The 57,671-nt window shown below is 59.1% G+C and carries 40 protein-coding genes (1 of these 40 running past the window's edge); 13 read left to right on the forward strand and 27 right to left on the reverse strand.

Features of this window, described 5'->3' with window-relative positions; genetic code table 11:
* Positions 1 to 117: 117 nt before the first annotated feature.
* From PMI23_RS08205 to PMI23_RS08270, 14 genes are all read right to left on the reverse strand, one after another.
* A complete protein-coding gene (locus PMI23_RS08205) occupies positions 118 to 492 on the reverse strand; it encodes a hypothetical protein (RefSeq protein WP_007914886.1) in 375 nt (124 codons plus the stop codon).
* A 241-nt stretch (positions 493 to 733) separates the two neighbouring features.
* Entirely contained in the window at positions 734 to 2,587 is a 1,854-nt protein-coding gene (locus tag PMI23_RS08210; protein ID WP_007914887.1) for a polyurethane esterase, read from the reverse strand.
* Positions 2,588 to 2,806: 219 nt separating this feature from the next.
* Positions 2,807 to 4,495 carry a polyurethane esterase gene (locus tag PMI23_RS08215; RefSeq protein WP_007914888.1) on the reverse strand — a complete coding sequence of 563 codons (1,689 nt, stop codon included), beginning with the start codon at positions 4,493 to 4,495 and terminating at the stop codon, positions 2,807 to 2,809.
* A 57-nt stretch (positions 4,496 to 4,552) separates the two neighbouring features.
* A complete protein-coding gene (locus PMI23_RS08220) occupies positions 4,553 to 7,630 on the reverse strand; it encodes an autotransporter serine protease (RefSeq protein WP_007914889.1) in 3,078 nt (1,025 codons plus the stop codon).
* Positions 7,631 to 7,695: 65 nt separating this feature from the next.
* A complete protein-coding gene (eprS, locus tag PMI23_RS08225; protein WP_443200708.1) occupies positions 7,696 to 10,656 on the reverse strand; it encodes an autotransporter serine peptidase EprS in 2,961 nt (986 codons plus the stop codon).
* A gap of 316 nt (positions 10,657 to 10,972) precedes the next feature.
* Complete coding sequence (locus PMI23_RS08230) at positions 10,973 to 12,343, reverse strand: TolC family outer membrane protein (RefSeq protein WP_007914891.1); 1,371 nt, start codon at positions 12,341 to 12,343, stop codon at positions 10,973 to 10,975.
* Between the two features lie 2 nt (positions 12,344 to 12,345).
* Positions 12,346 to 13,695 carry an HlyD family type I secretion periplasmic adaptor subunit gene (locus tag PMI23_RS08235; RefSeq protein ID WP_007914892.1) on the reverse strand — a complete coding sequence of 450 codons (1,350 nt, stop codon included), beginning with the start codon at positions 13,693 to 13,695 and terminating at the stop codon, positions 12,346 to 12,348.
* Positions 13,692 to 15,467, reverse strand: coding sequence for a type I secretion system permease/ATPase (locus tag PMI23_RS08240; RefSeq protein ID WP_007914893.1), 1,776 nt, complete (start codon positions 15,465 to 15,467; stop codon positions 13,692 to 13,694). The genes PMI23_RS08235 and PMI23_RS08240 overlap by 4 nt, the downstream gene beginning before the upstream one ends.
* A 209-nt stretch (positions 15,468 to 15,676) precedes the next feature.
* On the reverse strand, positions 15,677 to 16,099 hold the full coding sequence (locus PMI23_RS08245) for an AprI/Inh family metalloprotease inhibitor (RefSeq protein WP_157279735.1): 423 nt from the start codon (positions 16,097 to 16,099) through the stop codon (positions 15,677 to 15,679).
* Between the two features lie 93 nt (positions 16,100 to 16,192).
* Positions 16,193 to 17,638, reverse strand: coding sequence for a serralysin family metalloprotease (locus PMI23_RS08250; RefSeq protein WP_007914895.1), 1,446 nt, complete (start codon positions 17,636 to 17,638; stop codon positions 16,193 to 16,195).
* Positions 17,639 to 18,094: 456 nt separating this feature from the next.
* Positions 18,095 to 19,180 (reverse strand): polyamine ABC transporter substrate-binding protein, encoded by a 1,086-nt coding sequence (locus PMI23_RS08255; RefSeq protein WP_007914896.1) that lies wholly within the window; start codon positions 19,178 to 19,180, stop codon positions 18,095 to 18,097.
* 59 nt (positions 19,181 to 19,239) lie between these two features.
* Complete coding sequence (locus PMI23_RS08260; protein WP_007914898.1) at positions 19,240 to 19,584, reverse strand: cupin domain-containing protein; 345 nt, start codon at positions 19,582 to 19,584, stop codon at positions 19,240 to 19,242.
* 41 nt (positions 19,585 to 19,625) lie between these two features.
* Entirely contained in the window at positions 19,626 to 21,032 is a 1,407-nt protein-coding gene (locus PMI23_RS08265) for an NAD(P)/FAD-dependent oxidoreductase (protein WP_007914899.1), read from the reverse strand.
* 52 nt (positions 21,033 to 21,084) lie between these two features.
* Positions 21,085 to 21,900 (reverse strand): helix-turn-helix domain-containing protein, encoded by an 816-nt coding sequence (locus PMI23_RS08270; RefSeq protein WP_007914901.1) that lies wholly within the window; start codon positions 21,898 to 21,900, stop codon positions 21,085 to 21,087.
* A gap of 263 nt (positions 21,901 to 22,163) precedes the next feature.
* Between PMI23_RS08270 and PMI23_RS08275 the strand changes: the two genes are divergently transcribed.
* A complete protein-coding gene (locus PMI23_RS08275) occupies positions 22,164 to 22,436 on the forward strand; it encodes a DUF1652 domain-containing protein (protein ID WP_038367758.1) in 273 nt (90 codons plus the stop codon).
* 49 nt (positions 22,437 to 22,485) lie between these two features.
* Here PMI23_RS08275 and PMI23_RS08280 read toward each other — a convergent pair whose 3' ends face one another.
* Positions 22,486 to 24,960 (reverse strand): UvrD-helicase domain-containing protein, encoded by a 2,475-nt coding sequence (locus PMI23_RS08280; protein WP_007914907.1) that lies wholly within the window; start codon positions 24,958 to 24,960, stop codon positions 22,486 to 22,488.
* Between the two features lie 279 nt (positions 24,961 to 25,239).
* Between PMI23_RS08280 and PMI23_RS08285 the strand changes: the two genes are divergently transcribed.
* Positions 25,240 to 25,935, forward strand: coding sequence for a pirin family protein (locus tag PMI23_RS08285; protein ID WP_007914909.1), 696 nt, complete (start codon positions 25,240 to 25,242; stop codon positions 25,933 to 25,935).
* Between the two features lie 72 nt (positions 25,936 to 26,007).
* Here the strand turns inward: PMI23_RS08285 and pgm are convergent, their stop codons facing one another.
* The 4 genes from pgm to PMI23_RS08305 form a co-directional block, all read right to left on the reverse strand.
* Entirely contained in the window at positions 26,008 to 27,651 is a 1,644-nt protein-coding gene (gene pgm, locus PMI23_RS08290; protein ID WP_007914911.1) for a phosphoglucomutase (alpha-D-glucose-1,6-bisphosphate-dependent), read from the reverse strand.
* Between the two features lie 105 nt (positions 27,652 to 27,756).
* The gene (locus PMI23_RS08295) at positions 27,757 to 29,154 is read right to left on the reverse strand and encodes an aminotransferase-like domain-containing protein (protein ID WP_042704921.1); all 1,398 of its coding nucleotides are present in this window, start codon (positions 29,152 to 29,154) and stop codon (positions 27,757 to 27,759) included.
* 49 nt (positions 29,155 to 29,203) lie between these two features.
* Complete coding sequence (locus PMI23_RS08300; protein WP_007914915.1) at positions 29,204 to 30,655, reverse strand: hypothetical protein; 1,452 nt, start codon at positions 30,653 to 30,655, stop codon at positions 29,204 to 29,206.
* 547 nt (positions 30,656 to 31,202) lie between these two features.
* Positions 31,203 to 32,225, reverse strand: coding sequence for a zinc-dependent alcohol dehydrogenase family protein (locus tag PMI23_RS08305; RefSeq protein WP_007914918.1), 1,023 nt, complete (start codon positions 32,223 to 32,225; stop codon positions 31,203 to 31,205).
* Positions 32,226 to 32,494: 269 nt separating this feature from the next.
* On the opposite strand from PMI23_RS08305, the gene PMI23_RS08310 reads away from it, so the two are divergent.
* The 8 genes from PMI23_RS08310 to PMI23_RS08345 all read left to right on the forward strand — a co-directional run bounded on the left by PMI23_RS08310 (position 32,495) and on the right by PMI23_RS08345 (position 43,621).
* Complete coding sequence (locus PMI23_RS08310) at positions 32,495 to 33,409, forward strand: LysR family transcriptional regulator (RefSeq protein ID WP_007914920.1); 915 nt, start codon at positions 32,495 to 32,497, stop codon at positions 33,407 to 33,409.
* Positions 33,410 to 33,751: 342 nt separating this feature from the next.
* A complete protein-coding gene (locus PMI23_RS08315; protein ID WP_007914923.1) occupies positions 33,752 to 34,249 on the forward strand; it encodes a PAAR domain-containing protein in 498 nt (165 codons plus the stop codon).
* A 4-nt stretch (positions 34,250 to 34,253) separates the two neighbouring features.
* Positions 34,254 to 34,988: a hypothetical protein gene (locus tag PMI23_RS08320; RefSeq protein ID WP_007914925.1), complete on the forward strand. Its 735-nt coding sequence runs from the start codon at positions 34,254 to 34,256 to the stop codon at positions 34,986 to 34,988.
* Positions 34,985 to 35,500: a hypothetical protein gene (locus PMI23_RS08325; RefSeq protein WP_007914927.1), complete on the forward strand. Its 516-nt coding sequence runs from the start codon at positions 34,985 to 34,987 to the stop codon at positions 35,498 to 35,500. Before PMI23_RS08320 ends, PMI23_RS08325 begins: the two co-directional genes overlap by 4 nt.
* Before the next feature lie 242 nt (positions 35,501 to 35,742).
* A complete protein-coding gene (locus PMI23_RS08330) occupies positions 35,743 to 37,482 on the forward strand; it encodes a dipeptidase (RefSeq protein WP_007914929.1) in 1,740 nt (579 codons plus the stop codon).
* Positions 37,483 to 37,754: 272 nt separating this feature from the next.
* On the forward strand, positions 37,755 to 39,008 hold the full coding sequence (mexE, locus tag PMI23_RS08335) for a multidrug efflux RND transporter periplasmic adaptor subunit MexE (RefSeq protein ID WP_007914931.1): 1,254 nt from the start codon (positions 37,755 to 37,757) through the stop codon (positions 39,006 to 39,008).
* Between the two features lie 15 nt (positions 39,009 to 39,023).
* Positions 39,024 to 42,203: an efflux RND transporter permease subunit gene (locus tag PMI23_RS08340; protein ID WP_007914933.1), complete on the forward strand. Its 3,180-nt coding sequence runs from the start codon at positions 39,024 to 39,026 to the stop codon at positions 42,201 to 42,203.
* Positions 42,200 to 43,621 (forward strand): efflux transporter outer membrane subunit, encoded by a 1,422-nt coding sequence (locus tag PMI23_RS08345; RefSeq protein ID WP_007914935.1) that lies wholly within the window; start codon positions 42,200 to 42,202, stop codon positions 43,619 to 43,621. The genes PMI23_RS08340 and PMI23_RS08345 overlap by 4 nt, the downstream gene beginning before the upstream one ends.
* A gap of 195 nt (positions 43,622 to 43,816) precedes the next feature.
* On the opposite strand, the gene PMI23_RS08350 is transcribed toward PMI23_RS08345, so the two are convergent.
* Genes PMI23_RS08350 through PMI23_RS08360 form a run of 3 tightly spaced genes read right to left on the reverse strand, consistent with a single transcriptional unit; the run spans position 43,817 to position 47,091 of the window.
* Positions 43,817 to 44,761: an HlyD family efflux transporter periplasmic adaptor subunit gene (locus PMI23_RS08350; protein ID WP_007914936.1), complete on the reverse strand. Its 945-nt coding sequence runs from the start codon at positions 44,759 to 44,761 to the stop codon at positions 43,817 to 43,819.
* Positions 44,762 to 44,765: 4 nt separating this feature from the next.
* On the reverse strand, positions 44,766 to 44,966 hold the full coding sequence (locus PMI23_RS08355) for a DUF1656 domain-containing protein (protein ID WP_007914938.1): 201 nt from the start codon (positions 44,964 to 44,966) through the stop codon (positions 44,766 to 44,768).
* A complete protein-coding gene (locus tag PMI23_RS08360; protein WP_007914940.1) occupies positions 44,956 to 47,091 on the reverse strand; it encodes an FUSC family protein in 2,136 nt (711 codons plus the stop codon). The genes PMI23_RS08355 and PMI23_RS08360 overlap by 11 nt, the downstream gene beginning before the upstream one ends.
* Positions 47,092 to 47,262: 171 nt before the next feature.
* On the opposite strand from PMI23_RS08360, the gene PMI23_RS08365 reads away from it, so the two are divergent.
* From PMI23_RS08365 to PMI23_RS08375, 3 genes are all read left to right on the forward strand, one after another.
* Complete coding sequence (locus tag PMI23_RS08365; protein ID WP_007914942.1) at positions 47,263 to 48,318, forward strand: tetratricopeptide repeat protein; 1,056 nt, start codon at positions 47,263 to 47,265, stop codon at positions 48,316 to 48,318.
* 132 nt (positions 48,319 to 48,450) lie between these two features.
* Positions 48,451 to 49,953 (forward strand): ATPase domain-containing protein, encoded by a 1,503-nt coding sequence (locus tag PMI23_RS08370; protein WP_007914943.1) that lies wholly within the window; start codon positions 48,451 to 48,453, stop codon positions 49,951 to 49,953.
* Positions 49,950 to 51,620: an ATP-binding protein gene (locus PMI23_RS08375; protein WP_007914944.1), complete on the forward strand. Its 1,671-nt coding sequence runs from the start codon at positions 49,950 to 49,952 to the stop codon at positions 51,618 to 51,620. Before PMI23_RS08370 ends, PMI23_RS08375 begins: the two co-directional genes overlap by 4 nt.
* Positions 51,621 to 51,722: 102 nt before the next feature.
* On the opposite strand, the gene PMI23_RS08380 is transcribed toward PMI23_RS08375, so the two are convergent.
* The 5 genes in view from PMI23_RS08380 to PMI23_RS08400 are tightly spaced (at most 44 nt apart) and all read right to left on the reverse strand, a layout consistent with a single transcriptional unit that may run on beyond the window.
* Positions 51,723 to 52,100: a response regulator gene (locus PMI23_RS08380; protein ID WP_007914945.1), complete on the reverse strand. Its 378-nt coding sequence runs from the start codon at positions 52,098 to 52,100 to the stop codon at positions 51,723 to 51,725.
* Positions 52,101 to 52,144: 44 nt separating this feature from the next.
* Positions 52,145 to 53,359 carry a hybrid sensor histidine kinase/response regulator gene (locus PMI23_RS08385; protein WP_007914947.1) on the reverse strand — a complete coding sequence of 405 codons (1,215 nt, stop codon included), beginning with the start codon at positions 53,357 to 53,359 and terminating at the stop codon, positions 52,145 to 52,147.
* Positions 53,353 to 53,946 carry a chemotaxis protein CheB gene (locus PMI23_RS08390; RefSeq protein WP_007914949.1) on the reverse strand — a complete coding sequence of 198 codons (594 nt, stop codon included), beginning with the start codon at positions 53,944 to 53,946 and terminating at the stop codon, positions 53,353 to 53,355. Before PMI23_RS08390 ends, PMI23_RS08385 begins: the two co-directional genes overlap by 7 nt.
* Positions 53,943 to 54,776 (reverse strand): CheR family methyltransferase, encoded by an 834-nt coding sequence (locus tag PMI23_RS08395; RefSeq protein ID WP_007914952.1) that lies wholly within the window; start codon positions 54,774 to 54,776, stop codon positions 53,943 to 53,945. The genes PMI23_RS08390 and PMI23_RS08395 overlap by 4 nt, the downstream gene beginning before the upstream one ends.
* Positions 54,776 to 57,671, reverse strand: the 3' portion of a protein-coding gene (locus PMI23_RS08400; RefSeq protein WP_007914954.1) for a response regulator. It continues 596 nt past the right edge of the window; 2,896 of the gene's 3,492 nt are visible here — the last part of the coding sequence; the start codon falls outside the window, past its right edge — the gene reads right to left on this strand; the stop codon is at positions 54,776 to 54,778. The genes PMI23_RS08395 and PMI23_RS08400 overlap by 1 nt, the downstream gene beginning before the upstream one ends.

Below are 57,671 nucleotides of genomic sequence, written 5' to 3' on the forward strand. Positions count from 1 at the left end.
CTCTGCGTGGGAATGCCTCAACGGACGCTCCGCGTTCGCCTCTGGATGGGACGCGGAGCGTCCCGGGCTGCATTCCTTTGCTGCGCGTGGGAACGATCATATCAGGGCAGCTTTGTGTTATTCGAAGGTCGGCATGCCTGGAATGCTGCCGTCGCAAGGCATGTACGTGCCACCCCGCTTGACCACTTCCCCCTGCAAGCGCCGGCAGCGTTCCAGATCCTGCTGCGCCATACGATCGATGCTCAGATTGCCGGTGGTCTGCGGCTGTTTACCGTCACCCAGGCGCAGGGTCACGAACGGTTGTTCGGGCTGAATCTGAAAGCGGCTCTTCTCTTCGACCGGTTCGACCGCCTCGGTTTTCGGCGGGCTCGGCAGTTGGTCGGTGGTAACGCCGTAACGGCTCAGAATCGAGCTTTGAGGCAGATCGGCGCAGGCATTGGCCGAACCCAGCGCCAGTGCAACGAACCCGACATACCCCTTGAAACCTTTCACGTTTGAATCTCCTGTACTCAATGGCGGCTAGCTGTAGAACGTGTGCGCACGTGCTGGCTTTAGGCCGCACTTGCTGTTTTCGCAGGGATTTGAGTCAGGTCGTGGCCATCGAGTCACTTTTGAAACCGAGTTAGCGTTCTTCGCGAGCAGCCTCGCTCCCACAGGGGATTTGCAAACGACACAGATCCAGTGTGGGAGCGAGCCTGCTCGCGAAAGGGCCCTTACCAGCACCCCATCAACCTCAGGCGATCACAACACCGTCAGCACTCAGGCTATTAAGCGACACCCCGACCAGCGTCACCGAATCGTTGCCAAACGTCAGCACCGTGTCCTGCCCAACAGTGGCGGCATGGGCACGGAAGTCCTCCGCCGGCAACACACCCTGCACACCGAGAAACACCAGTTTATCGTTGGACGTGTAACCGACCACCCGGTCCTGCCCGAACGCGCCGTTGAACAGGAACGTATCCGCCCCGCCCCCCGACTCCATCAGGTCGTTACCGGCGCCGCCGACAAACACGTCATTGCCGGTACCACCAATCAGGTGATCGTTGCCATCCAGGCCGAACAACCAGTCGCCACCGGCATGTGCCTTCAGCGTGTCGGCGCCAGCGGTGCCTTTGACGCTGGACTCGTACGCGGTGACGTTACTGCCGACCTTCAAGCCGCTGGCCGTGACGCTGTGGGTCACATCGTCCTTGAACAGGCCCCAGAGAAACCCCGGCTCTTTGGTAATGATGCTACCGATGTCGCGGGTAATGCTGATCCCGCCGTTGGCATCGCGCACGTACAGATTGCCGGCGCCGTCGTTGGCGAAGTCGAAGTTCTTCACCGCGCTTTGCAGATCGAGGGTGTTGCTGCCCTGCCCGCCAAGAATGACGTTGTAGCCGCCACTGTCGCGGAAAGTGTCATTGCCGGCGCGGCCTTCCAGGTAATCGTTGCCGCTGCCGCCCTGGATCAAGTCGTTGGCGTCGCTGCCGATGATGAACGTGCTGCCCTTGTGGGTTTCGGCGTTACGGTTGAGGTCCTGCACCCAGGTGTTGGCCCGCGCCGGGTCCGAGAGGTTGGCGACGATGATCGTCGAGTCGCGACTGGTGAGGTCATAGAATTTTGAGTCGATCACCCGGTTCATGCCGTCGCCATACGCGGTCGGCAAGTGCGAGATCCAGGTGGGAATGTTGAGGATCGAGTACGGCAGCAGATTCCACGCGGTTGAGGCGTAGTGATCGTTGAAGCTGACGATGTTGTCGGTGGCCGATACTTTGGGCGCATCGTGCACGCCGACGGAAGCGCCGGTGAAGGTCGAACCGTCGAGGGCGCGGAACACCGGGTCGTTTTCGTAGCCGACGTTGAGCACTTTGTCGGTACTGCTTTGCGTTGGCGAGGCGTAGGCGATGTAGTTGGAGTCGGCAAAGAAACCGCCCCACTTGCCGCCGCTCAAGTCGGCCATGCTGTTGACCGCCAGGCCGCCGAGGCTGTGACCACTGACCAGCACGTCCTTGCCGCTGAGGCCGTTGGCCTTGGCAAACGCCACCACATCATTGAGCAGATTGCCGAACGCTTCGCCGACATAATTCTTGGCGTAATCCTTGGGACCGAAGGCGGCGAGCAGGTCGTTGATCACGTCGCCGATGGAGTCGAGGATCAGGTTTTCACGTGGGCCGCTGGTGCCACGAAAGGCAATGCCAAGCTCGGTGAGATGGCCCTGAGCGTCGTACTTGCCGAGGATTTCCACTTGCGCGGTGGTGTAACCGGCCTTCTCGCCGAAGAAAGTTCCCCGCGCGTCGGTCTTGCCGTCGTAGCCGAGTTGCGAAGCGGTGATGGGCGTCCAGCCGGCCTTTTTCACGGCGTCGAGGGCGAGTTTTTCCGAGTCGGGGTTCCACGGAATGCCGGGAATCACCCCTTGCGAATCGGTACCGCCGAGCAGCGCCGTGACCAGCGTGGCGGGCAGGCCAAGGCCGAAACCGTTGTGCTGATAACCGGCGGCAAAGCCGTTATCGAGGTTGTGGTAGGAATACAGCGTGATTGCCATGGCATCACTGAACAACGCCTTGGAATCGGCTGTGCCGAAGTTCTTGTAGTCATACACACCCATTGCTATTGCCTCTCTCTTGTTGGAATTGTTAGAGATAGCTCACAGCCAGGGCGCCCCACGGGGACGCCCCGGAGCATTTCGATACAACACTTCTTTAACGCGACCTTTGTAGGGGCTGCCGAAGGCTGCGATCTTTTGACTTGCTCCTAAAAGCAAGATCAAAAGATCGCAGGTCGCAGCCTCGTTTCACTCACTCGACAGCTCCTACAGGATTACTGTTTAGGCGAAAACGAACGCTGAGTCCGACAGGTTAGCCACTCCCACCCCGATCAGGGTCACGGCATAGTCGCCAATCTTCAGCACGGTATCGTTGCCGGTCTGCGCCGCGTGTTGCTTGTAGTCGTAGCCCTGCCCCGCGCCTTCAACGCCCATGAACACCAGTTTGTCGCTGCCCTGATAACCGTTGATGGCATCGAAACCGAACGCGCCGCTGAACAGGAAGGTGTTGTTGCCACCCACGGCAGTCATCACGTCGTTACCGGCGCCGCCGACGAAGGTCACATGGCCCTTGTCGCTGATCAGCTTGTCATCGCCACCGAGACCAAACAGCCAGTCACCATCGGCCGTGGCGTGCAGCGCATTGCCGTAGCCATCGCCGCTGAGCGAGTGGTTGTACTGGGTCAGCTCGTTGCCATTGGTCAAGCCCTTGGCCGTAACGCCCCAGGTGATTTCCTTGCTGCCCCACCACGAACCCGACTCCTTGCTCACCAGCGCGCCGATGTCGCGGGTCATGCTGATGCCACCGTAAGCGTCGCGCACGTAAAGCGTGCCGTCACCGTCGTTGGCGAAGCTGAAGTTCTGCAGCGGTTTCTGCAGTTCAAAGGTGTTGTGACCCTGGCCACCGAGCAGAATGTTGTAGCCGCCGTCATCACGGAAACGGTCATCGCCGCCCAGGCCTTCGAGGAAGTCGTTGCCCGCGCCGCCCTTGAGCCAGTCGTTGCTCTGGGTGCCGATAATGAAGGTGCTGCCGGTGTGCGGCTCACCGCTGCGCCCCAGATTCTCGACCCAGGTTTTGCCCCGGGACGCTTCTTCCAGATTGGAGACGATGATCGTCGAGTCTTTATGCGTCAGGTTGTAGAACTTCGAATCGATGACCCGATTCAAGCCATCGGCATAGCCCAGCGAGCTGTGGGCCGACCAGTTCAGCGGATTGACAATGCTGAACGGCACCAGGTTCTGCGCGGTGGACGCGTAGTTGTCGTTGAAGTTGACGATGTTGTCGGTGGTCGAATCGTGGGGTTTGTCGTGCTTGCCCATCGAGGCTGTGCTGAACGTGGTGCCATCGAGCACGCGGAACACCGGGTCGTTCTCGAAACCGATATTCAGCACGTTATTGCCGGTGCTGCTCTGGGTGGGCGAGGCGAAGGTGATGTAGTTGGCGTCCTTGAAGAAGCCGCCCCAGTTGCTCGCGCTCAATTCGGCAACGCTGTTGACGCCGAGCCCGCCGAGGCTGTGACCGCTGAGCAACACATCCTTGGCGGCGATGCCGTTGGCAATGGCGAATGCCGCGACAGCCTTGAGCAAATTGTCGAAGGCGTTTTTCGCGTAATTGCTCGCGTAATCCGAAGGCCCGATGGCGGCCAGCAGGTTGTTTTTCAGGTCGCCGAAGGTATCGCTGTAACCGAGCCCGCCGGTGCCACGAAAGGCCACGCCGATGCCGATCAGTTTGCCGGCGGCGTCGTATTTGCCGAGCACTTCCGCCTCGGCGCTGGTGAAGCCGTCCTTCTCGCCGAAGAACGTACCCTGCGGCCCGACTTTGCCCTGATAGCCCAGCGCCGTCGCCGTGAGCGGCGTCCAGGCGGTGGCCGGCAGCGGCTTGCCGGTCGGCGTGTAGGCATATAGCGTCAGCGCGATGGCGTCGCTGTACAACGCTTTGCCATCGGCATTTTTATAATCGAACAGTCCCATGTTGTGCTCTCTCTTCCTTCAGAAACCGGCAACTCTGTGCAGAGCTGCCGGTACGCTTTAGAACTGCCAGTCGAGGGTCAGACCCACACCGTGGTCCTTCTCGTTCGAGCCGATCAGGCCGTTGTAATCCAGGTTCACCCGCACATCGCGGTTGAGCGCCAGACCTGCCCGCACGCCGACCACCGCGGCGTCGCGATCCATCGACACGCCCTGCACGGTGAACGCGCTGTTGCCGTTGGCAAAGGCCAGATGGCTGTCAGCATCGACGTTGTTCAGGTTGTGCTGCCAGCCGAGGCTCGCGCCCAGTTCCAGCTGATGCTGATCCGACAAGGCGAACGAACGCTTGGCGCGCACGCCGAGGGTCGACAGCACCACATCGCGATTGTCCTCACCGCCCTTCAGCGCGGCGGCGTCACCCTTCTCGGTGAAGCTTTCGGTATTGAGGTGCACGTAGGACAGGTTGGCGAACGGTTCCAGATTCATCGGTTGCAGGCCCAGATCATAAGCGGCCTCGGTGAACACTTGAGTGGTGGCGGCATCGTGCTTGGTCTTTTGTTTACTGCTGACGTCCCCGAACTGCAGGTCACGTTTGACGTCGACACGGTGCCAGCTGTAGGCGCCGCCGACGGTCAGCCGCAGCGCATCGATCTGATGCCCCAGGTACGCACCCAAGTGGTAGCTGTCGACCGACGCCGACGAATGCGTGCCGCTGCCCATGCTCAACGAGCTGTCGCTATAACCGGTAACGAAACCCAGACGGGTATCTTCAGCGATCAAGCCATCAACACCGGCCAGCAGGCCGCCAATGGAGCTGTTGGAGTCGGCATTGTCATGCCCACCATCGCTCTTGCCCCACGACCCCAACACTTTGACCCAGGCGTTGCTGCGATCGTCAGTCGGTGCGCTGGCATTGAACAGATCACGCTCACGCAGACGCTCGCCGACGGCTTCACGCAGGTAACGGCTGTCGTTGATCAGCATCGTGCCAATGGCCGGATGGATTTCACCGGACAGTTGCTGGAACGCTTGCTGCGCCGACGCCGCATTCGGCGACAGCAACAGGGTTTCGAACAGCGCATTGCCAGCGCCCAGCCGTTCCGCCGCAGCGCCCACCGCGCGCTGGTTTGGCGTCAGACCGACGCTGGCGAACGAAGCCTCGTTACGCCCGACGGCCAACTGGATGCCATCGGCCGAGTACGCCAGCGTGCCACCGAGGAAGGCGTAATCCGGCAACACCTGACCGAAGCGCCCTTCAATGCCGCCGGCCGCTTGCAGGATGTTGTAGCGCGTGCCGAGCAGGCTTTGCACCTCGTTGGTGGTCAGCAGTGTCGGGCTGTTTTCCAGCGACATGCTCACCGTGGCGCCTTCGATGACCGCTTTACCCGTGGCGATGATCTGATCGCTGCTGGTCGGCGACAGCTCTACGGCGTAGGTCGAACCCGGTGCAAAGGTCACGTCACCGGCCACGTTCATTGTGCCGATGGAGTTACCCGGCGCCACCGTACCGCCGCTGTTGACCGACAGCGCGCCGATGTGGCCGTTGCCGCCGAGGATACCGCCGTCATTCACCGTCACCGCCGATTGCAGCGAACCGTTAATGGCCAGACGCCCCTGATTGACCAGGGTCGGGCCGCTGTAAGTGTTGTTGCCGGTCAGCACCAGCGTGCCGATACCTTGCTTGGTCAAACCGCCGTGGCCGGAAATGTCGTTGCGCCAGGTGTCGAGGCCGCAGGTGATGTCGGTGCACACGCGTTCGGTCGGTTTGCCCTGATCGATGATCGCGCCGATGCCCGGTAGATCGGCGACAAACTGGCCGGAACCGTACGCGCCGTCGATGCGGAATTCCGCCGGTATGTCTTGCTCAGTGACGAACATCGACGGGCCATCGATGCCCTTGCGCAGGTTGATCATGCCCCAGCCGTACAAGGCGTCGATGCCCGGTGCGCCGAGGTCGGTGGCGGTGGTGCGCAAGACCGTGGCGACTTGATCGCCGGTCATGTACGGGAAGCGTTCCATCAGCACCGCCATGGAACCGGCGACGTGCGGCGCGGCCATCGAGGTGCCGTTGTAGTTTTTGTAGCCGGTGGTGAGGTTGTCGGCGTTGGTGCCTTCGATGATCGAGCTGAAGATCTTCGTGCCTGGCGCCGAGACGCAGAAACTCGCGGTGTAACCGCAGCGCGAGGAGAACGTGCTCATGATGTACGGGTTGGCGCTGGCCAGGTCCGGGTTCTTCTGCAACGCGGCGACGGTGATCCAGTTCGGCGCGATGTCCGGAACGAAATAGCCGAGGCCGGCGATGGCGTCCGGGTTGTTGAGGTTGTAGTCGTTGCCGGCGGCGAAGATCGTCACGATGCCGCTGCGCGCGGCGGCAATCGCGCCATCGTAGGCGCCACCAGGCTTGGTGCCGAGCAGCGTGCGGATCTCGTTGAACTGCAACTGCGCGTCATTGACGGTGAAATGCGGGTACGCCGGATCGCGGCCGCCGAGGTCGAAACGGTCAGTGATGCCGATGCCCCAACTGTTGTTGATGATCCGCGCGCCGCTGGCGATCAGTGCATCCCAACCGGCCTTGTACACCGCGCCGTCGTTGCCGCGAACGATGCCGTCTTCCGGACCAGGGTCACCGTTGTCGGCGCTGATGATCTGCGCACCGAACGCCACACCGTGCATCGGTCCGCCGTCGCGACTGCCGGCGGCGATACCGCCGACGTGGGTGCCGTGGGCGCCGAGTTTGCCGTCGGAGCCGACCGAGGGCGAACCGTCATAGCGGAACGCATCGCCGGCTTTGACCGGGATATACGGATCGGTATATTCGCGAATTCCGCTGGTGACCAGGGTGACGACTTTATTGCTGCCGGAAAACTCCGGGTGCGCGGCGTACACCGGCTGGTCGAAGATCCCCAGTTTCACGCCTTTACCGGTATAGCCGGCGGCGTAAGCATGATCGGCACCGATCGCGCCCAGACCCCAATCGGCCTGAAACTCGGCACTGCGCCAACTCGACGGATCGCCCGTGCGACCGCTCTCCACGTACGGCGCAGCGTGTGCCGTGCCGATTGCACAGAGTACGGCGAGCGTGAGGGATTTCAGGGCAAAGCGGCCACCCGTTTGCGCGGGGGTTTTATTGTTATTCATCCAGCGACCTTCCTTAGTGTTGTTGCGAAAAATCCGTCTCTCCGCGTGGGAACGATCAGCGTGGGTTAGAACTGCCAGTTCAGGCTCAGGCCGACACCATGACTTTTCTCGCGATTGGCCAGTTGTCCGTTGTAATCAAGGTTGACGCGCACGTCCTTGCTCAACGCCAGGCTGGCCTGCACGCCAACCAGCGCAGCATCACGCACCAGCGCTGAACTCTCCACCGCGTACGGCGTGCCGCCGCTGGCAAAGCGCAAATGCTGCTCGGAATCGATGTCGCTGAGGCTGTGCTGCCAGCCGAGGTGGCCGCTGACATCCAGTGCCTGCCGGGTCGACAGATTGAACGTCTTCACCGCCCGCACGCCGAGGGTGCTCAGCACCGCGTCACGTTGATCACCCGAACTTTTCAGCGCCGCGGCGTCGCCCTTCTCGGTGAAACCTTCAGTGTCCAGATGCACGTAAGCCAGGTTGGCGAACGGCTCCAGCGCCAGTGGTTGCAGGTGCAGGCGATAAGCCGCTTCGCCGAATACTTGCGTGGTGGTGGCATCGACCTTGGTTTTCTGTTTGGCACTGAGGTCGCTGTATTGCAGATCGCGTTTCACATCGGCGCGATGCCAGCTGTATGCCGCGCCGGTGCTCAAGCGCCACGCGCCGATTTCACGGCCGGCGTACGCGCCTAAGTGATAGCTGTCGACCTTGGCCGACGAATGCGTGCCCGAGCCCATGCTCAACGAACTGTCGCTGTAACCAGTGACCAGACCGATGCGGGTCTGCTCGTCCAGCGCGCCATCGACACCGGCCAGCAGACCGCCAATCGACGTGCTATAGCCCGCTGTGTCGTGGCTCGAATCGGTCGTGCCCCAAGCGCCGAGGGCTTTGATCCAGCCATTGCTTTGCGCAGCATTGTTATCGCGCAAACGCTCGCCCACTGCATCACGCAACTGGCGGCTGTCGTTGATCAGCATCGTGCCCAGCGCTGGATGGATTTCGCCGCTCAGTTGCTGGAACGCCTGTTGCGCAGACGCGGCATTTTCCGAGAGCAGCAGGCTTTCATACACCGAGTTGCCTGCGCCCAGACTTTCCGCAGCCGTCGCCACCGCGCGCTGATTCGGGGTCAGGCCAACACTGGCAAAAGAGGTCGCGTTGCGCTCGATACTCAGTTCAATGGTGGTGACGCCGTAATCGAGGACGCCGCCGATGAACAGATAGTTCGGTTGAACACTGCCAAACTGGCCCCATATTCCGCTCTTCGCCTCCAGGATGACGTAACGATTACCGAGCAGGCTTCTCGCTTCGACGGCACTGAGCAGGGTTGGACTGTTTTCCAGCGACACGCTGACCGCACCCAGACCGGGGGCAGCCATGCCTTCGGCAACGATTCGGTCGCTGCTCGTTGGCGACACCTCAACCTCGTAAGTCGAAAGATCCCCCATAAGGACGTCACGCATCACGCTGAGCGTGCCGATGGAGTGGCCGGGCGCAACGCGGCCGGTGCGGTTGAGGATCAATCCGCCGACCACACCAGTACCACTAAGAGTACCGCCGTCATTGACTGTCACCGTCGAAGTCAATGTACCGTCGACGCTCAGCAGACCGCCGTTGACCATGGTCTCGCCACTGAACGTATTGTTCCCGGTGAGATACAGACTCCCTGCCCCGGACTTGATCAGGCGACCCTGAAGTATCTTGTTCTCCCATGCGGCGTCGCGGGCCATGCCCACCGCATAATCCGTCTTGTCCTGCTGGCTGGCATTCTCCGGAAGCCCGTTGTACCAAGCCTTGTTGAAGAATGTTTTCTCCCACGCATAGTGCTCGGCGAGTGCTTCATCTTCGCGGGCTTTGCCTGCCTTGTCGGAAATGTCATTGCTCCAGACGTCACTCTGTCCGGCCGCCAGATTGGCATTGAACACCCCCATCAACTGCCCCGGCCCCCGCATCGCCCGGTCCAGGTTGATGACACCCCAGCCGACCTGTTCATTCGGCACTTGCGTCACCGAACCATCCAGTTGCGTGGCGGTGGTCAGCAGCACTTGCAGGGCTTGCTGATTGGTCATGTACGGGAAACGCTCCATGACCAGCGCCAATGCGCCGGTCGCATGGGGTGCCGCCATCGAGGTACCGGACTTGATCCCGTAGCCGCCGCCGGGAACGGTGCTGTCGATCTTCGCGCCCGGCGTGGTGATGCACCAGTATTTGGCGATGCCGCACTGGTTGTACTTCTGCTGATTGTTCTGATCGAGCCCGGAGACCGCCAGCCAGTGGCCTTCGAGATCCGGCTGAAAATACGGCAGTGCCGCACGCACGCTGGCATTCGGGTAGCCGCTGTTGCCGGCGCTGAACACGTTGATCACCCCGCGCCGCGAGACATCGGCCGCCGCGTCAAGCCAGGTGCCCTGGTTGTAGTGCTGGGCGTAGGCCTTCTGCACATCCGCGAGGGTGCGGTAACTGACATCTGGCGGCTGGCTACCCCAACTGTTGTTGATCGCGCGCACGCCGGCATCGGCCAGCGCGTCGTACACCGCTTTGAAATACCGCGGATCGGGATTGGGGCCGAACAGGAAGCTGTCGTTCTTGTTGGTGTTGCCGACGTAGATCTGCGCGTTGTACGCCACGCCGTGCATGCCGCTGCCATCGCGCGAGGCGCCCATGGTGCCGACGACGTGGGTGCCGTGGGAGTCGTTGTTGGGATTGAGGGTGCCGTCGACGTTGAACGGCGAGCCATCGACGTAGCTGCCAGTGGCCGTCACCGGGTGATAGCGGTCACTGGCGAACTCTGGGTGAGTTGTGTCAAAGCCGGAATCGAGGGCGCCGATTTTTACCCCCTTGCCACTAAATCCTGCCGCGTAGGCTTTGTCGGCCTGCATCCGCTCAAGGCCCCAGTCACGGAGGAATTCGGCAGTGCGCCAACTGGCCGGATCGCCAGGTTTTCCAGGTTCCAGGTATTGCGCCTGAGCGGGGTTTGCGGAAATCGTAAGCAGCAAGGTGCCGAGCGAAATAGGTTTGATACGTCCGTCCATGTTCACCATTCACTTTTATTGTTTTATGCAGGTTCTTTTGCGGTGTTGCCTGTTCCCCTCACCCCAACCCTCTCCCCGAGGGAGAGGGAGCCGACCGAGGTGTCTTGCGTCATTCATCGACCTGAAAACCTGGGTCGATTGTGGATTAGGTAAAGCACATCCCCTCACCCCAGCCCTCTCCCCGAGGGAGAGGGAGCTGACCGAGGTGTCTCGCGTCATACATCGACCTGAAAACCCCGGTCGATTATGGATTCGGTGCCGCTCGATCAGGTCGGCGTACTTCTAAAATATCCCCCGATCGGTCCCCTCTCCCTCTGGGAGAGGGTTAGGGTGAGGGCTGGTGAGCGACCACAAAAGCCTCATCCACCCGCGCCAGATCCTGCTCGTTCAAGGTCCCGGCGTAGTAATGCAACTTGGTCCACGCCATCAAATAGTCATACCGAGCCTGCGCCAGATCACGGCGCGTGGTGAACAGTTGCTGCTCGGCGTTCAACGCGTCGAGGTTGGTGCGTTCGCCACCGAGAATGCTCTGTTTGGTCGACACCACCAGCGCTTCCGCCGAGCTCAACGCTTTCTGATAAGCGCGCAGTTTGCTTACCCCGGACAAACACGCACTGAACTGACGACGCAGTTCGATCAGCGTCTCGCGTGTCTTGCCATCAAGCTCGTACTCCGCCTGTTCCATGGTGCGGCTGGCCTGACGCGTCGACGCCGACACCCCGCCCCCGGCATACAACGGCACGCTGACTTCGAAACCAATGGTGTTGGTTTCGTAGCGCTGGTTGTAGGTATTGCCGCTTTCTGATTCGTTCTGGCGCATCGAGGCATAGGCATTGATTTTCGGCAGATGCCCGGCGCGATTGCGTTCCACTTCATAACGCGCAACTTCCACGGCCTGGCGCTGCGAGGCCAGATTCGGGTTATTGCTCACCGCCATTTCGTGCCAGGTGTCGTAATTGGCTGGCATCAGCGCGAAGGTCTGGAAGTTTTGCCCCAGCGGCGCCAGATCGCCGATATCCACCGCCGGCACGCCCACCAGTGCGCCCAGTTCACGCAGCGCCGCGTCTTGTTCATTGCGCGCTTCGATCTCTTCAGCGGTCGCCAGTTCATAGCGCGACTCAGCCTCGAGAATGTCGGTGCGCGTGCCCTCGCCTTGCTTGAACATGTGCTCGTTCTGCTGGAACTGCTGCTCGTAGGCCTTCTTCTTCGCCTGGGCGATATCGATCTGATCCTGCGCGAACAGTGCCTTGGTGTAGTTATCCAGCACGCGGACCAACAGTTCCTGGCTCTTGCCGCGAAAGTTTTCGTCGGCGAACAACGACTGCGCGACACCTTTGCGATACGCGGCATACGCCTCGTAATCGAGCAGCGGTTGCTGCAGGGTCAGTGCCGAGCCGTAACTGCTGTAGTTGCGGTCATCGGTACGATTACGCGCGCGCTCATCCAGCGAGGTGGCTTTCGAGGAGTTACGGCCCTTGTTGTAGGTGTAACCGATGCGCGGCAGCAGGCCGGCACGGCCAATGGCGCGGTTTTCAAGGCCGGCATCACGCTCCTTGATCGCCCCGAGGAACACCGGGTCATTGCGCAACGCCTGTTCGTAGATCTCGAACGGCCCCATCGCCGCCACTGCTGAGTGACTCGCGAGCAGCATCATTGCCGCCGCGAGCATGGAAAGCTTATTCATACAGCCGAACATCCTTATTCCTCGGTCAACGCGGAGCCGGCCCGGTCGAGCAGCGGTTTGAACAGATAGTTGAGGAGTGAACGTTCGCCGGTGCGCACGAACATTTCTGCCGGCATGCCGGGCTTGATCACCAGACCGTTGAGTTTTTCCATGGCCTGATCGCTGACGCTGCTGCGCAGGACGTAGTACGGCACGCCGGTTTTCTCGTCGACCATCTGGTCGGCGGAAATAAGACTGACTTCACCCGGTACACGCGGGGTTTTGCTCTGGTTGAACGCGGTAAACAGAATGTCCACCGGCAAATGCGTGCCGACCTTGTCGATCAGGTTGATCGGCAAGTGCCCTTCCACTTCCAGCGTGGTGCCTTGCGGAACGATCTCCAGCAAGGTTTCACCCTGACGCACCACGGCACCTTCGGTGTGCACGCCGAGGTTGACCGCGACGCCGTCGGCGGTGGCGATGATTTCGCTGTGCTGCAGGTCGAAACCGGCGGAAGTCAGTTGTTCCGACAGGGTCACGCTTTTCAGCTGCGCGTCGGCCAGTTGCGTGCGGACTTCCTTCTGGTATTCCTCGGCGTGCTGTTGCAGCTTCAGCCGCGACTCGAGGATGCCCTGTTCCACGCGGCCGCTTTCACCGGTGTTTTCCGCCAGTTGCTGCTGCACTTGCGACAGTTGACGCTGGTACTCCATCAAGCGGTTGCGCGGGATGTAGCCGTTGTCCGCCAGCGGTTGCAGGTTGCTCAGCTGTTGTTGCAGCGAGTCGGCCTGGGCATTCAGATCGGTACGGGCGCGGCGCATGCCGGCCAGTTGCGCGGTGGCGCCTTCGATGCTCGCACGCAGTCCGGCCTGCTCGCGGTAGTAGGCCTCGCGACGGCTGCTGAACAGTTGCCGCTGACCTTCCAGCACCAGTGCCAGACGCGGATCCGGATCATTGCTCAGCTCGGCGGGAAAGGTCACTTGCTTGAGGTTGTCGCGCTCGGCCTGCCAACGCGCGAGACTGGCCCAGGCCATGCGGTACTGCGCCTGCAGCGACTGCACGTCAGCGGCGACTTGCGTCTGATCGAGGCGGAACAACGGCTGACCCTGCTTCACGATTTCGCCTTCGCGCACCAGAATCCGGCTGACCACGCCGCTGCTCATCGACTGCACGGCTTTGCGCTTGCCCGAGACCACAACCGTGCCTTGCACCGGAATGCCTTGATCCAGCGGCGCCAACGCCGCCCAAGTGAAGAAACTGCCAGCGCCGACGATCGCCAGAATCCAGCCCATGCGCGCGAAGAACTTTGCATCGCGTTCCGGGCGCTCGGTAATGTAGGCGTGTTCCATGCTCGCTTCGTTTTCAGTGTTCATGCTTGCGCTGCTCATACACCCGAATTCCTTGTCGAGGGCTGATACTGGCGACTCATGCTGAGCCCGCCCGGTGCCTGTGCAGCTTTTTCCCGTTGTTGTTCTTGCTGGCCGGAAAGTGCCTTGAGCACGTCCTGACTCGGGCCGAAGGCTTGCAGACGCCCGTCATTGAGGACCAGTAACTTGTCCGCTTGGGCCAGCACCGAAGAGCGATGCGTCACCAGCACCACCGTGGTGCCTTGCGCTTTAAGCGCGGCAATGGCGCTGGCCAGTGCCGCTTCACCGACGGTGTCGAGGTTGGAATTCGGTTCATCCAGCACCACCAGGCTCGGCGTGCCGTACATCGAACGCGCCAGTGCCACACGCTGCTTCTGGCCGCCGGACAAGCCACTGCCGTCCTCGCCCAGTTGCGTGTCGTAACCTTGCGGCAGACGCAGGATCATTTCGTGCACGCCAGCCTGTTGCGCGGCGGCGACGACTTTCTGTGGATCAGCCTCGCTGAAACGGGCGATGTTTTCGGCGATGCTGCCGCTGAACAGTTCGATGTCTTGCGGCAGATAACCGATGTAGGGGCCGAGTTGGTCGCGGTTCCAGCGATGAATATCCGCGCCATCGAGGCGCACGGTGCCGCCGAGGGTTGGCCAGACACCGACCAGCACACGGGCCAGCGTCGATTTGCCGGACCCGGATGCACCGAGCACGCCCAGTACTTCGCCGGCATTCAGATTGAAATTGACCATTTGCAACGTAGCCGTGCGTTGCCCCGGTGGGCCGGCGCTGACCTGTTCGAAAGTAATCTGGCCTTTTGGCGCCGGCAGCGCCATGGCGTCGTCACTCGGCGGGAACGCTTGCAGCAGCGCATCGAGACGACGGTAAGCCAGCTTCGCCCCGCTCCACTGCTTCCACACGGCAATCAACTGATCGATCGGGCTCAGTACACGACCCATCAAGATCGAACCGGCGATCATCATCCCGGCGGTCATGTCACCCTTGATCACCAGCAATGCGCCCAGGCCCAAGACCAGCGATTGCAGGCACAGGCGCAGGGTTTTACTCACAGAGCTGATCACCGCACCGGTGTCGCTGGCCTGATTCTGCAGACCGAGGAAGCGCGAGTGCACCTGGAACCAGCGCTTGCGCAGGGAACCGAGCATGCCCATCGCCTGAATGGTTTCGGCGTTGTGCAAATGGCTGGTGGCCAACTGGCTGGACTTCTGCGAATAACCGGCAGCTTCGCCCAGTGGCTTTTTGGTCATGTATTCGTTGAGGCAGGCCAGCCCGATCAGCAACAGTGCGCCTGCGGTGGCGAGCACGCCGAGCCAGACGTTGAACAGGTAAATCACGAACAGATAGACCGGGAACCACGGCGCATCGAAAAACGCGAACAGCGCCGGCCCGGTAACGAATTGACGAATGTGCGTGAGGTCGCCCAGCGACTGCCCGGCGTTGCCCTCGCCCTTGAACAGGTTGCGTTCGAACGCCGCTTGATAAACACGCAGGTTGAAGCGGCGCTCCAACTGGCTGCCGATGCGAATCACGATAAAGCTGCGGATCACTTCCAGCATGCCGATGAAGGCAAAGAAGCCGACGACCATCAACGACAGCATCGCCAGGGTCGTTTCGTTCTGCGACGACAGCACCCGGTCATAGACCTGGAGCATATAGATGGAGGGCACCAGCATCAGCACGTTAATCAGCGCGGTAAAGCAACCGACGCTGATCAGGATACTTTTATAGTCACCCAATGCCTTGATTAAGGGAGCGGTGGCTGGGGCCTTCGCCATCTTCATTGATTATTCCTGGAAAATATTTCCCGCCATTCATTGGCAAGATTCGAATTAATGATCCGTGCAACGTCGGAACTTGCTTTTTTCGTCTACCGCTTACACTTTCATAACAACTTGCGCGATTAACTGCGGTGCAGTTGCCATTCAGCGTTTCTTATAACCATTGCGTGGCGCTTTATATTAAAACCTTGTCGCCGTTTAAAAAATCAAGGCTATTGCGCTGCGCGCTCAAGCGTAATCACCAGACCCGATTTCAAAGTCGCCAGATAAAGCCCGTCACGTTGTCGGCTGAAAAACTGGATTCTTGAGCCTTCCTTACCGGTAATCGAGAGACCGTCAGGATCGGGAAACCAGCCGATCGGGGTTTCTTCCAGCCAGGCCTTCAGGCAGTCGGCGCCTTTGCCCAAGGTTTTGTTGGCTGCCAATTCCACGAGGCACGTATTCGAAGGCTTGTCCTGTTGCTTTAGCGCTTCTCGATCATCATCCCGGGTAGACAATGTCGCTTGCCACTGTCCGGCAAACACCGAGGGTTCTTCGAGTCTGAGGCTGCTTGCCATGCTGGTTTCTCCTGAAATCATGATGAGCGCCGCCGAAAGCCACGCCGCTACCTTGTAGGTAAAAGCTTTACTGATCATGGGAATATTCGCTCCGGCGTGTAGCCTTGCTTACCTGTTAATACGATGCAAGCAAAGAAAGCGGCGCATCACGCGCCGCTTTCCATTTCTACATCACGCCACGATGTCGCTGGTCGCTGCCTGGCCAACGGTGCTGACCTGGAAGTCGGCCACGCCGTGCCCGGAGAAGTCCACCGAGAGCAGGCTGTTGCCGCCCGACGACGTCAGGACCGCGTCACCGGCAGCACCGGTGAAGCTGCTGACGAAGTGCAGGCCGGCACCGTTGGTGATGCCAGTCAGGTCGATTTTGTCCAGACCGCTGACGAAATCGAGGATCTGATCGATCGTACCTGGCTTGGAATCGGAACTGGCCGCGAACACAAAGGTGTCCGAACCAGCACCGCCCCACAACTTGTCAGCACCACCAGCGCCGTAGAGGATGTCGTTGCCGGCACCACCCTTGAGCTCGTTGGCCACGCTGTTGCCGATCAGCAGATCGTTACCCGAGCCGCCAATGGCGTTCTCGATGATCGCGCCCTTGGCTATGGACACGTTGCCTACCATGCCGCCAACGTCGGAGAACGAGGCGTCATTGAGGTTGATCTTCTGGTTCTGGGTGAAACCCGAGAAGTCCAGAGTATCTTTGCCGCCCGCGTCCCACACCGAGAACACCACTTTGTCACTCGACGACGAAGCGCTGAGGAAATCGCGGCCAGTGTTGGAGTTGAAGCCGTAGGTGGTGTCACCGGTACGGGTGGTCAGGTTGGCACCGTAGAGCTTCTGGATGGCAGCGATATCGTCCATCAGCGGGCCGGACGAATACGCTTCGACACCGCCCTTGCTGAAGTTCTGATTGGTGTTGCTTTCGCTCCAGTAGCTCATGACGCTGTAGCCGCGGGTGTCCTGCCCGTAGGACGCGTCGTTGTAGGTCGGGTTGCCATTACCGGCGTTGTAGTCCCCAGGGTGAGCGAGACCCAGGCTGTGACCAATTTCGTGAGTCAGGGTCTGACGACCGTAGTTGTTCAGATCCGGATTCTTGTTCTGCGTGTAGCCACTGTTGATCAGGTACCACGAGGTGCCGTCATAACCGGCGCCAGTGCCTGGCAGATAAGCGAACGCTGCAGCGCCATCCTGGCCACCGCTGTAGTTACCGAAGGTCATGTGGCCGTCACCGCCCGAGGCTTTCTCGGTGAAGGTCACATTGGCCACGTCAGCCCAGGATTGCATGGCGAGCTTGGCCTGGGCTTGTTGTTGTGCACTGAACTGACTGAACCCGGTGATCCCGTGCTTGTACATCGTGCTGGACGATGCCGAAGTCAGGAACGTATAGGTGAGTTCGATCTTGCCGCTGCCGTCCTTGTCCTGGTAGGCAGCACCGTCGCGCAGCAACTGGGTGGCGGCCTGGTCGACGGAGTAGGAGGGTTTGCCATTGACCGTGAGGTTGCCGCCACGGTCGTACTGATGGCTGAAGCTATTGATCTGGTTATACGCCGAGCTGAAGGCTGACAGCTGGAAAGCCTGTTCGGCAGTATCAATAGCATTCGCTTTAACTTTCGACATAAACACACTTCCTTGTTTAGCAATGGAACAGTTTTTGTCCGACAGGACGATCTCTGGCGAGGTCGTCCTATCACTCGCCCAATGAAGGCGTAAGAAACCTGACACAATTTGAAATCTGCCGTAAAGGATTTTTTTGGGATCAAATCGGACTGTTTCGGGAAACTGCCGTAAACAAAGCGTGCGGAGGTGAAAGAATGTTTTAGTTGCGGAGCTTTTGCCTAATTGTCTGACGATTTTCTATTTAAATATTAAATATGGGTAAGTTGTTTTTTGTTAGGCGCGTCTCACTTTCCTGCACTTTATTAGTGCGATGCCAGTGTATTGATATCAACCAAATGGCTCACCCAAACTGTAGGAGCTGACGAGTGAAACGAGGCTGCGATCTTTTGACTTTACCTTTCAAAAGCAAGATCAAAAGATCGCAGCCTGCGGCAGCGCCTACAGGGGAAAAGCGGATCAGCTACCGGTGCGTATCTTGTTCCACACGCGAGTGCGGATCCGGTCGATATTCAACGGCATCGCCTCCAGCGCAAACAATTTGCCCATCATCTCCGGGCTCGGATACACCTTGGTGTCGTTCTTGATGGCCGGGTCGATCAGGCTGTCCGCCTGCTCATTGCCATTGGCGTAATGCACGTAGTTGCTGATGCCGGCCATCACGTCCGGGCGGAGCAGGTAGTTCATGAACGCATAACCAGCCTTCTCGTCCGGCGCGTCGGCGGGCATGGCGACCATGTCGAACCAGATCGCTGCGCCCTCCTTGGGAATCGCGTAGCCGATGTCGACGCCATTCTTCGCTTCTTTGGCGCGGTTCTCGGCTTGCAGGATGTCACCGGAGAAGCCGACCGCCACGCAGATGTCGCCGTTGGCCAGATCGCTGGTGTATTTCGAGGAATGGAAGTAGCTGACATACGGCCGCACTTTCATCAGCAGCGCTTCGGCTTTCTTATAGTCCTCGGGATTCTTGCTGTGGTGCGGCAGGCCCAGGTAGTTGAGCGCCGCGGGCAGCAATTCCGGGCCGTTGTCGAGGATCGCCACGCCGCACTTCTGCAGCTTTTCCATGTACTCGGGCTTGAAGATCAGATCCCAGGAGTCCACCGGTGCGTTGTCGCCCAGCACCGCTTTGACTTTGGCGATGTTGTAGCCGATGCCGGTGCTGCCCCACAGGTAGGGAAAGCCGTGTTCGTTGTTCGGGTCATTGGTTTGCAGGGCTTTGAGCAGCACCGGATTGAGATTCTTCCAGTTCGGCAACTGGCTCTTGTCGAGTTTCTTCAGCGCCCCACCCTGAATCTGCCGAGCCATGAAGTGGTTGGACGGAAACACCACGTCGTAACCGGATTTGCCGGTCATCAACTTGCCGTCGAGGGTTTCGTTGCTGTCGTAGACGTCATAAGTGACACCCACGCCGGTCTCTTTTTCGAAGTTCTTGGTGGTGTCCGGCGCGATGTAGTCGGACCAGTTGTAAACCTTGACCGTTTCCGCTGCCTGAGCAAGGGAAACGGCGAGCATCAGCGGTGCCAGAGCGAGGGTCTTGCGGATCATGGATCGATTCCTGTGTGGGTTTTCTTTTTTGTTGGCAGGCAATCAAAAGGATCAAACAATCAGAAAATCAGCACGTAGCTCTTGCGCACGGTTTCCTGGATATCCCAGATACCGAGCGTGTTGGCCGGCAACATCAGTGCGTCGCCACCTTGTATGTGCAGGGTTTCGCCGCCACCGTCAGGGGTGAACGTGCAACGCCCGGAAATGAAATGGCAGAACTCTTGCGCGGTGATCTGCCGGCGCCAGCGCCCGGGCGTGCATTCCCAGACGCCGGTCTCGACGCCGTCATCGCGCTCGACGCTGGTGGTCGAGGCGATCGCCACCGGTTCGCCGAGGGGTACGGCCACCGGGTTGGATTCATCGAGTGTCAGGGTTGCAGTGTTTTTGAACTGGGTAATGCTCATGGTCTGACCTGTCTTTGGGCTTTCTTGAATTAATTCGACGCTCAATGCATGAAACCTTCCATGAAGCCCGCGACCTGGCTGGCGAGTTTGCGCCGCCATGGCGCGGTCGCCGGGTTGGCCAAGGTCTGGTCTTCGTGGACGAAACTTTTGATGATCGCGTTGTAGCCGAGCCAGCGGCACGGCTCTGGCTCCCAGGCCCGCAGTGCGTGAATCCCGCCGTCGGGTAGCACCCACGGCTGCTGAGTCAATTCGGTATCGCGCTCAAGAATCAGATCGGCCAGCGTACGCCCGCCGAGATTGCTGGCACCGACGCCCTCCCCGCCATAACCGCCGGACAGCGCGATGCCATTGGCGCGATCGCAGAGCATGTGCGGTTTGAAGTGCCGGGACATGCCGAGGTTGCCGCCCCAGGCGTGGGTGATCTGCACGTTTTTCATTTGCGGGAACAGTTCGCCGAACAGATAGCGGCGCAGCTCAACCTCATCGCGGGTCAGATCGAAGTTATGCCGCAACTTGCCGGCAAACTGATAACCACCACGGGCGCCAAAGATCAGGCGGTTATCCGCGCTGCGCTGGCCGTAAGTGACTTGGCGGCTGAATTCGCTGAAGGCTTGGCCGCGATTGAGGCCGATTTCCTCCCAGGTTGCCGCCGACAACGGTTCAGTGGCGACAATCAGACTTTGCACCGGCAACTGATAACGGCCCAGCGGCGGCAACGTCACCGAATAACCTTCGACGGCCGGCACGATCCAGCGACTGCGCACGCTGGCTTTCGCCGTGCGCAAACTGCCCGACTGCCAATGGGTGACCGGGCTGTTTTCGTAGATCTTCACGCCCATGTTCTGCACGGTGCGCGCCAGGCCGCGAACCAGTTTCGCCGGGTGGATGGTCGCCACGTGTGGCGCGTAAATCCCGCCATAGGGTTTGGCCACACGGATCTGCTGGGCCAGTTGTTCGGGGCTGAGCCAGCGGTAATCGTCGTCGGTCAGGCCCTGGGCATGTAGTTTGGCCAGATACTCACGCAGCGTGGCTTCCTGCTCCGGATAGCGCGCCGCGCAATACAGCACGCCACCCTTGCGGTAATCGCAGTCGATGCCTTCGCGTTCGAGAACAATTTCCACTTCATCGGGAATGCTGTGCAGCAGATCGAATGACGCGCGGCGCTGCTCTGGCGACAACCCGGCCAGCAAGCGATCCTCGCCGAGCAGGTTGCCCATCAGCCAGCCACCATTGCGACCGGAGGCACCGAAACCGGCGGTTTGTGCTTCGACAATCGCAATGTCGAGGCCCGGCGCGAGTTTCTTCAGGTAGTACGCCGTCCACAGGCCGGTGTAGCCGGCGCCGATGATCGCCACGTCGACGTCCAGATCTCGCTCAAGCTCGGGCCGCGCGGTCAGCGGCTCATCGAGTTGATCCATCCACAAACTGATAGTGCGCCACGCCGGCATGCAAGACTCCGCCACTGAAAACCTTCGATGGCGTCGATCCTAGTGGCTGTGCTCAGTTGCTGTCTTGCGCGCGTGTCCGCAAAGAAATTTGTTTAACGTAAGCCTTCGGAGACTGGCCGGTGTGCTGGCGGAAACAGCTGTAAAACGCCGACAACGAATTGAAACCGGCAGCGAAAGCCAGTTCATCGATACGCACCGGCGGTGTGGCGTTATCCAGCGCACGCAGCAAATGCTGCAGGCGCGCCTGATTGACGTAGCGATAGAAGCTTTGCCCAAGCACCTGATTGAGCAGGTAGGAAATCTGATTGCGGCTGTAACCGCACTCCTTCGCCACCCGCTGCAAGTCGAGTTCAGGATCGAGATACGGCTGCTGCTTTTCAAAGTACTGTTGCAGGTCTTCAGCCATGAAACTCAATTGACGCGGCGACAAGCCCAGGCGACTGACCGCCGGGCGCTGACTTGCCGAGTTTGTGCCGTGAGTTTGCGTGCGCACCAGCGAAGCGTATTCGTTGACGCGCCAGATCAGCCCGTCCTTGACCGTGATCGCCTCGCTGGAGCGGAACGACACCAGGCCGTCGCCGCCGCGCAAGGTCACTTCGTATTGGATGAATGCGGTGTTGCCGTCGACGCGAATGCGGTCGCAATGCTCGAGCAGTTCGTCGGATTCACGCGGCATGCTGACGCGTACGTACTCGCGCAACTCATCAAGGCCGAGCACGCGATTCTGGAAGAAATCGTTGTACTGGATGTCCGGGTGATACAGCGCCATGACGCTGTCGAGGTCACGGTGCTTCCAGCTCAGGTGATAGCGCATGACCGCGGCCGCCGTGGCCTGGGTCTGTTCTGGGCCGTCGTCGTCGGCGTGCATAAAGGGCTCGGCGCAAAAGAATCGAGCTTGCCGAAGTTCGGCGCGAGCTTCAATGACTAATCCGTAGTGGCCATTTGGCGACGATTGCGTAGGCCGTGACTTACATCAAAAAATGCGAAGCAATCGCAAAATGAACTGAAAAATCTCACAGGAATTTCACATGCAGATGCTACTTTTAATGTCAGTCACCGGTTGAGCCAATGAAGGCTCTTCCCACCTAACATGAGCAAACGGAAGCGCTCGATGAAGAAGGCGGGCAACACATGAATAAAGGGTCAAGCAAAGTCACGTTTCCCAATGCATGCCAGCTGATGCGCTGGCATTTTCATCCCATGGGTTTTGAGGCGACGATGGACGCGCCGGGCAGCATGATCGCCCGTCTGTTTGATCGTGCCAGCGGCGAAACCATGATCGCCATCGCTGGCATCCCGTGTGCGACGGTGATGAATGCAGCAGATGTCGAACGAATTATCGAGGCTGTGGAGGATGAACTGGAAGCCTTCGTACCTCCGGAGTCTCTCAGAAGCTACGCATAAGCTTTTGATTTAAAACAAAAAGCCCACATCTCTGTGGGCTTTTTTGTGCCTATGCGGTTTGTTTGGTAACACGGTGATCAACGAAGAACGGCTTGCCCTTGGCCACCCGGTCAGACGCCCGGGGCATGTTCACCGCTTGCGCTTCCTGCGGTTCGACGTACCAGTAGCAATGGCTGACCGCCCGTGTAATACCGACATAGGCCAGGCGCAGGATTTCGTCTTTTTGCGCAGTGTCGTACGGTTCGCTGTCGCCCGACTTCCCCAAACCTGCCATGCGATAGACCTGGTTCTTGTAGGGCGAACTGGTCAGGTGCTGGCAATCGCCGAGCAGAAACACCGCGTCGGCCTGCAAGCCTTTGGCGCTGTGGTAGGTCAGCTGCTTGAGACGCCGCGCTTCGTACGGCAAGCTCGAATCAACATTAACCACTGACTGAATATGCTCTTCAATCAATAACTTATCGCTGCTTTTTCGATAAAGCATCAAGATCGAATGACCTTGGCGGTAGTGCTCGGCGAGGCGCTGCCCCAATGCCTGATCATCGCGTTCCAGCACATTGACTGGCTGCAACGGCTTGGGCGCACCGCTGGCCTTGGCTTTTTTGCCGGGGATCGCTGGCGCCGCGCGGACGATGTGTTCAGCGGCATCGATGATGTGCTGGTGACTGCGATAGTTGTCACTGAGCATCACCCGCGTGGTGCTCGGCGACGGGAACTCCTTGTCGAATGCCATGAAGTAACTCGGCGAACTGCCACGCCAGCCGTAAATCGACTGCCAGTCATCGCCGACGCACAGCAGCGATGAACGCTGCGCGCCCCGCCCGACGTGCATGGCGGGGCCACGGCTGCGGATTTCCGTGAGGCTGGCGCGAATCCACGAAACGATCTGCGGCGAAACGTCCTGAAACTCGTCGATCATTAAGTGCGACAACGGTCTGAGTAACTCATCGCTCAACAGCTTGAGGTTTTCCGGTGAGTGCTCGCTGAACAGCGCGAACATCCGGTTGTAGGTCATGATCGGCGGCTTCTGGTCGAGCAGATGATCTTCAAAGGCCCGCCAGAACAGGCTGAGTGCCTCAAAGAAAAACCGGTCTGGATCGTCCTTGGCAAAGCTCATGCGACCGACCGCGTCTGGCACGTCCAGGCCGAGGTTTTCGATGAAACCGGCCGCCGCGACAAAACTGTCGAGCAATGGCGCGGAAGCCAGTTCGCCCTTGACCTTGTACTCAAAGCCCGGCCCGGCGCTGGCATCACCCGCCAACGTGGCCAGAACACGCCTTGACGATTCGTAACTATCTAGCCAAATCAGAGGCTTACGACAGAAAGCTTGAAACAGGGTGCGCTTGACTGCCCACTCGGCGCGCACGCTGAGCTTGGCGTTTGGCCGACTGACCTGCGGGTTTTCCCGCGGATCGAAGCCGAGCACCACCCAGGCATCCAGGCTCGGAATGTAGCCATGACAGTGAAATTTCGCGCCGTTGATATCGAAACTCTGCCGGTTCGGCTCAATGCCCTTGATCGGCCAGGCGCCAGCGCGGAACCACAGATCTTCAATGGCATCGCACAGTTCTTCATCGCGCTGGGAGGCTAACTGCGTCACCGCTACGCGTTTTTGCACGTCCGGATGATCGCGTTCCAGCTCCTTGAGCTGCAAACCAGCTCGGGACAGCGGCTGAATCAACTGGCGGAAACGCTCGTCTTCATTAAACAAGTGCTGATAACAGGCGTTGAGTTGCTGGCGTTGTGCATCGTTGATGCGCAGGTCGAAGGGGTTACTGTCGACCTCCTGCTCATCACCTTGTGCGCGGTGGCTGAGGTTTTCAAAGGCCTGCAGACGTTCGAAACCCGGCAAGCTGCGCACCATCGGCAGAATTCGCGAGTGGAAAGTACGCACCAGATCGCGTGCCTGGCGCAGGTTCAGCACCAGGCCCCAGAGCGCGAACAGCTCGATCAGTTTGTTGATGAAATCCTTGCGCGACTCGCGGGTGAAGGTCACCACGGTCATCGAGTCCAGCTCAAAACCCAGATAGTGGTTAAGCAACAGAATGCGCAGCACCAACGTGGTGGATTTGCCCGCGCCTGCGCCAGCAACCACTGAGGTTGACGGGGTTTCGCTGAAAATCATCTTCCATTGTGCAGCGCTCGGCTGAGCGTGCTCCGGCAGCAAACGGGCGACATCGGCCTTCATGCGCTTTTTCAACTCGGCCGTCAGCGGCAGGCGCCAATCGTCAAACAGATGGTTATCGACGCTGGGCGGTCGATGCTCAGTATTGCGACTGTCACGGATCAGCAGCACCTGACGGCCTTCTTCCAGCCCCTCAAGCTTGCCTTCCTTAAAGCCATATTCGACGCCAGCGGTATGCCCGCTGCGAAAGCCATCGGCCTGACCGTGCAACCACGACGCTCGGTGTTGAGCGCGCAGCCGGGTCAAACCATGGCCGAAAAAGCGCGCAGCCAGACGTTTGAACCATGGCATCTCGGCCAGGGGGCGAAGTTCGGGAGGAAGATCGGGGGTGTGTTGCGCCACGCTGACGGACTCCAGTGTGTGAGGCTGTTGCGGCTATGGTGTCTGTATTTGCCGTTCAGTTCTAGCGAAATGCTTACAGGTCATTGGTTTAGGCGATGAACTGAAGGTGAGATGAGACCCTTTCGAGCTTGTTTCCAATCGATCAATTCGATAATAACGCCGCACTTTTTACGCTTTTTATCGATTATTGACTGATAGATGATGGCCGTCATAAACCACCGGTGTCGCGTCGGGTGTCAACCATTAACACTCCATGACGAACCTTTTGAGGAGACGATCATGCTTGAACTCAGACCCTTCAGCTCGCTGGGCGGCGCCCACCACGGCTGGTTGGATGCCCATCACCACTTTTCGTTCGCCGAGTACTACGATCCGCAGCGCATGAGCTGGGGCAACCTGCGGGTGTGGAACGATGACGTGATCGCCGCAGGTACTGGCTTCCCACAACATCCGCATCGCGACATGGAAATCATCACGTATGTCCGTGAAGGTGCAATTACTCACCAGGACAATCTCGGCAACAAGGGTCGCACCGAGGCTGGCGACGTTCAGGTGATGAGCGCCGGCACCGGCATCGCGCATAGCGAATACAACCTGGAAGCCAAGGACACCAAGATCTTCCAGATCTGGATCCTGCCAACGGAAACCGGCGCGCCGCCCTCGTGGGGTGCCAAACCATTCCCGAAAGGCCAGCGCGAAGGCTTTGTCACGCTGGCCAGCGGCAAGGAAGGTGATGACCAGAGCTTGCGGATTCGCGCTGATGCAAGATTGGTCGCGGCCAATCTCAAAGCCGGGGAAACTGCCGAATATCAGCTGGATGAAGGTCGTCGTGCGTATCTGGTGCCGGCCACTGGCGTGATTGAGGTCAACGGCTTGCGTGCACAAGCTCGAGACGGTGTGGCGGTGGCGCAGGAACGAGTGCTCAGCGTCACGGCCATTGAGGACAGTGAAATTGTCCTGGTGGATCTGGCCTGATCGCTCGAATGGCAGGCAAAAAAAAGGGGCAACCAGACGGTTGCCCCTTTTTTCATGCGCTTGCCGCCTTCATCAGCCGGAAATGGCGCCATCTACCAGCGTCTGCGCTTCAACGACCAATTGCTTGAGGTGGTCGTCACTGATGAAGCTTTCGGCGTAGATCTTGTAGATGTCTTCGGTGCCCGACGGACGCGCGGCGAACCAGCCGTTTTCAGTCATCACTTTCAGACCGCCAATCGCCTGATCGTTGCCCGGTGCATGGCTGAGAATGCTCTGGATTTTCTCGCCGGCCAGTTCTGTCGAGGTAACCTGTGCAGGCGACAGCTTGCTCAGCAACGCTTTCTGCTCCGGATTGGCCTTGGCATCGACGCGCACCGAGAACGGTTCGCCCAGCTCATCGGTCAATGCCTTGTAGGCCTGGCTCGGATCGCGACCGGTGCGCGCGGTCATTTCAGCGGCGAGCAATGCCGGGATCAGGCCATCCTTATCGGTGCTCCACACGCCACCGTCCTTGCGCAAGAACGATGCGCCCGCGCTCTCTTCGCCACCGAAACCGAGCGAGCCATCGAACAGGCCGTCGGCGAACCATTTGAAACCGACCGGAACTTCGTACAGACGACGCCCCAAGCGCTTGGCCACGCGATCGATCAGACCGCTGCTGACCACGGTTTTACCGACGCCAGCATCCGCACGCCACTGCGGGCGGTTCTGGAACAGGTAATCGATCGAAACAGCGAGATAGTTGTTCGGCGCGAGCAAACCACCGGACGGCGTCACGATGCCGTGACGGTCGTGATCGGGGTCGCAGGCAAAAGCGACGTCGAAACGCTCTTTCAGGCCGATCAGGCCTTGCATCGCGTGGCTGGACGACGGGTCCATACGAATCTGGCCATCCCAGTCAACGGTCATGAAACGGAACGTCGCGTCGACTTCCTTGTTGACCACTTGCAGATCGAGGCGGTAATGCTCGGCAATCGCCGACCAGTAGCGCACCCCTGCTCCGCCCAGCGGATCAACACCCAGGCGCAGTTTGGCGTCACGAATGGCGTCGAAGTCGATCACGTTTATCAGGTCGGCCACATAAGTGTTCACGTAGTCGTGACGATGCGTCGTGCTGGCCTTGAGCGCCTGCTCGTAACTGATGCGCTTCACACCGGCCAGTTTGGCGGCCAACAGTTCATTGGCCTTGGCTTCGATCCATTTGGTGATGTGGGTGTCGGCCGGCCCGCCGTTGGTTGGGTTGTATTTGTAACCACCACTTTGTGGCGGATTGTGCGACGGCGTGATGACGATGCCGTCCGCCAGGCCCGAGGTGCGGCCACGGTTGTAGCAGAGAATGGCGTGGGAAATGGCCGGCGTCGGCGTGTATTCATCACCTTCGGCGATCATCACGGTGACACCGTTGGCGGCCAGTACTTCCAGCGCACTGGCTCCGGCCGGAGTCGACAGGGCGTGGGTGTCGATGCCGACAAACAACGGCCCGGTGATCCCTTGGGCTTCGCGATACAGACAGATCGCCTGGCTGATGGCCAGAACGTGCCACTCGTTGAAACTCAAATCGAACGAGCTGCCCCGGTGCCCGGATGTTCCGAACGCCACACGCTGAGTGGAAATCGAGGCGTCAGGCTGTCCGGTGTAGTAAGCCGTTACCAGTCGCGGGATATCGACCAACAATTCTGCCGGTGCCGGTTTGCCCGCAAAAGGACTGAGTGTCATGCAAAACCTCTGAAATAGAGTGATTCAGGAATAGAGCGCAGTTTACTGGCAGTTTGACCGCAGTGCGATGGGATCTATCCGGGACGCTCCCGATGTTTTTTAACGTTATTCACCGGGTGCCAGGCGCAAGGCGTCACCGAGCAGGCCGACCACGCGGGCCAAGTCATGCTCGCCGTGGCTCAGCGGACTCAACCGCACATGCTGCGCATGCAGGCCTTGCAGGCTGAACAGCTCGCCCGGCGCAATAATGATCTGCTGTCTCAGCAGGCGCTGGAACACCTGCGCCATGTTGACCGGCCGCAGAGAACGCACCCACACGGTCGCACCACCTTGGGGTTCGACAACCTGCAACGCATCGCCGAGACGCTCACGCAACAGCTCAATCAATTGCGTGCGACGCTCCTTGAGCATTCGTCGCAGTATCAACAAATGCTGATCCAGCCGACCACCCGCCAACAGCCTGGCAACGGCCTTCTGACGGATCGGCGACAAGCGAAACGCGCGCAACAGAAAATGCCGCTGCAACTCGTTGCGCCACTGCCGTGAGAGCAATATGCCGAAAGGTGCCTCGGCACCAATGAATTTCTCGAACGTGGAAAACACCAGCAGACGATCAGGGTCCAACCAGTCACGCAATCGTTGGGTGCCCCCTCCTTCGTGGAGTTCGCTGTAACAATCGTTTTCCAGCACCCAAGTGCCATGGCGCCCGAGCAAATGCGCGACTGCCTGTTGGTTGCTCAGCGGTATCAGGCTGCCCCGCGGCATGCTCAACGCCGAAGACAACAGGATCAAACGCACCGACTCACTCTTGAGCACCGACTCCAGGCGCTGCAGATCAATCACGCCACCGGCAAATGGCAGTTCGATAACACGCACCTCGGCGGCTTCCAGCAGACGCAAGATCACCCAGTCACAGGGCGACTCGACGACCACGGTGGCGCGACGCAACTCAAGCACGGAAATCAGAATGTCCAGGACACCGCGCAGATCAGCACCAATGTAGACGTCATCCGCACGCCAGTAATTGGCGGTAGACGAGGTATAACGCGCGGCCATTACCGTGCGTAGTTCAAGCTCTCCGCAAGGTTGCACGAGCGCTTGCGGCTGGCGCGGATATTGACGCAGCAGTTCGCGCTCCAGCATCAGTAACGGACTGTCGAGCGGTTGCAGAGAGGCCGGCTCATCGGCGCTCAGCACACACATGCCCGGGCGCCTGGCATTGACGTAAACGGTTTCCAGCAAATCACTGCCGCTATCGGGCGAGTCCGATACGTGTAGCGCTTGCGCGTAGTATCCGGATTTGGCGATTGAATAGACCCTGCCTTCCTTTTCCAGCAGCGAATAGGCGTACTGGACCGTCGAGATCGACACATTGAGCCGATCCGCCAGTTGTCGCAGTGAAGGCAAGCGCACCGCCGAGCCACTGCCCGCCTCGTCTATCAGCAGCGTGAGATATCGATATACCGCCTGATAAACAAAGTCATTCTGCCTCGCCGCTTTCACAAGCTCGCGTCCGTTGGCATGGCTCCATCTCCCTGCACGAGGCTCACGTTCACCCCTCCGCTGATCGATCAGCTGCCGGTTCAACGACCGGGTCCTGCGAGGCTTTTTCACCGGCAGCAGGCATATGAACAGGCCCCATTGCATACAGGCGCACAATCAGCCTGACCGGCAGCCCACTGACATCCGTCATCCATTTCATGACCTGTTCCGGCGCATGCAGGCCCTGCATCGCCCGGTGCAGATCCGGCAACGCCACCAACATGCCGGGGTGACAATTGCGCAAGAACCGCTCGAGCCCGGCGCCAGCATTGATGAACGGTGAAAACAGCAAGCACGTCAGCTGGATTTCATTCAGTTCGAAATTGGCCTGCAGAGCGCTTTCTGCCTGCTTACGCAGAGACTCGAGTGCCTGCAGATTGCCGAAACTCGCCAGCAACTGTTCGCAAACAGGTTCGGGAACCTGTTTTTGTCGCATGGATATCAGGCTGTTTTTCAGGTAATCGCTGACGCCAGCCTCGTAGGTCCGTCCCTCGATGAAGTGCGCCTGCAAGCCCTGCAGATGCGCAGCTACCAGAGGTTCCACATGTTCGTTATCACCTTGATAAAGCGTCAGGTCATCAGCCTGGAAACCCAGAAAATCACTCAGCAAGGGCCAGCGTTCTTCGAGCTTGCCGACAATCATGTCGTTGATACTGATGAAACTGGTGCGCCGACAGGCCTCGAATTGACCTTCGGGACGCCACGCTACCCGCTCTTCTTCGGGATAAAACTCGCGGTAATAATCGCCACCCAGTCCATCGAGAAGCGGGAACAGCATGTCAAAGCCGAGAGAACTCACCTGCGGGCCGGCAATCGCGGCTTTCTGCGCGGCGCGCCCCAATCCCTCCAGGAAGTGCCCCTGACGGCGCACGGATTCACTGCCGATCATCGCATCGACGCCATTGTTCCAGCGGGCGACCTGCCCGTAGAACTCGGCAGTGGCCAGATAAGCGTCATCCCACAGTTCAAGCGTTTCGTTCCAGGTTCGACGATGGCCGATCAGCAACAGATTGATGCGGTTGGCTTCACGCCCCGCCTCGCCAATGGGTGCCTGATGATCAAACGGCAGGACCTCGCGGTGATCCACCATCACCAGTTCGACTCGTGGATCGTCATACAGAAACAGCGCGCTGTAGCTGCGGTGCATGTTTTGCAGGGACGCCGGGCTGCTGCCGTTCCAACGCAGGTTGGCGACCCGCAGCTGAAAGGTCGCGGGCGATCGGCCAGCAATGGTCAGTTGTGCGGCCCGTAAAAGGGCCAGCGTATAACAACTGTCGCGCGACCCTGACTGGTTCACCAGAACCTTGAAATGACCGATGTTCTCCATACCGCCGGCGGCCACTGCCAGTCGCTGGATCAGCAACTGCAACGCCGTGCGTTCCGCGCGAGAGAAGAAACTCAGCAAACGTTGCAATACTTGCTGGTAGACATAGTTCATTGCCTGATCATGGATCGTGCTCATCGGTATTTACCCGGTATCGAAAGTTTCATGCCGCACGGACTGAAAATCAGTCTGGCGACAATTCATCAATAAGTAATAGACGTTCGAATGCTAACACTTACAAGTTTGTAGTTATTTGAAACACTTACGCTGCAAAAACCCCTTCAGCGACCGACCAACAGCCTCAAGCCGCTGTAATTGCAGGGATATTTTTTTCCGGACGCAGTCCTAGGAAACTTCCCACAATGTCCCACGACAAGTGAGTACAAGAAAAAGAGAAGCAGTTTCCGAATAGCCCTACAACAATTAAACAAAAGTTGGCTTGATCAATCGATTTATTCGTTTGATATCGCGCAGGACAAATTGAATGCACAGCCATGGCTCATTCCTTGAGATGAAAGTAATCATTCAATTATCAGGGCTTACATTGTGATTAGAAGATACAGATAGGGAGCAAAAACCAGTTCAGTTGCTGAACGGTCCCGGGGGCTGCACCAGAGCGCTGTGTTTTTCAGGAGGGAGGTAAACGCACAAGAGTCCGTGGGGCCACGGACTCTGATGACAAGGCTTACGCCGGTTCGACTTGCAGGGCAACCCGTTCGCGGCATGGGCATTCGTCCATGTAGCGATGCGCTTCGACGAATTCGTTGAACGGGAAAACCCGCGTTTTCAGCGGCAGCAACACACGATCAGCGGTCAACTGGTTGATGTCACGCAAGGCACGTTGCAGAGCGACGTGGTCCTGAGTGATGCCCAGTTCCGGCTTGCCGGTGAAGTTGCCGATGCAGTGCACGAAAAACTGGATGTTCTTCTGGAACGCTGCACAGGCCGGGAACGGCGTCTGGTTGCCGCCCTGCAAACCGTACAGCACCAGACTGCCACGCGGCGCCAGCACATCGCCAAGCAGCGACATCTGTGGGCCGCCGAGACCGTCGAACACCACATCGACACCACGGTTGTCGGTGATCTTGTTGATTCGCATCAACAGATCTTCCTCTTCCGTGACGATGACCTTTTCTGCACCGAGGGACAGCAGGTACTCGCGCTCTTCGGCTTCTTTGGTCGCAGCGATCACCCGCACGCCCATCGCCTTGCCCAACTGGACAAACGAGGGACCGGCACAATGGCTGGCGTCCGTGACCAGAGCGAATTGCCCAGGCTTGACCCGCGCCAGATCGGCGTAGGCAAAGTAGGCGATCAGCAGTGGCGTGTAATGCACGCTGGCTTCGATCGGGCTGAGCACATCCGGATAACGGGTCAGCGCAGTACGCGGCAGTACGATCGACTCGCCGTATACCGGATAGTCGTTCGGGCTTTCAGCCGGAAAACTCGCGACCTTGTCACCGACGGACAGGTCCTCGACATCGGCACCGACTGCAGTGACCACGCCGGCCATTTCATGGCCAAGACCCGATGGCAAACGTGCCTGGGACGATGCCAGGTTCTGACGCCACAGGGTGTCGTACCAGCTGATGCCGATTGCCTCGACACGCACCTGCACTTCGCCAGGACCTGGCTGAGCGGCCGCATGCTCTTCGCATTTGAGCACCTCGGCCGGACCAAACTTGTGAAAACGGATCGTGCGGGACATCGCAAACCTCGTCAAAGTAACCTCTAATGCCATGAACTCTATCTGGGCTTTTGACCCAAGACTATCAGTGGCTATTAATAGTCGACATGCCTGTCATTGATTCCGCAACAGGGGCGGCAGTGGCAAAATCCATGAAAAACTGCTGCCACCGTCTCATTCAAGCTGAATTTTCCGGTGCAGAGTACCAGCCTTTCCCCGTAAGATTCATGCCGGCCATTGTTCTCATATGGCCGCTCTCGTCAAGCTTGATGACTCTGCCAGGACTCCAGATGAATCGTAATGACCTGCGTCGTGTCGACCTGAACCTGTTGATCGTATTCGAAACATTGATGCACGAACGCAGTGTGACCCGGGCGGCAGAAAAGCTCTTTCTCGGTCAACCGGCAATCAGTGCGGCGCTCTCGCGCCTGCGCAGCCTGTTCGATGACCCGCTGTTTGTACGCACCGGGCGCAGCATGGAACCGTCCGCCCGTGCGGTGGAAATCTTCGCCCTGCTCTCGCCGGCCCTCGATTCGATTTCGACCGCCGTCAGCCGTGCGGCCGAATTCGACCCGGCGACCAGCACGTCGGTATTTCGGATCGGTTTGTCCGACGACGTCGAATTCGCCCTGCTGCCAATGCTGCTCAAACGCCTGCGCGCCGAATCCCCGGGAATCGTGTTGGTGATTCGTCGCGTCAATTACATATTGATGCCGGGCCTGCTGGCTTCCGGCGAGATATCCATTGGCGTCAGCTACACCACGGACCTGCCGGCCAACGCCAAGCGCAAGGTCCTGCGTCGCAGCGCGCCAAAATTGCTGCGTGCCGATACCGTGCCGGGGCCGTTGAGCCTGGACGACTACTGCGCTCGTCCGCATGCGCTGGTGTCGTTTGCCGGCGACCTCAGTGGCTTTATTGATGAAGAGTTGGAGAAGCTCGGACGCAAACGCCATGTGGTGCTGGCTGTTCCGCAGTTCAATGGCTTGAGTACGTTGCTGGCCGGCACCGACATCGTGGCGACCGTGCCCGATTACACCGCGGAAGCATTGACGGCTGCCGGCGGTGTTCGCGCGGAGGACCCGCCGTTGCCGACGCGTACGTTTGAGCTGCATATGGCTTGGCGTGGGTCGCAGGATAATGATCCGGGTGAGCGGTGGTTGCGGTCGCGGATTCAGATGTTTTTTGGGGATCCGGATAGTCTCTGAATCAGCGCTGGCAGTTCTGAATATTATTGAACGCAAGCGTAGCTTGCGGCATTCTTCGCAACGAAATTTCCAGGGACGGTAAAATTTGATGCGTACTTCACGTATGCAAGCGCTTGTGCCCCTCGCGTCTTCAAACACCACCGGTGTGATTGAAGGCGAACACTCGCATCCGTCCGGATGCACATGGGGTCAATGTCTCGCAGAACTGCCACCACACCTTCGCCATTCCCGATTCTACGACCGCTTAAGGCTGCCGATCCAACGGACAGCCTTGGCGCTCTGCTCTACGCTACGGCTATCCATCACAGCTGCCCGATCTGACCTCTTGAAACGGAACTTCGCATGAGCGGAAAACCTGCTGCACGCCTCACGGACCCCACTAGCTGCCCTCTTCCGGGACATGGCACGAATCCCATTGCCAGTGGCTCGCCCAATGTGAACTTTGACGGGCTTGCTGCCGCCCGGATGACCGACAAATCCGCTTGTGGCAGTCCGATCACGGGAGGCGTCAGCTCGACCGTTTTCATCAATGGTTTGAATGCTGCGACGATCGACAGCACGGGCGGACACGGCAACATCGTTGTGGGCGGTTCCGGAACAGTCATCATCGGCGACACCTTCGTCTCGGCACCTTTCAGCGGTCTGCTGCCGATGCCGGTGCACTTCAGCGACAAGATCAAATTGATCGACGAAAGCACGGGTGAGCCCATGCCTAATCATGCCTACGCGATTCAGCGCGCGGACGGCAGTTTCGAGTACGGCACCAGTGATTCGCTGGGGTTCACGCACGTCGTGAGTTCACACGTGGCAGAAACCTTCAAACTATTTCTGGAAGATTGAAAACATGCCGGCAGAGCAAATCCAGCTTCCCAATGGAAATACCGCGAGTCTGGCCGTCACGCCGACGTTAACACTCGTGAAGGATCAGTCGGTAAAGACGGCTCCCGTTCCCGTAAAGAAGGCGATCGTTTTTTTCATTGGTGGGGCTGCCGACCAAGAGAAATATTATTTTCAAGGCGCGTTCCACAATATCGACGACGCAAAAAAACAGCTCGACGGCAAAATTGCCGGCAGCGCCAAGCTGCCGGCGAAATACACGGGGTTCCCTAAAAGTTATAAGGATGCAAGGGGTTCCGGCGATATCCAGACTCACTTCATCGACAACATTCCCAGCAAATCCTGCCCGGTTTACATCGTCGGCCACAGCCTCGGCGGATGGAACGGCGCACATCTGTCACAGATCCTTTCCGAAGCCGGTTACACCATCAAATATCTGGTGACACTCGATCCAGTGGGTGAAGGATTCCTGGTATGGCTGGGTTCCGATATCTATTTTTCGGAGCCAACGCCTGTCGCTGAAACATGGATCAACATCCGGGCCAACGCCAGTACACCTGACCAATCTGACGGTGTCGCAGAATTCGGGGAGCGTTGGATGATCGAGTCTGGTCCGACCATCAACAAGACCATTGATAGGCACCATGCATCTGCTGACTGGATGTTTATAGAACCTGTGCAAGGGACGAAGTCCGCCTGCGATCTGATTTTTGACTCAATCAACGGTATTTTCGGCCAATGAACAGCTTCCGCGCGGTCATATACCTGGGCGTTCTACTCTTCACCGGCTGCGTAAAAACGGCGAGCATTCCCCCCGCCGACCTCACGCTATCGTCGTTTGAGCTCGGCCCCGCCAATCTGTTCACGGCCCACTTCAACTCCACTGTGGATTTGCAGAACGCTTTCAATGATTACGAAAACTCCAACCAGCTCAACCCTACCCTGATCTGCTCTCTCAATCGCGACATGGAGTTCTCATCCGAGCATTCAATCGCGGTAAAAGCCGAAGGGCGAGTGAATGCAAGCGGTCAAGCCAGGCCCAATTACAAGTTTTCCTCCGACCTGATCTTCTACTACACCAATCCCGATGGTACGCAACGCGACTTGAATGACTACGACGCCATCAAACCGTTGCTGACGTCGCAAACTTCCATCCCGTGCAAAGTTCGCATAACCGCCTATGGGTATGAGGCCTATTACACTAATACGTTATTCATCCCCTCCAGGATCATGATTGAACAGATCTTCAGATAGCCGCGCTTTGCTGAACCTGGCGCAAGGATTTGGAGAAGCACTGGTTGTCAGGCGAGCACCCATAAAAAAGCCCGGAAACCTTCCCCGGGCTTTTTCATTTGTGCGTCTCTTTTGCATTTTTGTGCGACACATCCCCTTTCAGGACTCCCGCAAGGCTCTGACACGGTGTTAGGTTGTAAGCGTATGTGTCTCAACCTTGAGACACGCCTAACTCACTGCCCTGCAAAGGAATGCCCTTCGTAATGAATGTCCCTTTCAAAAAACTGGCTGCCACCACCTTGATGCTGGCCGGCCTCGCCGTGTTCACCGCGCCCGCGCAAGCCAATATCACCCCACAACAGAGCGCTGAAATCCTCAAAACCTACAGCGCCGACAAAGCCACTGATTTCCGCCAGTTCATCGGTAATCTGGGCAAGAGCGATCTGGCGAAAACCGCCGACATTGGCTCGGCGATTGGCGCGTACCTTGATAACAAGACCCTGACCGCCGAGCAGCAGAACGAAATCTATCGTCTGCTGGGTATCTACACGCGCGCGAAATACAGCGCCGCCGCCACCGAAACCCTGCGCGAACTGGTCGAGATCCCGACTTATCGCAAGGACGGCGTCGAACAGCACGACAACCCGGAATTCACCAAGATCGCGGCGAAGATTCAGAGCCTTGCCGAGTCGTTCAATCTGAAATTCCGCAACATCGACAATCGTGTCTACGAGATCTCTCTCGACGGTAGCGGCGACGAAGTGGTCGGCATTCATGCCCATGCCGATGTGGTGCCGGTGACGCCGGAAAACTGGGTGCTCAAGGATGGCACCCGCCTCGACCCGTTCAAGATCACCCTGATCGGCGACCGCATGTATGGTCGCGGCACCGAGGATGACAAGAACGGCATCGTGGTCACGCTGTATGCCATGAAAGTCATCAAGGAAGAAAAGCTGCCGCTGGTGCGCAACTTCAAGCTGTTGGTCGACACCACTGAAGAAACCACGGGCGACGCGATTCCCTACTACTTCGAACGCAATCCGACACCGAACTACAACCTGGCGCTGGACGGCGGTTACCCGGTGGTGATTGCCGAGAAAGGCTACGGTACCGTCATGGCCAACTTTGCCAAGCGCAAAGGTGCAGGCAAAGGTGCGGAAATCATCTCGATGACCGGTGGCCTGGCGACCAACCAGATTCCATCAGCGTCTGTCGTCACCCTGGTCACCGATAAGCCTGCGGAGCTGGCCGCCAGTCTGCAGAAGGCCGGTGACGAGTTTGCCAAGCGTAATGGCGGCGATTTCCAGGTGAATGCCAAGGTTGATGGCAAAGACGTCAAGCTGACCGTGACTGGCGTATCTGCGCACTCCTCCGAGCCAGAGTCCGGGGTCAACCCGGTCGCACGGATGCTGGTCTTTATCAATAGCCTTGATGGCAAAGTCGCGTTCAAGCACAACCACATCACCGATGCCGCGCGTTACGCCGCCGACAACTGGGATCTGGATTACCTCGGTAACAAGCTGGGGGTCGGTTTCTCCGATGCTTTCATGGGGCCGCTGACAACGTCGTTGACCTACGTCGGAATGGATGACAAAGCCTTCAAACTCGCGGTCAACCTGCGCGTTCCGAAGGGCAAGTCGCCGGAGAAGCTCAAGGCTGAAATCGCTGAGAAACTGGCGGCGTGGAGCAAGAAATCCCACGTAGCGGTTGCGTTCGACTACTCGATTGCCGAGCCGATGTACCGCAATCCTGAGGGCGAATGGGTCAAGGCACTGTTGGCGGTTTCGACAGAAAACCTCGGCATGAAACACGAGTTCGGCACTTCCGCCGGCGCCACTTCGGTGCATGAACTGCCGAATGGCGTGCAATTCGGTTTGGCCATGCCAAATGTGAAGTACACCGGTCACACTGATGGCGAGTTCAAGACCGTGGAGCAATTCCAGCTGGATCTGCAGATCGTGACGGAAATGATCGGACGTATCGGCCAGTTGCCGAAACTCTGATCACATTGCCGAACCCGCCGCCATGGCGGGTTCGGCATTTTTAATCCCCGCATAATCCCCGCCGCGCAGCCTCGCTCCTGACTTTTGCAGGTCAGGCAACAGAGAATTGCCGTGAGAGAGATTGATAGCCACCTAACGAAAGGTGCATTCTAGAGGGCTCGTTCGGGTCTTATATCATTCCGAATGATAGTTACCTTTGCTTCATTCGATTCGTGCCATCACACCCCGCCGAGCATCATCCGCCCATCTTCAATACATTGGCGGATGCATCCATGGAACAGTCACTCAAACATTTGCGCTTCCCGTTGGCCATGTTGGCCGTACTGGTGATGAGCGCCTGCGGCAAGACTCCGGAGACTGCCGCCACTATGCCCGCTGCGAAAGTCAGCGTGGCCAAGGTGATCGAACAACCAGTCAACGAGTGGGACGAATTCACCGGGCGCCTCGAAGCGCCAGAAACCGTTGAAATCCGTCCACGGGTCTCCGGCCAGATTGACGAGGTGGCTTTCACCGAAGGCGCACTGGTCAAGAAAGGCGACCTGCTGTTCCAGATCGACCCGCGTCCGTTCCAGGCTGAGGTGCGCCGCCTCGAAGCATTGGTCGCCCAGTCCCGCGCCAACGCCACCCGCAGTGAAAACGAAGCCGGACGTGGTGAGCGTCTGCGCGCCAGCAACGCCATTTCCGCCGAACTGGCCGACTCGCGCACCAGCGCTGCACAGGAAGCCCGCGCCGCCGTCGGTGCCCTGCAAGCGCAACTGGATCTGGCCAAACTGAACCTCAGCTTCACCCGCGTGACCGCGCCGATCAGTGGCCGCGTCAGCCGTGCCGAAATTACCGCAGGTAACCTGGTAACCGCCGACACCACACCACTGACCAGCGTGGTTTCCACCGACCGTGTCTACGCCTACTTCGACGCCGACGAGCGCGTGTTCCTCAAATACACCCAACTCGCCCGTAACGGTCAGCGCGGTGCCACCACTCCGGTGTACATGGGCCTGTCCAACGAAGACGGCAACCCGCACCTCGGCCAGATGAACTTCGTCGACAACCAGGTCAACCCGAAAACCGGCACCATCCGTGGTCGCGCGGTGTTCGACAACCGCGACGGCACCTACACCCCGGGCCTGTACGCACGCCTGAAACTGGTCGGCAGCGGCACCTACAACGCCATGCTGATCAACGACGAAGCGGTCGGTACCGACCTCGGCAAGAAGTTTGTGCTGGTGATGGATGCGGACAACAAAACCGCGTACCGCGCCGTCGAACTGGGTCCGAAAATCGAAGGCCTGCGCATCGTCCGTAACGGCCTGAACAAGGACGACACGATCATCGTCAAGGGTCTGCAACGGGTTCGCCCTGGCTCACCGGTCACTCCTGAAGTGGTGCCAATGGCCAGCGAACAGACCATCGCGGCACTCGCTCAACAACGTCAAGCGCTGGAAGCCAGCAACCTGCCCAAAGTCGCCCCTGCCAAGGGTGCGTCCGGTTCGGTTGTGAAGCTGGCTGCTACGACCCCACGCGGTTAAGGGACGACAACTCCGATGAATTTTTCCCAATTCTTCATTTCACGGCCGATCTTCGCAGCGGTGCTCTCGCTGTTGATCCTGATCGCCGGTGCGATCTCGCTGTTCCAGCTACCGATCAGCGAATACCCGGAAGTCGTGCCACCGACCGTGGTGGTACGTGCCAACTTCCCGGGCGCCAACCCTAAAGTCATCGGTGAAACCGTGGCCGCTCCGCTGGAGCAGGCCATCACCGGCGTCGAGAACATGCTGTACATGTCCTCGCAGTCGACCGCCGACGGCAAGATCACCCTGACCATCACCTTCGCTCTGGGCACTGACCTGGACAATGCGCAGGTGCAGGTGCAAAACCGGGTGACCCGTACCGAACCGAAGCTTCCCGAGGAAGTGACGCGCATCGGTATCACCGTCGACAAGGCCTCGCCCGACCTGACCATGGTTGTGCACTTGACCTCCCCGGACAAGCGCTACGACATGCTCTACCTGTCCAACTACGCGATCCTCAACATCAAGGATGAGCTCGCTCGTCTGAACGGTGTTGGTGATGTGCAGTTGTTTGGTATGGGCGATTACTCGCTGCGGGTCTGGCTCGATCCGAACAAGACCGCTTCGCGCAATCTGACCGCAACGGATGTGGTCACCGCGATTCGTGAGCAAAACCGCCAGGTCGCGGCCGGTCAATTGGGTGCGCCCCCTGCCCCGAATGCCCAGAGCTTCCAGCTGTCGGTCAATACTCAGGGCCGTCTGGTCTCCGAGGAAGAGTTCGAGAACATCATCATTCGTGCAGGCGACGACGGTGAAATCACTCGTCTCAAAGACATCGCTCGCGTTGAACTCGGTTCCAGTCAATACGCCCTGCGCTCGTTGCTGGACAATCAGCCGGCGGTAGCCATCCCGATCTTCCAGCGTCCAGGCTCCAATGCCATCGACATCTCGAACGACGTTCGGGCGAAAATGGACGAGTTGAAGAAAGGCTTCCCGCAAGGCATGGACTACAGCATCGTCTATGACCCGACGATCTTTGTGCGCGGCTCGATCGAGGCGGTGGTTCACACCCTCTTCGAAGCACTGATTCTCGTGGTACTGGTGGTTATCCTGTTCCTGCAAACCTGGCGCGCCTCGATCATTCCGTTGGTGGCGGTGCCGGTATCGTTGATCGGTACGTTTGCGGTGATGCACCTGTTCGGCTTCTCGCTCAATGCGCTCTCGCTATTCGGCCTGGTACTGGCCATCGGTATCGTGGTGGACGACGCCATCGTGGTGGTGGAGAACGTCGAGCGCAATATCGAGCTCGGATTGAATCCGGTCGAAGCCACCAAGCGCGCCATGCGTGAAGTGACCGGCCCGATCGTTGCCACGGCGCTGGTGCTGTGTGCGGTGTTCATTCCGGCAGCGTTCATCTCCGGTCTTACCGGGCAGTTCTACAAACAGTTTGCACTGACCATCGCCATCTCGACCGTGATCTCGGCGTTCAACTCGCTGACCCTCTCGCCAGCACTGGCCGCTGTGTTGCTGAAAAGCCACGACGCACCGAAAGACCGCTTCTCCAAAGTGCTCGACAAGATCTTCGGTGGTTGGCTGTTCCGTCCGTTCAACCGCTTCTTCGACCGCGCCAGCCATGGCTACGTCGGTACGGTGGGCCGGGTTATCCGCAGCAGCGGCATCGCCCTTCTGCTCTACGCCGGTCTGATGGTCCTGACCTTCTTCGGTTTCTCCAGCACGCCGACCGGTTTCGTACCCGGCCAGGACAAGCAATACCTGGTGGCCTTCGCACAACTGCCGGATGCTTCGAGCCTGGATCGCACCGAAGACGTGATCAAGCGCATGTCCGAGCTGGCGCTGAAACAGCCAGGCGTGGAAAGCGCCGTTGCGTTCCCGGGTCTGTCGATCAACGGTTTCACCAACAGCCCGAACGCCGGCATCGTCTTCGTGACGCTGAAACCGTTCGACGAGCGTAAAGACCCGAGCATGTCCGCCGGTGCAATTGCCGGTGCCTTGAACGGCCAATATGCGAACATTCAAGAGGCGTACATGGCGATCTTCCCGCCACCGCCGGTACAAGGTCTGGGCACCATTGGTGGTTTCCGTCTGCAAATCGAAGACCGGGGCAACCTGGGCTACGACGAGCTGTACAAAGAAACCATGAACATCATTAACAAGAGCCACAGCGTGCCGGAACTGGCGGGCCTGTTCACTAGCTACACGGTGAACGTGCCACAGGTCGATGCCGCCATCGACCGTGAAAAAGCCAAGACCCACGGCGTGGCCGTCAGCGACATCTTCGACACCCTGCAGATCTACCTGGGCTCGCTGTATGCCAACGACTTCAACCGCTTCGGGCGCACCTATCAGGTCAACGTTCAGGCCGAACAACAGTTCCGCCTCGAATCCGATCAGATCGGTCAGCTGAAAGTGCGCAACAACAAAGGCGAAATGATCCCGCTGGCGACCTTCATCAAAGTCAGCGACACCTCGGGCCCGGATCGCGTGATGCACTACAACGGCTTCATCACCGCAGAAATCAACGGTGCGGCAGCTCCCGGTTACAGCTCCGGCCAAGCCGAGAAAGCCATCGAGAAACTGCTGAAAGATGAACTGCCGAACGGCATGACCTACGAGTGGACCGACCTGACCTACCAGCAGATTCTGTCCGGCAACACCGCGTTGTTCGTGTTCCCGCTCTGCGTACTGCTGGCGTTCCTGGTGCTCGCCGCTCAATACGAAAGCTGGAGCCTGCCATTGGCGGTAATCCTGATCGTACCGATGACCCTGCTGTCGGCCATCACCGGCGTGATCATCTCGGGCGGTGACAACAACATCTTTACCCAGATCGGCTTGATCGTACTGGTCGGACTTGCCTGTAAGAACGCGATTCTGATCGTCGAGTTCGCCAAGGACAAACAGGAAGAAGGCCTCGACCCGCTCGCTGCGGTACTGGAAGCCTGCCGTCTGCGTCTGCGGCCGATCCTGATGACTTCCTTCGCGTTCATCATGGGTGTGGTGCCGCTGGTGTTCTCCAGCGGTGCCGGTGCCGAGATGCGTCACGCCATGGGTGTGGCAGTGTTCTCCGGGATGCTCGGGGTGACCTTCTTCGGTCTGTTGCTGACACCTGTGTTCTACGTACTGATCCGTAACTTTGTCGAACGCGGTGAAGCCCGCAAAGCGGCCAAAGCTCTGAAACTGGAGGCGCAACAATGAGTCTGAAAGTCTTCCTGCCGAGTCTGCTGGTGCTGGCCCTCAGTGCCTGCGCCGTCGGCCCCGACTACAAGACCCCAGCCACGGAGGCGGCCAACATCACGGCCGTCACCGACGGCGCCGCCGGGCAAAAGAACTTCGACCGCTCGAAATTCGAAGGCATCTGGTGGCAGCAATTCGACGATCCGACCCTCAACCAGTTGGTGACCCAATCGCTGCAAGGCAACCGTGAACTGCGCGTGGCGTTCGCCCGCTGGAAAGCCGCCCGGGCGATCCGCGACGACGCCAGCAACGATGCGATGCCGACCATCACCAGCCGCGCCAGCAGTGATCTGGCCAAGGGGCAAATCCCTGGCCAGACCACCGACCGGGTCAATAGCGAACGCTATGACCTCGGTCTGGACATGGCCTGGGAGCTGGATCTGTTTGGCCGCATCCAGCGCAATCTGGAAGCCAGCAACGCCGACCAGCAAGCGGCCGAAGCCGATCTGTATCAACTGCAAGTCACCATGATTGCCGAACTGGTCGATGCTTACGGTCAACTGCGCGGTGCCCAGCTGCGCGAAAAGATCGCCGTGGCCAACCTGAACAATCAGGTGGAGTCGCGCAAGATCACCATCAGCCTGCGAGACGCCGGTGTCGGTGATCAGCTCGATGTCGAGCGCGCCGATGCGCGTCTGGCCAACGTTGAAGCCACCGTGCCGCAGTTGCAGGCGGAACAGGTTCGGCAGAAGAACCGCATCGCCACCCTGCTCGGTGAGCGTCCGGACAAGCTGACCGTCGATCTGAGCCCGAAAGACTTGCCGGCGATTGCCAAGGCCTTGCCGATCGGAGATCCGGGCGAACTGCTGCAGCGTCGTCCAGACATTCTCAGCGCTGAACGCAATCTGGCTTCGGCCACGGCGCGTATCGGCGTGGCGAAAGCCGATCTGTTCCCTCGGGTCAGCCTTAGCGGCTTCCTCGGCTGGACGGCCGGGCGTGGTTCGCAGATCGGTTCCTCGGCGGCCAACGCTTGGGCTCTCGGCCCGAGCATCACGTGGGCGGCGTTCGACCTTGGCAGCGTACGCGCCCGTTTGCGTGGCGCCGATGCTGAGGCCGAAGGCGCACTGGCGACTTACGAGCAACAAGTGCTGCTGGCCCTGGAAGAGTCGGAAAACGCTTTCAGCGATTACGGCAAACGCCAGCAACGCCTGATCTCGCTGATCCGTCAGAGCGAATCGAGCCGCAAGGCTGCCGACCTGGCTGAAATTCGCTATCGCGAAGGCACGACTGACTTCCTCGTGCTGCTCGACGCTCAACGTGAACGGTTGAACGCCGAGGACAGTCAGGCCCAGGCCGAAGTTGACCTGTATCGCGGCATTGTCGCGATCTACAAGGCCCTTGGCGGCGGCTGGCAACCGGAGACTGTTGCCAGCAAGTAATCGATTGTTAAAGAGCTCCTTTGGTTGGCCGCAACCAACCAAATTTTTTGCCCCGCGTATCATTCGGTCGCGGGGCTTTTTTATGCCTCGAAAATCACACCCTCTTCTGTAAGAGCTGCCGCAGACTGCGATCTTTCGACTTTGCTTTAAAGGAGCAGATCAAAAGATCGCAGCCTGCGGCAGCACCTACAGGGATCAGTTTTCCAGCACGGTGACGGTCGCTGTGGTGCCCGCACGCAAACGGTTTTTGCCGGCGTAGTCGCCATCGATTTCGATCCGTACCGGCACCCGCTGCGCCAGTTTCACCCAGGTGTAACTCGGGTTGATGTTCGCCAGCAGCCGACTGCCCGGCGCGTTCTCCCGGTCGGCAATGGCGAAGGCAATGCTCTGCACCGTACCGCCGAAGGTCTCCCCACTCATCAATTGCACCCGCACCCGATCGCCCTCACCGATTCGCGGTAGTTTGGTTTCTTCGAAATAACCGCTGATGTAGAACGAATCACTGTCGACCAGCGCCAACAACGCGCCGCCACTCACTGCGTAGTCACCTTCGCGAGTCAGCAGGTTAGTGACATAGCCACTGACCGGTGACTCGACACGGGTGCGCTGCAAGTCCAGTTCGGCCTGAGTCATCGCGGCAATCGCCAACTGCACATTGGCTTCGGCCAGGCCGAGATTGGCCTGATTACGTAAAAGATCGGCCTGGGCCACCGCTACATCGGTACTGGATTTCTCCCACTCTTCCCCGGAAATCGCAAAACCCTGCTTGAGCGTACGCCGCCTACGCTCTTCGCTTTGCCGCTGTTTGAGCAAGGCTTCACTGGCAACGATTGCTGCTTGCGACTGGCCCAGCGTCGCCTTGGCCACTTCCACTGAACGTCGCGAATGCTCCACCGCCAACCTGTAACGCGCCGGGTCGATCTCCATCAACAGTTGCCCCTTGTCGACATGCTGGTTGTCCTGCACCGCCAGCCTGACAATGCGCCCCGAGACATCCGCCGACAGCGTCACCACATCCGCCCTCACCCGGGCATCGCGAGTCCACGGTGCGCGGGTGTAATGCTCCCAGGCGAACCAGCCGAGCACGATCGCCAGCAACACCACCGCCAACGTGATCAATCGCGTGAATAACACTTTCAAGGCATCAGGCTCCCATCAGCAAAATCAGCGTGGCACAGACGCAGGCATATAGGGCGCCTTCGAACAGCGCTTCATGCCAGACCAGGCGCAGCACACCCAGACGCCGCAATCCCCAGTCGAGCAGCATGAATATCGGTATGGCCAACAATAGCGCCTGGGCAATGGGCGGCAGGTAGACACCGCCAATCTCGAAATCAATGGGCAAGGGCTGCTTCTCCTTCCGGGACAGATTGCTGGATGGCGTCACCGTGGCGCTGCAGGAATGACACGACGATCAACAGGGCCACGCGCATGCGAAACAACGACCACACATGCTCATGACTGGCGACGTGCAATTCATCCAGTTCGTCGCCCAGTGTGTGCAGCATGGTCAGCAGTGGTGCCAATTGCACATCCTGACGCCCGGCGACAAAACGCCCGGTTTTGCGCACGGCCGAAGCAAGACGCTGATTGAAGGTGTCTGTCAGCAGCGCATTGTTGTGTGCCTGCTGACGCAGTTGATGCATCGCCACACCCAGCGCAACACACGCCAGGCTGATTTCGTAAAGTTGCTGCATCGCGCGGCTGTTCACCGCCGGCAGCAGGCCGAGCATGCTGGTCAGACGATCGACCATGCGGCTTTCGAAAGCGAACTGTTGTTCATCGGTCGCGGGGGTTTTGGTTAGCGCATACACCTGCTCGCGCGCTTCGTTGTACAAGCGACGAAGGCGCCACGCCGGGCGAAACGGGAAAATCCATGCGTAGACAATCAGGGTAAGCATGGCCGCACTGACGTAGGCGCCGGCGAACTCGAACCATTGAATCGCCGTGTTCTGCCCGGTACCGACATTCTGCGGGCCGATCATCAGGAAACTCGACAACCCCAGTCCCATGCCGATGCCCGCCGTCGCCGGGCTGGCAAGACCAATTGCGATCACATACAGCAGCGGGGCCAGCAGTAATGCCAACAGCTCGAAATCACTGACCGCCGGCACCAGCATGAATTGATAGAACGCCGAGACCACCAGCGCGAGCCCCAAGCCTCGGGCGTAACTTTGCGCGGCCATCAGTGGACGCGGGAAAGTAGCCATCAGCGAACAGAGGATTCCCACCAGAATCATCCCGCCCCGCGCACCGTCCCACGCGGTTTCGATCCAGATCAACCCGGCCACCAGCAACGCAGTGAAAGCGCGAATCGCGTTCATCGACGCCAGGGTGAAGTCCAGATGCAACGGGCTGACCTGACCGCGATAGAGGCAACTGGCCTCGCGCCCTTCCTGGATGGCATCGCTCAATTCGAGGATTTGCTCCAGTTGCTGCAACAGCCGCGCCTGTTCCCAGCGCAGCGCCCAGGCCAGCGAACGTAGCGTGGCACTCATGTCTTCAGTCAGTTGTTCGGCCTGATAAGCGAGCGCCTCGAACTGATGCTGCAGCGTGATAAACCGGTGACGTGTGGGCTCGGGCAATGATCGCCCCTGCTCCGCCAACCGATCGAGGAGCGCCAGTTCGTCCGCACGCAGTCGCTGGATATCCAGCGGCAGCTCCCCCTCCCAACGTTCGGTGAGCAGTTCGCGTTGATGGCGCAGCGCGGTTAATCGCGAGGTCAACAGCATCAGTTGATTGCCCAGCAGCAGCACCAGATGGTTGGCGCTGCGCAATCGCGGTGCATCGAAATACAAGTGTCGCCGCAAGCCTTCAAGTGCGCTGATCTCCCCCAGCAGTTGCATTTGCCGGCGCTGGAAATCGGCCTCGCTTTCTTCCGTGCGAAGCACCGCCGCTGCGTGGCTGGCGGCCAGTTTGATCACTTGATCGACTTTGGCGAAATAACCCTTGGCCACCGCTTGCGGGCGCGCTGTCAGCAGGCTGACGACACACACGCACGCCACGGCCAGCAAGGTTTCGGTCACGCGGGTAACCGCCAGTAAAAACGTACCGTCCTGATCCGGAATCGCCAGTAACGCCACCACCACGGCAGTGTAACCACTGAGCACAAATGCTTGAGAGCTGGTGTAGCGCAGCAACGTACCGCCCGCCGTGCACAGCGCCAGCCATAGGGCCAGAGTGGTAATGAATGGCAGCGGTGCCTGGGGAAAGATCGCCATTATCAACACCGCCACCGCCGCCCCGAGGGTCGTACCGATCACCTGACCGAAACTGCGCGCCAGTGCCATCCCGGCCAACGGCTGGCTGACGATGACTACCGCCATGATCGACCACTTGGGCTGGTCGAGATCGAACAAAAAGGCCAGATACAAAGTCAACAATCCCGCCGCGATGGTTCGCAGGGCAAACAGCAGGACGGCCTGACCGGGATGGATCACGGCCTTGAAATAATTGAACAGGGCTTGCATGGGCACACTCATCGAAGCGACTTCTGCAAGCGTAGACACTGCATCGAAAGCCTGACGGGTAACTGAGTCGACGCAGCTTGTAGGGCGATTCGCATGCACAGGGTTTGACTCGTGGCCCGCGCTGACCGAAGCTTGCCGTTCTGCTCAAGAACGCCTGTTTCGGAAACCTGCATGCCTCAGTCGCGCCGCTACCTGCTTATCAGCCTGGGCCTTGTGCTTGTCGTCATTGTCGCGTGGTTGTCCGTGCGCAGCACCGTGCCGGTCATACCCGATGCGATCAAACACGGCTATAGCGAAGCGCTGGATGCCGCCCGCAAGGGTCAACCGGGCGCGGCGCGTCAGCTATATCAACAGCTGGGCCGTCCGGACATCTCGGTCAAGCGCCGCGTGTGGCTGCATGGCGAGCTGCCTAACTATCCGAGTCCACAGGCGTTGAAGCTGGCCGACACCGACCTGCAAAACGAATCCCCAGCCGTGCGGCTGGCGGCGATCAAAAGCGTGGTGGGGCTGGTGCCAGGCGGGCAACGCAGCCTGTTGCTCGGACCAATGCTCGATGATGAAGATCAAACCGTGCGCTTTGCCGCCATCAACGCTCTGCTCGGCTTGACCCCGGATGAACTGGGTCTGTACTTCGCACCGCTGCAACAAGCAATCGACGGCTGGGAACAAACGCTCAAGGCGCAACCGGAAAGCGCCGCCAACTACGCGCAAATCGCTCGGCTGCATCTACACAACGCCGAACTCAAGGAGGCGCAGGTCGCGCTCGATAACACCCTGCGCCTGGAGCCCGGCAATCTGCAGGCGCTGGTGATGCAGATCGATGTCCTCGATCGCCAGGGCCAGACCGACGCCGCCCGGCAATTGCTGGGGCAACAACTCAAAGCGCAACCCGATTCTGCTTACCTGCAACATGCTCTGGGTCTTTGGCTGTTACACCACGATCAGCGCGAATACGCCCTGCTCGGCTTGTCCAAAGCCGTCGAACTTGAGCCAGACAACAAGGATTACCGCTACGACCTCGCCACCACCCTGCACAGCGCCGAAGAACTGGAAGCGGCACAAAAGCAATTGCAGGAAATCGTCCAGCGCCACCCCGCTGACCGCAAGGCGCGGGTCTTGTTGATCAACTACTGGAAAGAAAGCGGTCAACTGCAGAATGTGCAGATTCTGTTGGCGCAACTGGAACAACTCAACCCGGATGACCCGGCCTTGCAGCAAGGCCTCTGACCCACTTTCGACAGCTCTTTCGACACATCTCGCAAGGAATTTCGGAACTGCCATCACGCCAAAGGGTCAAGTTAATCAGGCCGCGCGATTCTGTTGGCGGCCTCGCTTCCCTTAGTCATGAGAGGGCATTTTTTGTCTACTTCTAACGAGTTGATCAGTGCGAAAGCCGCTACCGGCATTGTGGGTCTGGACGACATCCTGGCCGGTGGTTTGTCTCGCGGTCATGTTTTCTTGCTGGAGGGTGAACCCGGTACCGGCAAAACCACGGTCGCTTTGCATTTTCTCCTGGCCGGCGCGAAAGCCGGCGAACGCTCGTTGTACATCACGCTCTCGGAAACCGAGCGCGAACTAAGGCAAGGGGCGTCGTCCCACGGCTGGACGCTGGATGACAACATCAAGATCTTCGAGCTGACGCCCCCGGAAAGCCTGCTCAATGCCGAGCATCAGCAGAGCCTGTTGTATTCCTCCGACCTGGAACTGGGCGAAGCCACCAAGCAGATTTTCGAAGCAGTCGAACGCTTCAAGCCGACGCGCGTGGTGCTCGACAGCCTGTCGGAGATCCGTTTGCTGGCGCAGAGTTCGTTGCGTTATCGCCGACAGATTCTGGCGATCAAGCATTACTTCGTGCGCTACAACGCCACCGTATTGCTGCTTGACGACCTGACCACCGAGTCGCTCGACAAGACTGTGCACAGCGTTGCTCACGGGGTCATTCGCCTCGAAGAGCTGACACCTAACTACGGCGCCGAGCGCCGACGCGTGCGGGTGGTCAAGTACCGCGGCCAGAAGTATCGCGGTGGTTTCCATGACTTCACCATCATGGGCGACGGCGTGCATGTATTCCCACGACTGGTGGCGGCCGAACATCGCGGCGAGTACGCGCGATTGCAACTCTCGAGCGGCATCCCGGAAATGGACGCGCTCCTCGGCGGCGGCATCGAGACCGGCTCCAGTACGCTGATTCTCGGCCCTGCCGGTACCGGTAAATCGCTGATCTCGATGATCTTCGCTGCCGCTGCCGTACTACGCGGGGAAAAAGCCGCGCTGTTTATCTTCGATGAAGAACTCGGCCTGCTGTTTGAGCGGATGAAAAACATCGGCATCGACCTGAAAGCCTTGCAGGCCACCGGCAATCTGTTGATCGAACAAGTCGACGCCGCTGAACTGTCGCCAGGTGAGTTCTCCCATCGCGTGCGACGCTGCGTCGATGAAGGTCAAATCAAAACCGTGGTCATCGACAGCATCAACGGCTATCAGGCGGCAATGCCGGAAGAAAACGCGCTGGTGCTGCACATGCACGAGTTGTTGCTGTACCTGAACCGCAAAGGCGCGGCGACGTTCATGACGGTCGCCCAGCATGGTCTGGTCGGCGACATGCAAGCGCCGGTCGACATTACTTATCTGGCTGACACGGTGATTCTGTTGCGCTACTTCGAAGCACTGGGCAAAGTCCGCCGCGCGATCTCGATCATCAAGAAACGCACCGGCAGCCACGAATCGACCATTCGTGAATACCGCATTTCCACGCAAGGCATGACCATCGGTGAACCGCTGGAAGCCTTTCAAGGCGTGCTGCGAGGCGTCCCCACCTACCTCGGCGCGAGTAATCCGCTGTTGCAGGAAGAACACTTGTGACGGTTCAGGTGCCGCTGGCCGAACGGGCGCTGATTCTGGCGCCGGTGGGTCGCGACAGCCAGATTGCGCTGATGATCCTCAACGAGGCCGGCTACAGCGGACTCGTCACGCCAGGTCTGGATTCGCTGTGCACGGAGCTTGAACAGGGTGCCGGTCTGGTGCTGGTCGCCGCCGAAGCCTTGCGCGGACCGGAACTGGAAGCGCTGTTCCTGCACCTGGAGCAGCAGCCGGCGTGGTCGGATCTGCCCATTGTGCTGTTGACCCATCACGGCGGCCAGGAACAAGGCCCCTCCTCGCGGTTGAGCGATCTGTTGGGCAACGTGACATTCCTTGAGCGACCGTTCCATCCCGCGACACTGGTCAGTATGGTGTCCGCCGCATTGCGCGGCCGACGACGACAGTACGAGGCCCGCGACCGGCTGGTTGACCTCAGTGAAAGCGAGCGACGTCTGCAATCGACCCTGGAAACCCTTGAACAACAGGTCGAAGAGCGCACCGCACAACTGCGGCACAATGAAGAAGCCCTGCGCCAATCGCAGAAAATGGAAGCTGTCGGCCAACTCACTGGCGGTATCGCCCACGACTTCAACAACATGCTGACTGGCATCATCGGCAGCCTTGAGTTGTTACGTCGGCGCCTGGCCCGTGGACGTCTGGACGACCTCGACAGCCTGATCGATCTGGGCGTGACTTCGGCCAACCGTGCCGCCAGTCTGACCCACCGCCTGCTGGCATTTTCGCGTCGGCAATCACTCGATTCAAAAGCTGTGCAGATGAACACCCTGGTGCTGTCCATGGGTGAACTGCTGCAACGCAGCCTCAACGAAAGCATTCAACTGGACATGCGCCTCAACGACAAGTTGTGGGTCGCAGAGGCCGACCCCAATCAACTGGAAAGCGCCCTGCTCAACCTGGTCATTAATGCCCGCGACGCCATGCCCGACGGCGGCAAACTGGTGGTCGAGACCAGTAATCAGGTACTCAAGCGCGAATTCACCGAGGCCTACAGCAATCTCGAACCCGGTGATTACGTGATGCTCAGTGTCACCGACAACGGCAGCGGCATGCCGCAAAGTGTCATCAACCGGGCGTTCGATCCTTTTTTCACCACCAAACCGATTGGTCAGGGCACCGGGCTGGGCCTGTCGATGATCTACGGGTTCAGCAAGCAGTCCCGTGGCCATGTCTCGATTCACAGCGAGATCGATGAAGGCACCACGGTAAAACTTTATCTGCCGCGCTTTCGCGGTGAAGAACTGTCCAGTCCAGACTCGGCTATTCAACAAGCCCCGAATGCGCTGGACGGCGAAACCGTGCTGATCGTCGAGGACGACCCGGCAGTGCGCGTGCTGGTCTGCGCGGTGCTCGGTGAGTTGGGCTATGCCTTTGTCGAAGCCTGGGATGCTGACAGCGCCGTGCCGATTCTGAATTCGACGCAGCGTATCGATCTGCTGATCAGCGATGTCGGCCTGCCGGGCATGAACGGCCGGCAACTGGCAGAAGTCGGCCGCCAATATCGTCCGGGGCTGAAGGTTCTGTTTATCACCGGCTACGCCGAGCACGCCGCAGTGCGTGGCGGGTTCCTCGATTCGGGGATGCAGATGATCACCAAACCGTTCACTTTCGACCTGTTGACCGCCAAAGTGCGGGAGATGATCGAAAGCTGAAACCGCTGAAACTGTAGGAGCTGCCGAAGGCTGCGATCTTTTGATCTTGTTCTTGATCATCAACATCAAAAGATCGCAGCCTTCGGCAGCTCCTACAGGGCTTTACGCGAGCAATTCCTGAATCTTTTCCTGCAACACATCCAGGTCGAATGGTTTTTCCAGGATCGGCGCCTTGCGTGTGATCGGGCTGCCGGTTTCGCGGATTTCCTGCGGATAGCCGCTGATGAAAATCACCTTCAGGTCCGGGCGCAATTTGACGGCCGGTTCAGCGATCTGCACGCCGGAGATCCCGCCCGGCAAACGGAAATCGGTGATCAACATGTCCAGATGTGGCTTGCGCGCAAGAATCTCGAACGCCTGCTCGCCGTTTTCCGCCTGCAACACGCGATACCCCTGCCCTGACAAGTAATCCGTCAGGACCATCAAGATAACCGGTTCGTCCTCGACGACGAGTACTACATCTTGTGCATCTACGCTCATGGGAAGCCTTTGTTCAGTCAATAGCTGCTGATACGACCGTACGGTCAATCAGAGGTTGCGTCGGATGTGCCGTTTTCCTGAATTGGCAGACAAACGCGAAACAGGGCGCCTTCGTTGATTTCACTCTCGACGACGATGGAGCCGCCATGGGCGGCGACGATCTGCTCGGAAATGAACAGACCCAGCCCGAGCCCGGCCACTACCGTCTTGGCGGAAACCCGTTCGAACTGTTGGAAAATACGCTTCTGGTTCTCTTGGCTGATGCCGATGCCACGGTCCTGCACCTCGACCCGCGCCTCATCACCTTCACGGTAAACCCGCACCTGAATCGGGCTGCGACCGCCATAGCGCAGGGCGTTGGTGAGCAGATTGGTCACCACCTGCTCGATACGGAACTCGTCCCAATGGCCTTCCACCGGTACAGGCGCGGTGAACGACACTTCGGTTTCAGCAGCTTCGATCTGTGCCGCGAAGTTTTGCAGCAGGTTGCTCACCAGTTGCACCAGATCGAAACGGCTCGGTCGGATCGACAATTTGCCGGTGCGAATGCGTGACACGTCGAGCATGTCTTCGATCAGGCGGATCAGGCTTTTGATCTGGCGTTCATCGCGGTCGACCATGGCGTGCATCTTGTCGAGGGTGAACGCCGCAGCGTTGTCGCGGGCCAGGTGCATCTTGCGCAGCTGGGTTTCAAGGATCAGGCCATTAAGCGGCGTGCGCACTTCATGGGCGACGATGGACATGAAGTCATCGCGCATGCGCACCGCCTGCTCCAGTTCCAGCTGGGTGCTTTGCAGTTGTTGCAACAGTGCTTCCTGCTCGCGACGGGCCTGCTCCAGCGCTTCGAGCTGTTGCTTCATCGCCTTGCTCTGACGGTACAGATCGACGAAGACGTTGACCTTGCTCTTCACCGCGTGGATATCCAGCGGCTTGTGCAGAAAGTCCACTGCCCCGCTCTCGTAGCCCTTGAACGCGTAATTGAGTTCACGGCCGGCAGCGCTGACAAAAATGATCGGGATGTTCTTGGTTTTCTCGGTGCCGCGCATCAACTCGGCAAGCTCGAAGCCGTTCATGCCCGGCATCTGCACATCGAGGATGGCCATGGCGAACTCGTGTTGCAGCAGCAACGACAGCGCTTCATCCGCCGACAAGGCTTTGTAGACAGTACGGTCTTCACGCTTGATCAGCGCTTCGAGCGCCAGCAGGTTCTCCGGCAGATCGTCGACGATCAGCAGTTTGGCTTGGATATTACTCAGCATGCGATTCGTTCCAGCTCGACAAGCAGACGGCCGATGCCGTGAATGGGTAGGACATGGTCCGGCTGCTGAATCTTCAGTGCAGCCAAGGGCATGGTGGCGACTTGCGCGTCTTCGGGGTCTTGAACGATGGTCAGGCCACCGCGGCGTTTGACTTGCGCCAGCCCGCGCGCGCCATCGTGATTGGCGCCGGTGAGCAGTACGGCGGCCAGCGACTCTCCGTAGGCGTCAGCCGCCGATTCAAACAGATAGTCGATCGATGGCCGGGAATAATGCACGCGCTCCTCAAGGCTCAGCGAGAGGCTGCGATCCTGCTCCACCGACAGGTGATAACCCGGCGTGGCGAAATACACATTGCCGGCAACGATATCCTGCTTGTCAGCAGCCTCGTGCACCGGCATGTCCACGCGGCGGGCGAAGACTTCGGCCAATTGACTACGGCGTTCTTCGGGCAGATGCAGGACCACAACGATCGGCAACCTATAGCCTCGGCGCAGCGGTCCGAGCAGGCTCAGCAGCGCCTCGACGCCGCCGGCGGAAGCCCCGACCACAATCGCCTCGACGCGAGGTAAATCCACGGCCTCGTTCATGTTTTGCGGTAGATCCGTTCTTGTTTGACCAGCGGTTCGAACTGGTTCGCGTAACCGGAGAAATCCAGCGTTTCCTTGCTGCCCAGCACCAGAAATCCACGGTGGCACAGCGATTCATGAAACAGACCGAAGGCTCGGTCCTGAAGTTTCTTGTTGAAGTAAATCAGTACGTTGCGACAGGAAATCAATTGGGTTTCGGAGAACACACTGTCCGTCGCCAGACTATGGTCGGCGAAGGTCACGTTCTCGCACAGGCTCTTGTCGAAAATCGCATAACCGTACGCTGCCGTGTAGTAGTCGGCAAACGAACGCTGACCACCGGCCTGCTGATAGTTGGCCGTATACGCACGAACATTCTCCATGGAGAAAATCCCCTGCTTGGCCTTGTCCAGCGAGCGCGGGTTGATATCGGTGGCATAGATGATCGTGCGATCGAGCAGGCCTTCTTCGCGCAACAAAATCGCCATCGAATAGACCTCCTCGCCCGTGCTGCACCCGGCAATCCAGATCTTGATCGACGGATAGGTGCGCAGCAACGGCACCACTTCCCTGCGAATGGCGAGGAAGTGCGACGGATCGCGGAACATCTCGCTGACCGGAATCGTCAGCAATTGCAGCAACTGCATGAACGCCGTCGGATCGTGCAGGACTTTTTCCTGCAGCGCCGAAATGGTCGCGCATTCGAACTGGCTCAGCGCGTGCTGCACCCGGCGCTTGATTGAAGCGCCGGAGTAATCGCGAAAATCGTAGCTGTACTTGAGGTAAATCGCCTCAATCAACAAGCGCAGTTCGATTTCACTGTTTCGTTCAGCTGGCGTACTACGTTCCACTAAATGCGTTCCATCTTCGGTAACCACACGCGAATCAGCGAGAACAAGCGATCCAGGTCGATAGGCTTGGCCAGGTAATCATTGGCGCCCGCCTGCAGGCAGCGCTCCTGATCGTCTTTCATGGCCTTGGCCGTTACCGCGATGATCGGCAGCTTGCGCCAGCGCGGATCCTTGCGGATTTCAATGGTGGCTTCGAAACCATCCATTTCCGGCATCATCACGTCCATCAACACCAGATCGATGTCCTCGACTTCATTGAGTCTTTCAATCGCCTCACGACCGTTACGGCCGATCACCACGACTGCGCCTTTGGTCTCCAGGGCACTGGTGAGGGCGAAAATGTTGCGCACATCGTCGTCCACCAGCAGCACCTTGCGACCCTCGAAGACCTTGTCGCGGCTGCGCGCGGTCTTGAGCATCTTCTGCCGTTCATGGGACAACTGCGATTCGACTTTGTGCAGAAAGAGTGTGACCTCATCCAGCAAGCGCTCTGGCGAGCGTGCGCCCTTGATGATGATCGAGCGCGAGTACTTGCGCAGTTCGGCCTCTTCATCGCGAGTCAGGTTGCGTCCGGTATAGACGATGACCGGCGGGAACGAGCAGATGTCCTCGGTGGACATGCGCTTGAGCAGGTCATTGCCGAGCATGTCCGGCAATTTCAGGTCGATGACCATGCAGTCGTAGATCGTCGTGCGCAGCAGCTCCAGCGCGTCCTGCGCGAGGCCGACGGCGGTGATTTCGATGTCTTCGTCGCCGATCAGTCGGGCAATGCTCTCGCGCTGCAAGTCGTCGTCCTCGACCAACAGCACGCGTTTGACCTTCTGGGTCAGCTTGGCCTCAAGACGGGCGAACACGTCCTTGAGCTCTTCGCGGGTGGTCGGTTTGACCGCGTAACCGATCGCACCCATGTGCATCGCCGCTTCGACGCGGTCCTCGACGGAAATCACATGCACCGGGATGTGCCGGGTTCCGGCGTGTTCCTTCAGACGCTGCAGCACGGTGAGGCCGGAGTGATCCGGCAGACGCATGTCGAGCAGGATGGCATCCGGGACGAATTCTTTGGCCAGGTCGTAGCCCTCGTCCGCGCCATGAGCCACCAGGCACTGATAGCCAAGCTCATGCGCCAGATCGTAGAGGATATGCGCAAAGTTCGGCTCGTCTTCCACCACCAGGATGCAGCGCGTGGCGAATGGCGCTTTGTTACGGTCATCGGCGAAGCGCGGAATGTGCACCGGCGTCAACGGCGAAACAACCGGCGCCAGTGGCACGCTGGCCACCGCCGCTGGCGGGGTAAAGGTCAACGGAGCGAACGGCACTTCATTGGTCTCGTCGAACTGCTGCGGCAACACCAGCGTGAACACACTGCCCTGGCCCGGCGTACTGCTGACGCTGATCGAACCGCCGAGCAAGGTCGCCAGATCCCGCGAAATCGACAGGCCCAGACCGGTGCCGCCGTACTTGCGGTTAGTGGTGCCGTCGGCCTGGCGGAAGGCTTCGAAAATGCTTTCCTGCTGATCGGCAGCAATGCCAATACCCGAATCGCGCACGATGAACGCGACGCGATCATCCGGCTGGCCGGCAATGGTCAGGCTGACTGCGCCCTTCTCGGTGAACTTCACGGCGTTGGACAGCAGGTTCTTGATCACCTGCTCCAGACGCTGACGGTCGGTGTAGAGCATGCCCGGCGCGCCAGGTTGCAAATCGACACTGAAGGTCAGCTGCTTGTCTGCCGCCAGAGGCTCGAACACGCTGCGCAGACCATCGGCCAGACGCGCCACGCTGGTGTTCTCCGGAATCACTTCGAGCTTGCCCGCCTCGACCTTGGAGATGTCCAGAATATCGTTGATCAGGTTGAGCAGATCGTTGCCGGCAGAGTAGATCGATTCGGCAAACTTGACCTGTTCGGCGCTGAGGTTGTCTTGCGGGTTCTCCGCCAGCAGCTTGGCCAGAATCAGCGAACTGTTGAGCGGTGTGCGCAGTTCGTGGGACATGTTGGCGAGGAATTCGGACTTGTACTTGCTCGAACGCTGCAACTCTTCGGCGCGTTCTTCGAGTTGTACCTGGGCCTGGTTGAGTTCGGTGTTCTTCAGGTCCATGGCGTCGCGCTGTTCGGCCAGGGTCTGCGCCTGCTCGGCGAGTTGCTCGTTGGTCTGCTCCAGTTCGACCTGCTGGGTTTCCAGATGCGCCTGGGACTCCTTGAGAATCCGCGACTGCTCTTCCAGTTCTTCGTTGGCGGTTTTCAGCTCTTCCTGCTGCACCTGCAACTCTTCGTTGAGCTGCTGGGTTTCGGCCAGCACTTCCTGCAAGCGCTGACGGTAGCGCGCAGCTTCGATGGAGGTGCCGATATTGCCGGCAATCAGTTCCAGCAATTCGATATCGCGATCCGTGAGCGGCCGCAGGAAACCCAGTTCGATCACGCCATTGACCCGGTCGTCATCGCTGGTCGGCACTACCAGCACACTGTGCGGCAAGCCCTCGCCCAGCCCAGAACTGACTTTGAAGTAGTCCGACGGCACCGAATCCAGACGGATCAGCCGCGCCTGTTGCGCCACCTGGCCGACAATGCCTTCGCCGCTGTAAATCGACTGATCTTGTTCTTCCTGCTCGCGAGAGAAGCCGTAAGTGGCCACCCGCTTGAGGCCGCCATGTTCTTCACGCACGTACAGCGCGGCCACGGCGGTGCCCAGGTATTGCGCGCAGAACTGCAGAATATTGCGCCCCAGCAAATTCAGCGTCAGTTGCCCCAGCACCTGCTCGGCCAGCTCGGTCTGACCATTGCGCAACCACGCCTGCTGCTCCAGACGTTCGGCACTGGCTTGCTGTGCGGCAAGGTTGGCGCTGTAGTTGGTCGACAGATTGACCAGATCACGACGGCCGATATAGGCCAGCAAGCCG

Origin of the sequence: Pseudomonas sp. GM24 (assembly GCF_000282235.1) — a bacterium.
Lineage (GTDB): Bacteria > Pseudomonadota > Gammaproteobacteria > Pseudomonadales > Pseudomonadaceae > Aquipseudomonas.

What these genes read in the sequence shown, in the direction of transcription:
- PMI23_RS08210 (WP_007914887.1), bottom strand. Translation starts at nt 2,587, where the DNA reads ATGGGTGTGTATGACTACAAGAACTTCGGCACAGCCGATTCCAAGGCG.
- PMI23_RS08215 (WP_007914888.1), bottom strand. Translation starts at nt 4,495, where the DNA reads ATGGGACTGTTCGATTATAAAAATGCCGATGGCAAAGCGTTGTACAGC.
- PMI23_RS08220 (WP_007914889.1), bottom strand. Translation starts at nt 7,630, where the DNA reads ATGAATAACAATAAAACCCCCGCGCAAACGGGTGGCCGCTTTGCCCTG.
- eprS (WP_443200708.1), bottom strand. Translation starts at nt 10,656, where the DNA reads ATGGTGAACATGGACGGACGTATCAAACCTATTTCGCTCGGCACCTTG.
- PMI23_RS08230 (WP_007914891.1), bottom strand. Translation starts at nt 12,343, where the DNA reads ATGTTCGGCTGTATGAATAAGCTTTCCATGCTCGCGGCGGCAATGATG.
- PMI23_RS08235 (WP_007914892.1), bottom strand. Translation starts at nt 13,695, where the DNA reads ATGAGCAGCGCAAGCATGAACACTGAAAACGAAGCGAGCATGGAACAC.
- PMI23_RS08240 (WP_007914893.1), bottom strand. Translation starts at nt 15,467, where the DNA reads ATGAAGATGGCGAAGGCCCCAGCCACCGCTCCCTTAATCAAGGCATTG.
- PMI23_RS08245 (WP_157279735.1), bottom strand. Translation starts at nt 16,099, where the DNA reads ATGATCAGTAAAGCTTTTACCTACAAGGTAGCGGCGTGGCTTTCGGCG.
- PMI23_RS08250 (WP_007914895.1), bottom strand. Translation starts at nt 17,638, where the DNA reads ATGTCGAAAGTTAAAGCGAATGCTATTGATACTGCCGAACAGGCTTTC.
- PMI23_RS08255 (WP_007914896.1), bottom strand. Translation starts at nt 19,180, where the DNA reads ATGATCCGCAAGACCCTCGCTCTGGCACCGCTGATGCTCGCCGTTTCC.
- PMI23_RS08260 (WP_007914898.1), bottom strand. Translation starts at nt 19,584, where the DNA reads ATGAGCATTACCCAGTTCAAAAACACTGCAACCCTGACACTCGATGAA.
- PMI23_RS08265 (WP_007914899.1), bottom strand. Translation starts at nt 21,032, where the DNA reads ATGCCGGCGTGGCGCACTATCAGTTTGTGGATGGATCAACTCGATGAG.
- PMI23_RS08270 (WP_007914901.1), bottom strand. Translation starts at nt 21,900, where the DNA reads ATGCACGCCGACGACGACGGCCCAGAACAGACCCAGGCCACGGCGGCC.
- PMI23_RS08275 (WP_038367758.1), top strand. Translation starts at nt 22,164, where the DNA reads ATGAATAAAGGGTCAAGCAAAGTCACGTTTCCCAATGCATGCCAGCTG.
- PMI23_RS08285 (WP_007914909.1), top strand. Translation starts at nt 25,240, where the DNA reads ATGCTTGAACTCAGACCCTTCAGCTCGCTGGGCGGCGCCCACCACGGC.
- pgm (WP_007914911.1), bottom strand. Translation starts at nt 27,651, where the DNA reads ATGACACTCAGTCCTTTTGCGGGCAAACCGGCACCGGCAGAATTGTTG.
- PMI23_RS08300 (WP_007914915.1), bottom strand. Translation starts at nt 30,655, where the DNA reads ATGAGCACGATCCATGATCAGGCAATGAACTATGTCTACCAGCAAGTA.
- PMI23_RS08305 (WP_007914918.1), bottom strand. Translation starts at nt 32,225, where the DNA reads ATGTCCCGCACGATCCGTTTTCACAAGTTTGGTCCGGCCGAGGTGCTC.
- PMI23_RS08310 (WP_007914920.1), top strand. Translation starts at nt 32,495, where the DNA reads ATGAATCGTAATGACCTGCGTCGTGTCGACCTGAACCTGTTGATCGTA.
- PMI23_RS08315 (WP_007914923.1), top strand. Translation starts at nt 33,752, where the DNA reads ATGAGCGGAAAACCTGCTGCACGCCTCACGGACCCCACTAGCTGCCCT.
- PMI23_RS08320 (WP_007914925.1), top strand. Translation starts at nt 34,254, where the DNA reads ATGCCGGCAGAGCAAATCCAGCTTCCCAATGGAAATACCGCGAGTCTG.
- PMI23_RS08325 (WP_007914927.1), top strand. Translation starts at nt 34,985, where the DNA reads ATGAACAGCTTCCGCGCGGTCATATACCTGGGCGTTCTACTCTTCACC.
- PMI23_RS08330 (WP_007914929.1), top strand. Translation starts at nt 35,743, where the DNA reads ATGAATGTCCCTTTCAAAAAACTGGCTGCCACCACCTTGATGCTGGCC.
- mexE (WP_007914931.1), top strand. Translation starts at nt 37,755, where the DNA reads ATGGAACAGTCACTCAAACATTTGCGCTTCCCGTTGGCCATGTTGGCC.
- PMI23_RS08340 (WP_007914933.1), top strand. Translation starts at nt 39,024, where the DNA reads ATGAATTTTTCCCAATTCTTCATTTCACGGCCGATCTTCGCAGCGGTG.
- PMI23_RS08345 (WP_007914935.1), top strand. Translation starts at nt 42,200, where the DNA reads ATGAGTCTGAAAGTCTTCCTGCCGAGTCTGCTGGTGCTGGCCCTCAGT.
- PMI23_RS08360 (WP_007914940.1), bottom strand. Translation starts at nt 47,091, where the DNA reads ATGCAAGCCCTGTTCAATTATTTCAAGGCCGTGATCCATCCCGGTCAG.
- PMI23_RS08365 (WP_007914942.1), top strand. Translation starts at nt 47,263, where the DNA reads ATGCCTCAGTCGCGCCGCTACCTGCTTATCAGCCTGGGCCTTGTGCTT.
- PMI23_RS08380 (WP_007914945.1), bottom strand. Translation starts at nt 52,100, where the DNA reads ATGAGCGTAGATGCACAAGATGTAGTACTCGTCGTCGAGGACGAACCG.
- PMI23_RS08385 (WP_007914947.1), bottom strand. Translation starts at nt 53,359, where the DNA reads ATGCTGAGTAATATCCAAGCCAAACTGCTGATCGTCGACGATCTGCCG.
- PMI23_RS08390 (WP_007914949.1), bottom strand. Translation starts at nt 53,946, where the DNA reads ATGAACGAGGCCGTGGATTTACCTCGCGTCGAGGCGATTGTGGTCGGG.